Genomic DNA, 56,278 nt, shown 5'->3' with positions numbered 1-56,278 from the left:
GCTCGCCGGGATCTCGCCGTCGACGAGGACGGCGTCGACCTCGCGCGGGTCGATGGCGCCCTTCGCCGCGCCGGTGGATCCGATCCCCTCGGGCAGCCGGTGCGAGCTCGTCATGAGGATCGAGCTCGGCGACGTGGGCGTGTACTGGTCGAGCAGCGCGTCGAACGACGTCGTGGTCGTCCGCGGACCGCCCGATCCGACACCGCGGCCGAACGACGGGTCGAGCGTCGGCCCTCCGTCGATCGGGCCGGTGAGGGTCAGCGACTGCGGGTGGCCGGACGGCGTCTTCGCAGGGTTCTCCGACGGCGCGGGGATCCCCGCGGGCCGGTCGACGACGGGCTGGTCGATCGCCACGGTCTCGGGCAGGTCGTACTCGTCGTCGGAGTCGGCATCGCGCTGCGCCACGAGGGGCGTCGGGCGGATGCCGGGCTTCGGCTTCTCGGCGGGCGCGGGCTTCGGCTCGTCGGCCGGCTTCGCCGCCTTCTGAGCCTTCTTCTCGGCCTTCTGCGCCTTCTGGTCGGCCTTCTCGGCCCGGGCGACGTCATCGACGCTGACGACCCGGGTCGGGGTCTCATCTGTGCCGTCGGCCTTGGTCTGCTCGTCGGCGTCGTCGGCGGTGACGACCGGGACCTCGTTGGTGCGCAGGCGACGCATCTCGCGTCGCGTGAGCGGGTGCACCTCGGCACGCTGCGCCTCGGACGTCGACGCGACGACCTGCGACTCGCGGGGGGCGGCGGGCGCGGGAGTCTCGACGGGCTCGGCTGCCTTCATCGCCTCCGCGACGGCGGCCTCTCCGCCCTTCGCGCGAAGCTCGCGCAGCTCACGCCGCGTGAGCACATGCCCTGTGGGCTGTTCGCCCGTCATGACCGTCCTCCGCCTTCGTAGAGATGATGCTTCGAGATGTACTGCACGACCCCGTCGGGAACGAGGTACCACACGGGCATGCCGTGCGCCGCGCGATCACGGCAGTCGGTCGACGAGATCGCAAGCGCCGGGATCTCGAGCCGGGAGACCTTGTCGGGGGGCAGGTCGTGGATGTCGAGAACATGTCCGGGCCGGGACACCGCGACGAAGTGCGCGAGGTCCCACAGCTCATCATGATCTCGCCAGCTGAGAATCTGCGCCACCGCGTCGGCGCCCGTGATGAAGAAGAGCTCGGCATCGGCGCGCTCGGTGCGCAGATCGCGCAGCGTGTCGACCGTGTAGGTCGGCCCTTCGCGGTCGATGTCGACGCGGCTCACCGTGAAGCGCGGATTCGACGCCGTCGCGATGACGGTCATCTCGTAGCGGGCCTCGGGGTTCGACACATGCTGCTTGTGCCACGGCGCGCCGGTCGGGACGAAGACGACCTCGTCGAGATCGAACGACGTCGCGGCCTCGCTCGCGGCCACGAGGTGGCCGTGGTGGATGGGGTCGAACGTGCCGCCCATCACACCGATGCGAGGAGGCCGTGACGGCTCTGTCACGCGGGTGCCTAGTGCTTGTGGGCGTCGTTGGCGGCCGGGTCGGCGTGGCGGTTCGCCACGTGACGGTACGACGCGACGACGATGCCGAGGACGGCGAAGACCGCGACGGCGACGATGGGGTATGCGAGGGTTTCGGCCATCACGGCGCCGTGGCCTTCTGCCACGGTGACGAGTGCGGAGGCGAACTGCATCCTGGCTCCGATCGGGGTGGGGGGGGTGTGAACGTCGCCTCCCAGCTTATCCCGCGGGAGGCATATGTCAGATCAGGGTCGGATCTGGCCGGCGCCGCGGCCGATCCACTTGGTGCTCGTGAGCTCGGGGAGGCCCATCGGGCCGCGCGCGTGGAGCTTCTGCGTCGAGATGCCCACCTCTGCGCCGAACCCGTATTCGCCGCCGTCGGTGAACCGCGTCGACGTGTTGACGTAGACGGCGGCCGAGTCGACCTCGGCGAGGAAGCGGTCGGCGCTGCGCGAGTCGGTCGTGACGATCGTCTCGGTGTGGTGCGTGCTGTACCGGTCGATGTGCTCGATCGCTTCGTCGAGCGTGTCGACGACCTTCATCGCGATGTCGAGGCTCAGGTACTCGGTCGCCCAGTCGTCCTCGGTCGCCGGGACGACGTCGGCCGCGAGGCGCTGCACCTCGTCGTCGCCGTGGATCGTGACCCCCGCCTCCTGCAGGGCGCGCGCGACCTTCGGGACGAGGCGCTCGGCCGCGTCGCGCACGACGAGGACGCTCTCGGCCGAGTTGCACACGCTCGGGCGGTGGGTCTTCGAGTTGACGGTGATGTCGACCGCCCAGTCGTCGGGCGCCGTCACGTCGAGCACGACGTGCACGTTGCCGGCGCCGGTCTCGATCACGGGGACGGTCGACTCCGTGACGACGGTCTCGATGAGGTTCGCGGATCCGCGGGGCACGAGCACGTCGATGAGGCCGCGGCCGTGCATGAGCGCGCGGGCGCCGTCGCGCCCGAAGTCGTCGACCGTCTGGATCGCCTCGGGGGTGACGCCGACGCCCTCGAGCGCCCCGCGCATGATGTCGACGAGCACCATGTTCGACGACTTCGCGGCGCTGCCGCCGCGCAGCACGACGGCGTTGCCCGAGCGCAGCGCGAGCGCCGCGATGTCGACCGTCACGTTCGGGCGCGCCTCGTAGATCGCGCCGACGACGCCGAACGGCACGCGGATCTGCTCGAGCCGGATCCCGTTCGCGAGCCGCTGGCCGCGGACGACCTCCCCGACCGGATCCGGGAGCGCCGCGACGTCGCGCGTCGCGGCCGCGAGGGCGCCGACGCGCTCGGGCGTCAGCGTGAGGCGGTCGATCAGCGACTCCCCGATCCCGTTATCGCGCCCCCGCGCGACGTCCTCGGCGTTGGCGGCGAGGGCCTCCTCCGAGCGGACGACGAGTGCGTCGGCGATCGCGTGCAGCGCGTCGGACTTCTCGGTGCTCGTGAGGCGGGCGACCGCGCGGGCCGCGGCCTTCGCGAGCGACAGGCGGGTCTCGGGAGCGGTCGTCAGCATCATTCCTCCGGGGCGTCCTGCAGGATCACCGACAGCGCGTCGGTCAGGGGCGACTCGACGTGCGCAGGTTCGAACCAGGTTCCCACATGTTCGCCGTTCAGGGCCCCGGCGGCGTTGTCGGCGCTCGTCACGAGGACGCCGATGCCGTGGTCCTGCGCGAGCCGCGCGGCCGACGCCTTCGTGGCCGCTCCCCCGGTCCCGACGCTGTTGACGACCTTCCCGCCGAACTCGAACTCGGTCAGGTCGGCGTCCGGCGCGACGACGTCGATCGGACGCGAGCCCGGCCTGTCCGGCGGCGCGGTGTACAGGGCCGTGATGTCGCTCAGCAGCACGAGCGCGTCGGCCTTCGTCAGCTGTGCGACGAGCGCCGAGAGACGGTCGTTGTCGCCGAACCGGATCTCGTGCGTCGCGACGGTGTCGTTCTCGTTGACGATCGGGAGCACCCCGAGGTCGAGGAGCTTGTCGATCGCGCGGCGCGCGTTGCTGCGCGGCGTGGGGTTCTGCATGTCGCTGAGCGTCAGGAGGACCTGGCCCGCGAGGACGCCGAAGCGATCGAGGCTCGACTGCCAGCGCCACAGGAGGACGTTCTGACCGACGGCCGCGGCCGCCTGCTGGGTCGCGAGGTCGGCGGGCTTCTCCCCCAGGTCCATGAGCGACACGGCCGTCGCGATCGCGCCAGACGAGACGAGGATGATCTCCTGTCCGCGGCTGCGGGCGCCGATCATCGCGTCGACGAGCGACTCGATCCGCCAGGCGGCGTCGCCGCTGATCGACGAGGATCCGACCTTGACGACGATCCGCTTCGCGGTGGCGAGGTCTCCCCGGACGTATGCCGTCACCGGAGCTCGTCCGTCTCGTCGGCCGGCTCCTCGACGGGGACGACGATCTCCTCGTTCGCGCCCGCGAGGCGCCGCTCCTCCTCGAGCGCGCGCTCGATCGTGCGCGCGTCCTGCCTCGCCTTGTAGGCGTCGCGGCGCTCCTGCGTCGTGCGGCGGCGGTTGCCCTCGAGGCGCGGGTCGCTGCCGCGCGGCGCCTGCGTGAGCTCGGCGGCCGAGGTGAGCGACGGATCCCAGTCGAAGACGACCGAGTCGTCGGCGCGGCCGATCACGACCGAGGCGCCGGGCGTCGCGCCGGCGCGGAAGAGCGCGTCCTCGACGCCGACCTTCTCGAGCCGGTCGGCGAGGAACCCCACGGCCTCGTCGTTCTGGAAGTCGGTCTGCTGCACCCAGCGCTCGGGCTTCTCGCCCAGGACGCGGTAGAGGGTGCCGTACGAGCCGCCCTCGATCACGACGCGGATAGCGGCGTCGGCCTCCTTGGGGCGGATGATGACGCGTTCGAGCGGGGCCTCGACGGGCGTCGCGGCGCGGTGCTCGGCGATGATGTCGGCGAGCGCGAAGGTCAGCTCCCGCAACCCGCGGCGCGCGACCGTCGACACCTCGAAGACGCGGTATCCGCGAGCCTCGACGTCGGCGCGGACGAACTCGGCGAGCTCCTCGGCCTCGGGAACGTCGATCTTGTTCAGCACGACGACCTGCGGGCGCTCGAGCAGGGGCGTCTGCCCCTCGGGAACCGGGTAGTTGCCGAGCTCGGCGAGGATCGTGTCGAGGTCGGTGAGCGGGTCACGGCCCGGGTCGAGGGTCGCGCAGTCGAGCACGTGCACGAGGACCGTGCACCGCTCGACGTGGCGGAGGAACTCGAGGCCGAGGCCCTTGCCCTCGCTCGCGCCCTCGATGAGTCCGGGGACGTCGGCGATCGTGTAGCGGACGTCGCCCGCCTGCACGACGCCCAGGTTGGGGTGCAGCGTCGTGAACGGGTAGTCGGCGATCTTCGGCTTCGCGGCCGAGACCGCCGCGACGAGGCTCGATTTGCCGGCCGACGGGTAGCCCACCAGGGCGACGTCGGCCATGGTCTTGAGCTCGAGCACGACGTCGCCGGCCCAGCCGGGCGTGCCGAGGAGCGCGAAGCCGGGAGCCTTGCGCTTGACCGACGAGAGGGCGGCGTTGCCGAGGCCGCCGCGCCCGCCGGGGGCGGCGACGAAGCGCATGCCCGGCTCGACGAGGTCGGCGAGCACCTCGCCCGACGGATCCTTGACGACCGTGCCCACGGGAACGGGGAGCTCGAGGAGCTCGCCCTCGGCGCCCGAGCGGTTGTCGCCCATGCCGAAGCCGCCGTGCTCCGACTTGCGGTGCGGCGAGTGGTGGTAGCTCAGGAGCGTGGTCGTCTGCGGATCGGCGACGAGCACGATGTCGCCGCCGTCCCCGCCGTTGCCCCCGTCGGGGCCGGCGAGCGGCTTGAACTTCTCGCGGCGCACCGAGACGCACCCGTTGCCCCCGGCACCGGCCTGCAGGTGCAGCGTGACCTCGTCGACGAACGTGACCATGGATCCTCTTCTATCGCGATCTGTCGCGGAAATGCGCAGAACGGGGGCGGGCTCGTGCCCGTCCCCGTTCCGGTAGCTGATGCTGGCGTGCCGATTACTCGGCGGCGGCCACCACGTTGACGACCTTGCGGCCGCCCTTGTTGCCGAACTCGACGGCGCCGGCCGCGAGAGCGAACAGCGTGTCGTCGCCGCCACGGCCCACGTTGGCGCCGGGGTGGAAGTGCGTACCGCGCTGGCGGACGAGGATCTCGCCGGCGTTGACGTCCTGGCCGCCGAAGCGCTTCACGCCGAGGCGCTGCGCGTTCGAGTCACGACCGTTGCGAGTGGAGCTCGCGCCCTTCTTATGTGCCATTTCGCTTTCCTCCGCGCTTACTTGATGCCGGTGATCTTGACGCGCGTGAGGTCCTGACGGTGGCCCTGGCGCTTCTTGTAACCGGTCTTGTTCTTGAACTTCTGGATGACGATCTTCGGGCCGCGGAGGTCACCCTGGACCTCGGCCGTGACCTTCACCTTGGCGAGAGCGTCGGCGTCGGTCGTGACGGCGTCGCCGTCGACGAAGAGGACGGCGGGCAGCTCGATCGTCTCACCCTCGGCAGCCTGGACACGGTCGAGAACGACGACCGAGCCGACCTCGACCTTCTCCTGCCGGCCACCGGCGCGAACAACTGCGTAAACCACGTTGATACCTGTTTCCTTGGGGGCGGCCTGTCGGCCACCCGAATCTCACGGGAAGTCTGTGCCGGAGCGGCGTAATCCGCGTTCGGCGCGCTGCTTGCGTCGCACTGGATGTGCGAGGCGCCTCAGCAAGTCTTTCGTCACGCCGCCAGTGGGAGAGCGCGCGACCAGGGAAGCACCAAACGAATACTTTACCCGATTCCCCGCGGATCCGGGTAACCGAGCCGCCCCGCGCGTCGCGAATCTGCGCGGACCCACAGGATCGCCGTACGCTTGCCGGATGGCCGTTCTCGTCGACACCCCCATGTGGCCCGCCCACGGCGGGCTGTGGGCGCACCTCGTGAGCGACGCGGATCTCGCCGAGCTCCACGCCTTCGCCCGGGCCAACGGGCTGCCGCCGCGGTCGTTCGACCTCGACCACTACGACGTCCCCGCCAGCGCCGTCGACCGGCTCGTCGCCGCCGGCGCGACCCGCGTGACGGCCGCCGAGCTCACGCGCCGGCTCATCCGCTCGGGTCTCCGGGTGCGCGCGAAGGACCGCCCGGCCAAGGCCTGAGCGGTCCCCCGCCGCGGGTCAGCCCTCCGAGGAGGGCGTGACGGGAGCGATCGGCGCGGCCGTGCCCTGCAGCGCCGACGTCGTCACGCGACGGCGCGCGCGGCCCTGACCCGGCGCCTTCGGCTCGGGGAGCGCGCCGAGGACGGCGTCGAGCATGTTCGACGCCTCGGGATTCTTCGCCGACTTCGGCGTCTCGGGCGCGGCCTGGGGCTTCTCGGCCCGGTCGCCTGCGCGCTTCGCGCGGCGCGGCTTGCGGGCGGGATGCTGCTCCCCCGCGCCCTCGCGCTCCGCCGTACGCGGGCCCTCGGGGAGCACCGTCGCGAGCGCGTCGAGCGAGAACGGCTCGGCCGCCTCGTGGGGCGCCTCGCCCTTCGGCTTCGTCGAGGCCGCGATCTTCGCGAGCGCCGACTTCGCTCCCTCGGTGTTGACGTGGGCCGAGGGCTTCTCCTCGGCTTCGGGAGCCGGCTGCGGCTGCGGGTTCGCGGAGCCGCGGCCCTTGCCGCCGCGCGAACGGCGGCCGGCGCTCGTGCTGTTGCCGTTGGCCGCGGCGACCGAGCGGTGCTTGAGGACGGGGTCGTGGTGGACGATGACGCCGCGGCCCGCGCACACCTCGCACGGCTCGCTGAACGTCTCGAGCAGGCCCAGGCCGATCTTCTTGCGGGTCATCTGCACGAGGCCGAGCGAGGTCACCTCGGCGACCTGGTGCTTCGTGCGGTCGCGGCTCAGGCACTCGACGAGGCGGCGCAGCACGAGGTCGCGGTTCGACTCGAGCACCATGTCGATGAAGTCGACGACGATGATGCCGCCGATGTCGCGCAGGCGCAGCTGGCGCACGATCTCCTCGGCCGCCTCGAGGTTGTTCTTCGTGACGGTCTCCTCGAGGTTGCCGCCCGAGCCGACGAACTTGCCCGTGTTGACGTCGATGACCGTCATGGCCTCGGTGCGGTCGATCACGAGGGATCCACCAGAGGGCAGCCACACCTTGCGATCGAGCGCCTTCTCGATCTGCTCGGTGATGCGGATGTCGTCGAAGGGGTCGCCCTCGCCGTCGAACGGCTCGACGCGCTCGAGAAGGTCGGGCGCGACGGCCTCGAGGTAGTTCGTGATCGTCGCGTGCGACTCGTCGCCCTGGACGATCATCTTCGTGAAGTCCTCGTTGAAGACGTCGCGGACGATCTTCACGAGCAGGTCGGGCTCGCTGTGCAGGAGCGCGGGGGCGCTGCCCTTCTCGACCTTGGTCTGAATGTGCTCCCACTGCTGCGTCAGGCGGGTGACGTCGCGCGTGATCTGCTCCTCCGTCGCACCCTCGGCGGCCGTGCGCACGATGACGCCGGCGGATTCGGGCAGGACCTTCTTGAGGATCTTCTTGAGGCGCGCGCGCTCGGTGTCGGGCAGCTTGCGCGAGATCCCGCTCATGGATCCGTTCGGCACGTACACGAGGTAGCGGCCCGGCAGCGAGATCTGGCTCGTGAGGCGCGCGCCCTTGTGGCCCACCGGATCCTTCGTGACCTGCACGAGGACGCGATCGCCCTGCTTGAGCGCGAGCTCGATCCGGCGGGGCTGGTTGCCGGTCTCGACGGCGTCCCAGTCGACCTCGCCCGAGTACAGGACGGCGTTGCGGCCGCGCCCGATGTCGACGAACGCGGCCTCCATGCTCGGCAGCACGTTCTGCACGCGGCCCAGGTACACGTTGCCGATGAGCGACGCCTCGCTCGAGCGCGCGACGTAGTGCTCGACGAGCACGCCGTCCTCGAGCACTCCGATCTGCGTGCCGTGGCGCTGCGTGCGCACGATCATCTGGCGATCGACCGACTCGCGGCGCGCGAGGAACTCGGCCTCGGTCACGACGGAGCGGCGGCGACCCGCGTCGCGGCCGTCGCGGCGACGCTGCTTCTTGGCGGCGAGGCGGGTGGATCCCTTGATCTGCTGCGGCTCAGTGATGACCTCGACGTGGGCGTCGGCCGCACGGTCGTCGTCGCGCTCGCCCGACCCGGATCCGCCGCGGCGCCGGCGACGGCGCTGCGAGCGGTTCGAGCCGCCCTCGTCGGCGTCGTCCTCGTCGTCGAACCGCAGCGCCGGCAGCGTCGGGAACATCGAGAGGTCGGGCGCGTGGAACGCGAGCGCCGTCGACACCTGCGACACGAAGGTCTCGGGCAGCAGCCCGAGGCTCACGGCCGTGGGGAAGGCGGGCTGCTCGTCGACCGGAGCGGTCTGGTCGACCTGCGCCTCGGTCTCCTCGGCGACGGTCTCGACGCCCTCGGTCTCGGTTGTGGGTGCTTCTTCAGCCATCTGCGGCGAACTTCCTGCACGGGCGGCCCCGCCGCCCGCGTCTTGCCTGCTGTGCGCGACTCGCGGCACAGGATCTTCAACGGTGTGCGGCCGGCCCGGGGGCTCTGGCCGCGCGGGGCATCCCTTGCCCCGAAGTCTTCTGCCTCGGCGCTCCCCCGCCTGCGCGGAGGTGCGTCTGAGGTCATTATCCCACTTCGCGCCCCGATCCGCGGCTCGCGCGTCACGAGCGCGTCACGTTCAGGCTTCTTCCGGCTGGCGACCCGCGGCCGGATGGGAAACTCTCCCCATGCAGCAGACGCAGAAGCGCCCCACCGCTCTCGCCATCTGGCTCGTGATCGCGGCGCTCGCCGGCCTCACCGCCGCGTTCGAGCTCACGATCGACAAAATCGCTTCGCTCGAGGACCCGACGTCCACGCCCTTCTGCGACGTGTCGGTCCTCGTCCAGTGCACCGCGAACCTCGAGTCGTGGCAGGGCGAGGTCTTCGGCTTCCCCAACCCGCTCATGGGCCTCGTGGGATGGATGGCGCCGCTCGTCGTCGGCGTCGCGATCCTCTCGGGCGCGCGCTTCGCAAAGTGGTTCTGGGCCCTGTTCACGCTCGGGATGACCTTCGCGTTCGGGCTCGTCTGCTGGCTGATCTTCCAGAGCATCTTCGTCCTCGGGACGCTCTGCATCTGGTGCATGCTGACGTGGCTCGTGACGATCCCGTCGTTCTACGGGGTCCTGCTCCACAGCGTGCGGATCGGGGCGATCCCGCTCCCCCAGCGCGTGCGCAAGCTCGCCGACACGCTCATGGGGTGGCTGCCGCTCCTCGCGACCGTCTCGTACGTCGTCATCGTGATCCTCGCGCAGGTGCGCCTCGACGCGATCGTCAACATCTTCGGCTGAGCGCATGCAGAAGGCGCCCCGTCATGCGACGGGGCGCCTTCTGCATGTCAGCGGCTCAGGAGAACCAGAGTCCGAGCTCGCGCGCCGCCGACTCCGGGCTGTCGGATCCGTGCACAAGGTTCTGCTGGACCTTGAGGCCCCAGTCGCGCCCGAGGTCGCCGCGGATCGTGCCGGGGGCCGCCGTCGTGGGCTCGGTCGCGCCCGCGAGCGAGCGGAAGCCCTCGATGACGCGGTTGCCCGCGACCTTCACGGCCACGACGTCGCCCGACATCATGAACTCGACGAGCGGCTCGAAGAAGGGCTTGCCCTCGTGCTCGGCGTAGTGCTCGGCGAGCAGCTCGCGCGAGGGGGTGAACTTGCGGATGTCGACGAGCTCGTACCCCTTCGCCTCGATGCGGGCGAGGATCTGCCCGGTCAGGCCGCGTGCGACGCCGTCGGGCTTGACGAGGACGAGGGTCTCTTCGGTGGCCATGGAACTGCCTTCCAGATTCGGGGAGAGGGTCGGTCGTAACGCTACCCGGCGCGTCAGGGCTGCGCCTGGTCGCCGGCCGCCGCGCGCGCCGCGGCCTCGGCGCTCATGCGGCGTTCGATGCGGGAACCGCCGATCATCGCGTAGGCGTACATGCCGCCGAACACGAGGGCGGCGATGAGGATCCCCGGCACGAGGAACGCGCCGAGGGCGATGAGGATCTGCAGCCCCCACCCGGCGGCCCGGCCCCACGCCCACCGGAGCGTGCCGCTCAGCGCGATCGTCACGACGAACAGCACCGAGCCGGCGACGATGCCCCACCACGGGGCGATGGGCTCGGGCAGCGCCTTGAGGCCGTAGATGACGAGGCCGACGAGGAACACGACGATCGACTCGAAGCCGAGGATCACGGATCCGAGCTTCTCCGGGAGGGAGCGGTAGCGGCGGGGGCGGGGCGCGGCCGCGGCGGCGGTCATGCGTCGTCCTCCATGCGGGCGGCCTTCCACCCCTCGATGCGGGCGAGCGCGATCGCCTCGCCGCCGAGGACGATCGAGCCCGCGATGATCACGGCGCGCTTCTCGCCCTCGTTCGCCCACTCGCGCGCCGCGTCGGCGGCGTCGGCGATGTTCGGATGCACCGTCGGTCGCAGGCCGAGCTCCTCGGCGACGTCGGCGATCTCGTCGGCCGTGGCGGCGCGCTCGCTGTCGGCCTCGGTCGCGAACAGGTGCGCCGTGACGGGCAGGAGCGCCTCGATCGTGCCCGCGATGTCCTTGTCGCCCATCGCCCCGAAGACGACGCCCCACTCCTCGAAGTCGAACGAGTCCTCGAGCGCCGTCACGAGCGCGGCCGCGCCGTGCGGGTTGTGCGCGGCGTCGACGATGACGGTCGGCTCGGTGCCGACGAGCTGCAGGCGGCCCGGCGAGGTCGCCTCCGCGAGGCCCTGCTCGAGCACGTCGTCGACGATCATCTGGCCGCCGTCGCCGATCAGCGACTCGACGGCGGCGATCGCGAGGGCGGCGTTGCGGCCCTGGTGGGCGCCGTAGAGCGGCAGGTACTGCTCGGCGTACGAGCCGGCGAGGCCGCGCACCGTGATCATCTGCCCGCCCACGGCGACGGTGTCCTTCTCGAGCGCGAACTCGTCGCCCTCGAAGGAGATCTTCGCGCCCTGCTCCGCGGCGACGCGCCGCAGGACCGACGCCGCCTCCGGATCCTGGTGCGCCGACACGACGTTCGCGCCGCGCTTGATGATCCCGGCCTTGACCTCGGCGATCTCGGCCCTCGTGGATCCGAGCCGCGCGGCGTGGTCGATGTCGATCGGCGCGAAGACCGCCACGTCGCCGTCGGCCGTGTTGGTCGCGTCCCAGGACCCGCCCATGCCGACCTCGAGCACGAGGACGTCGACGGGCGCGTCGGCGCAGGCGACGAACGCGAGGACCGTGATGAGCTCGAAGAACGTCAGCGGCTCCTGGCCGTCGGCCTCGAGCTCCGCGTCGACGAGCGCGAGGAAGGGCTCGATCTCGTCCCACGCGTCGGCGACGGCCTCGTCGGCGATCGGCTCGCCGTCGATGAGGATCCGCTCCGTGAACCGGACGAGGTGCGGGCTCGTGAAGAGGCCCGTTCGCAGGCCGTGGGCCCGGATCAGGCTCTCGATCATGCGGGCGGTCGACGTCTTGCCGTTCGTGCCCGTGATGTGCACCACGCGGTACGTCTTCTGCGGGTCGTCGAGGTAGGCGAGGAGGCGCGCCGTGCGGTCGAGGCGGGGCTCGACCCAGCCCTCGCCCACGCGGGCGAGGAGCTTCGCATAGACGGCGTCGGCGCGCTGCGCGTCGGCGGAGGTCACTTGCTCTCTCCGATCCGGGTGACGCCGATCTCGACGTCGCCCGCGTTGGCGTAGGTCCCGGCCGCGACGGTCGCGACGTACTCGGCGCCGTCGGTGCCCCGGCCCACCGCGTGCTCGGCCGCGAGAGTCTCCTCCGCGACGCCCGCGACGTCCCAGCCCGTCTCGACGGCGGCCTGGTCCTCGGCCGACGCGAACGTCAGCTGCAGGCGGATCCGGTCGCTGACGTCGAAGCCGGCGTTCTTGCGGGTGTCCTGCACGGCGCGGATGACGTCGCGCGCGAGGCCCTCGGCCTCGAGCTCGGGGGTCGTGACGGTGTCGAGGATCACGAAGCCGCCGTTCGGGAGGGTCGCGATCGCCTCGCCCGCGGGTCGCGACGAGGTGTCGAGCGCGAGCTCGTACTCGCCCTCCTGCAGCTCGAGCCCGCCGGCGGTGACGACTCCGGCTGCCTCCGACCAGTCGCCCGTCTTCGACGCCTTGATCGCGACCTGCACCTGCTTGCCGAGCCGAGGCCCGGCGGCGCGGGCGTTGACCGTGAGGCGCTGCGAGATCCCGTACGCCTCGGCGGTGTCGCCGTGCAGCTCGTCGAGCGTGACCTTCTTGACGTTGAGCTCGTCGCGCAGGATGTCCTCGAACTGCGCGAGGCCCGCGGATCCGGCTGTCACGACGGTCAGGCCGGCGAGGGGCAGACGCACGCGCAGCCCCTCCTTCTTGCGCAGGGCATTCGCGACGCTCGACGCCTCGCGGACGGCGCCCATCGCGGCGCGGATCTCGTCGTCGGCCGGGAAGGCGGCGGCGTCGGGCCAGTCGGTGAGGTGCACGCTGCGCCCGCCCGTGAGCCCCTGCCACACGCGCTCGGACACGAGCGGGAGGAACGGCGCCGCGACCCGCGTCAGGGTCTCGAGGACGGTGTAGAGCGTGTCGAACGCCTCGCGGCTCGTCGGGTCGTCCCCGACGCCCGCCCAGAACCGGTCGCGCGAACGGCGGATGTACCAGTTCGTGAGCACCTCGGCGAAGTCGCGGAGGCGCGCCGTCGCGGTCGTCGAGTCGAGCGCCTCGAGGTCGGCGTCGACGTCGCGGACGAGGTCGCCCAGCAGGGTCAGGATGTACCGGTCGAGGACGTCGGTCGAGTCGGTGCGCCAGGTGGCCTCGTAGCCGTCGCCCGAGGCGTTGGCGTAGGTCGAGAAGAAGTACCACGAGTTCCAGAGGGGCAGCAGGAACTCGCGCACGCCCGAGCGGATCCCCTCCTCGGTCACGATGAGGTTGCCGCCGCGCAGCACGCTCGACGACATGAGGAACCAGCGCATGGCGTCGGATCCGTCGCGGTCGAAGACCTCGCTCACGTCGGGATAGTTGCGCAGCGACTTCGACATCTTCTGCCCGTCGCTGCCGAGGACGATGCCGTGCGCCGCGACCTTCGAGAACGCCGGGCGGTCGAACAGGGCCGTCGACAGCACGTGCATGAGGTAGAACCAGCCGCGCGTCTGCCCGATGTACTCGACGATGAAGTCGGCGGGCGAGTGCTGCTCGAACCACTCCTTGTTCTCGAACGGGTAGTGGAACTGGGCGTACGGCATCGAGCCCGAGTCGAACCAGACGTCGAACACGTCCTCGATGCGGCGCATCGTCGACGTTCCCGTGGGGTCGTCGGGGTTCGGGCGCGTGAGGGCGTCGATGTACGGACGGTGCAGGTCGACCTCGCCCTGCTCGTTGCGCGGCAGCTCGCCGAAGTCGCGCTCGAGGTCGGCGAGCGAGCCGTACGCGTCGATGCGCGGGTGGTTGGGGTCGTCCGACTTCCAGATCGGGATCGGGGATCCCCAGAAGCGGTTGCGGCTGATCGACCAGTCGCGCGCGCCCTCGAGCCACTTGCCGAACTGGCCGTGCTTGACGTTCTCGGGCGCCCAGGTGATCTGCTCGTTGTTCGCGAGCATGTCGTCCTTGAAGTCGGTGACGCGGACGAACCAGCTCGAGACGGCCTTGTAGATCAGGGGGTTCCGGCACCGCCAGCAGTGCGGGTAGCTGTGCTCGTACGACTGCAGGCGCAGGAGCCGGCCCTCGCCGCGCAGCTTGCGGACGATGTCCATCTGGGCGTCCTGCCAGAGCACGCCCTCGAAGTCGGGGACGATCGAGAGGTAGCGGCCGTCGTCGCCGAGCGACAGGATCGTCGGGATCCCCGCGGCGTCGTTCAGGCGCTTGTCGTCCTCGCCGTACGCGGGGGCCTGGTGGACGAGGCCCGTGCCGTCGTTCGTCGTGACGTAGTCGTCGACGAGGACCTGCCACGCGTTCTCCATGCCCCACTTCTCGACGTCGGCGAAGTAGTCGAAGAGCGGCTCGAAGCGCGCGCCGCCGAGCTCGGATCCCGTGAGGCGCTTCTCGACGGCCGCCGCCGCGTCCTCCGGCGACTCGTAGCCGAGGTCCTTCGCGTAGCCGGGCAGCAGCGCCTCGGCGAGCAGGACGCGACGGGCCGCGAGGCCCTCCTTCGCGGCGGGAGCAGGGAGGACGACGTAGACGATGTCGGGGCCGACGGCGAGCGACGAGTTGCTGGGGAGGGTCCAGGGGGTCGTCGTCCACGCGAGCGCCGCGACGCCTGCGAGACCGAGATGCTCGGCCTTTTCGCCCGTGAAGGGGAAGCTCACCGTCACCGACGGATCCTGGCGCATCTGGTAGACGTCGTCGTCCATCCGCAGCTCGTGGTTCGACAGCGGGGTCTGGTCGCGCCAGCAGTACGGCAGCACCCGGTATCCCTCGTAGGCGAGTCCCTTGTCGTAGAGCGTCTTGAAGGCCCAGAGCACGCTCTCCATGTACGAGGTGTCGAGCGTCTTGTAGCCGCCGTCGAAGTCGACCCACCGCGCCTGGCGCGTGACGTAGCTCTTCCACTCCTCGGTGTACCGCAGGACGGACTCGCGCGCCTTCGCGTTGAAGGTGTCGATCCCCATGTCGAGGATCTCGCTCTTCTCGGTGATCCCGAGCTGCTTCATCGCCTCGAGCTCGGCGGGGAGCCCGTGGGTGTCCCAGCCGAAGACGCGGTCGACCTTCTGGCCCTTCATGGTGTGGAAGCGCGGGAACAGGTCCTTCGCGTAGCCCGTGAGGAGGTGGCCGTAGTGCGGAAGGCCGTTGGCGAAGGGAGGGCCGTCGTAGAAGACCCACTCGTCGGCGCCCTCGCGCTGCTCGATCGACGCGCGGAAGGTGTCGTCCTGCTTCCAGAAGTCGAGGATCTCCTGCTCGATCTCGGGGAAGCGCGGCGAGGGCGTGACGGCGTCGGCGGCGGGGCCGAACGAGCTCTTCGGGTAGGTCATCTCACTCCAGCAGTTCCGTGGTGTCGGACTGCGAGGACGACCCGTTCTCGCCTGTGCGAGCTCCGGCCGCGGTACCACCCCGCGTGCGCCTCGGCGGCGCCTCTCTCACTGCGGCTGTGACGGGCCTGCCCCGCGCGGTTCTACTGAGGGGCGGACCCCCGTTCTTCCGCGAGCTCCCCGGTGATGGCCGGATCGGTGCGTGTGCCTCGATTCTACGCGACGCGCGCGGCCGCGGGGATCCCTCTCCTCGTCCCGCCGCACAACCTCGGAGATCTCGCCTTCCCGCACACGCATGCGGGGGATCCGTGTGCGGGAAGGCGAGGTCTGTGCGGGAGGCCGATAGCCTCGGCGCATGGGAGACGTCGGAACCGCGTACGACGCGCGATCCGCGGAGTACATCGAGCTTCTCGGCGACGTCGACCTCCTCCCGCAGGACGACCGCGACCGGATCCTCGGATGGTCCGCGAGAGCCTCCGGCCCGATCCTCGATGCGGGGTGCGGCCCGGGGCACTGGGCCGCGGAGATGGGATCCTGCCACGAAGTGGTCGGCGTCGACCTCTCGGCGGAGTTCGTCGCGTCGGCCCTCGCGCGGTTCCCGCGCCCCGCGTTCGTCGCCGGCGACATGGCGCGGATGCCCTTCCCGGACTCGTCGTTCGGCGGGGTCCTCGCGTGGTTCTCCCTCATCCATTCCCCCGATCCGGGCCCGGCTCTCGACGAACTCACCCGGGTGCTGGAGCCCGGCGGATCGATGCTCGTGGGCTGGTTCGAAGGCGACGACGGAGCGCCCTACGACCATGCCGTGGCGACGGGCATCCATCGCAGTCTCGGGCGGCTGACCGCCGAGCTCCGGGCCAGGGGGCTCGCGGTCGTCGACTACGCGACGCGGCGCGCGCGGCGCCGCGAGTCGTCCCTCGTCGCCCGCCGAGCCTGAGCTCGGAGATCTCGCCTTCCCGCACACGCAGGCCGCGGAACCGTGTGCGGGAAGGCGAGATCTGTGCGGCTGCGCGTCATGGGCGCCTGTCGAGGTGCAGCCCGCGCGCGATCGCCCCGGTGATCAAGGCCTGCACGGTCGGCCAGTCGTCGAAGATCTGCCGATAGCCGACGCGGATCACGTGGTAGCCCGCGAGGCGCAGCTGCGCGTCGTGCTCGTTGTCGGCGAGGCGCTGCGCGTCGACGTGGTGCCCGCCGTCGATCTCGACGATCAGGCGCGCGCCGATCTTGAGGTCGCGGCGGCGCCCGAGGATCCAGACCTGGCGCTCCATCGGGATGTTGAGCCAGAGGAGCCGGTGGTAGCAGATGCTCTCGAGGCCGGAGTCCGAGAACGGCATCGCGTCGGCGAGCATGCGTCGCGCGTTGGGCCCGAAGGGAAGGAGCGCGAGCTGATCCGGGGACACGAGCTCCTTCCGGAACGCCGACTCCCAGATCGCGATCGCCTGTTCGTACGGCTGGCAGTCCGCGACGAGCGCGAGCACGTTCTCGATGCCGTCCTCGAGGCTGCCCGGATGTCGAGGCACGAGCGGCCGCGCCCAGTGGACGCGCGCCGAGGTGGGGCGGCGCAGCGCCCGGGCGGCGTCGGCGGCCACGTGGTGATGCGGGTCGTGCACGTCCCAGAGCCCGAGGCGCGCGGCGCGGGTGACGCAGCTGACGACGACGCCCACCTCCGCCGCCGCGAACAGAATCGGATCCGCGTACGGCACGGCGATCCAACCGCGCGACGGCCGCACGAGCGCGCCCGCGCGCACCGCCCGATCGATCGCGTGCCGGCTCCCGCCCGCGGCGGATCGGAGCGCATCGGTGCGCATCACGCCGCCGTTCGCCGCCACGCGGCCGATCAGGTCCATGGCGGCACACTGGCACGCCGGATCCGCGGCCGGGCGGATCCGTGGACAACTCCCCCGGATCCGGCCTGTGGACGGGCCTACGCCCTCTCCGCACAACCTCGGAGATCTCGCCTTCCCGCACACGCACGCCGGGGATCCGTGTGCGGGAAGGCGAGTCGTCCGCGCGGGCGCCCGCCCCGTAGAATGGGCGGGACCCACCACATCTGGCACGCACACACCGTGCCGCTCACATCGCAAGGAGTCCGCCATGGCGTCCATCCCCGACAAGCCCAAGCTCGAGGGACTCGAAGCGAAGTGGGGTGAGCGCTGGGAGCAGCAGGGCACCTACCTGTTCGACCGCGCGAAGGCCGCCGAGGTCGGCCGCGCCGGCGTCTACTCGGTCGACACTCCCCCGCCGACCGCGTCGGGATCCCTCCACATCGGCCACGTGTTCAGCTACACCCACACCGACGTGAAGGCGCGCTTCGAGCGCATGCGCGGCAAGACGGTCTTCTACCCGATCGGGTGGGACGACAACGGCCTGCCGACCGAGCGCCGCGTGCAGAACTACTACGGCGTGCGCTGCGACCCGTCGCTTCCGTACGACGCCGAATTCGTGCCGCCATTCGAGGGCACGACCAAGAACATCAAGGCCGCCGACCAGATCCCCGTCAGCCGCCGCAACTTCATCGAGCTCTGCGAGAAGCTCACGGTCGAGGACGAGAAGACCTTCGAGGATCTCTGGCGCCAGCTGGGCCTCTCGGTCGACTGGAACCAGACCTACCGCACGATCTCCGACGACACGATCCGCACGTCGCAGCTCGCGTTCCTGCGCAACCTCGAGCGCGGCGAGGCATACCAGGACCTCGCGCCGACGCTGTGGGACATCGACTTCCGCTCGGCGATCGCCCAGGCCGAGCTCGAGGACCGCGAGCGTCCCGGCGCCTACCACCGCCTCGCGTTCCACAAGAGCGACGGATCCGGCGACATCGAGATCGAGACGACCCGCCCCGAGCTTCTCGCGGCCTGCGTCGCCCTCGTCGCGCACCCGGACGACGAGCGCTACCAGCCGTCCTTCGGCACGACCGTGACGACGCCGCTCTTCGGCGCCGAGGTGCCCGTCCTCGCACACAAGCTCGCCCAGCCCGACAAGGGCTCGGGCATCGCCATGATCTGCACCTTCGGCGACGTGACCGACGTGATCTGGTGGCGCGAGCTCGATCTGCCGAACCGCACCATCATCGGCAAGGACGGCCGCGTCCTGCCCGACGCTCCCGAGGCGATCACGACCGAGGCGGGCGTCGCGGCCTACGCCGAGCTCGCGGGCAAGACGGTCTTCAGCGCGCAGAAGCGCGTCGTCGAGCTGCTCGAGGAGACGGGCGAGCTGCTGAACGTCGGCAAGCCGTTCAACCACCCCGTGAAGTTCTTCGAGAAGGGCGATCGCCCGCTCGAGATCGTCTCGACGCGCCAGTGGTACCTCCGCAACGGCGCCCGCAGCGAGGACCTCCGCGCCAAGCTGCTGTCGCTCGGAAACGAGATCGAGTGGCACCCCGAGTTCATGCGCGTGCGCTTCGAGAACTGGGTCAACGGCCTCACGGGCGACTGGCTCGTCTCGCGCCAGCGCTTCTTCGGCGTGCCGATCCCCGTCTGGTACGCCCTCGACGAGAACGGCGAGCGCGACTACGCGACGGTTCTGACGCCCGACGCCGCGTCGCTCCCGATCGACCCGTTGACCGACGTCCCCGCGGGATACGACGCGTCGCAGCGCGGTCAGGCCGGCGGCTTCGAGGCTGAGACCGACGTGTTCGACACGTGGGCGACCTCGTCGCTGACCCCGCAGCTCGCGGGCGGCTGGCAGCGCGACGAGGAGCTGTGGGACCTCGTGGCCCCCTTCGACGTGCGCCCCCAGGGCCAGGACATCATCCGCACCTGGCTGTTCTCGACGCTGCTGCGCAGCGCCCTCGAGGACGACCGCACGGCATGGCGGCACGCCTCGATCTCGGGCTTCATCGTCGACCCCGACCGCAAGAAGATGTCGAAGTCGAAGGGCAACGTCGTGACGCCCGCCGACATCCTCGACAAGCACGGCTCCGACGCCGTCCGCTACTGGGCCGCCTCGAGCCGCCTCGGAACCGACGCCGCGTTCGACCCGCAGAACCCGACGCAGATCAAGATCGGCCGCCGCCTCGCGATCAAGGTCCTCAACGCCGCCAAGTTCGTGCTCGGCTTCGAGGCGCCGGAGGGCGCCGAGGTCACCGAGCCCCTCGACCTCTCGATGCTCGCGGCGCTCGACCGCGTCGTCGCCCAGGCGACCGAGGCGCTCGACGCCTTCGACCACGCCAAGGCGCTCGAGGTGTCGGAGTCGTTCTTCTGGACCTTCTGCGACGACTACCTCGAGCTCGTCAAGGAGCGCGCCTACAACGGCGGCGCCGCCGGCGCCTCGGCTGCCGTCGCCCTCCGGACGGCGCTGTCAACGCTCCTCCGCCTCCTCGCCCCCGTCGTGTCGTTCGCGGCCGAGGAGGCGTGGAGCTGGTTCGAGGAGGGCTCCGTCCACCAGGCCGCATGGCCCGTCGCCTCGGCGCCCGCCGGCGACCCCGCCGTCCTGGCCACCCTGAGCGACGCGCTGATCGGCGTGCGCCGGGCGAAGACCGAGGCGAAGGCGTCGATGAAGAAGCAGGTCGCGCGCGCCGAGATCCAGGCGCCCGCCGACCAGATCGCGCTAATCGCTCTCGCGAAGAGCGACCTCACCGACGTCGGCCGCATCGACGAGCTCGTGCTCACCGAGGGCCCCGAGTTCGCGGTCGCGTCGATCGAGCTCGCCCCCGAGGACGAGGCCTGATGCAGCTCGGCACGCGCTGGGCCTCGGGATCCGAGCCGCCCCGCTCGGTCCCCGAGGCGCTCCGCGCCGCCGTCGCCGAAGTCGAGGCGAGCGGCGCCGCGGGACACTGGACCCTCACGTGGCTCGAGGGGCGCCCGATCGCCGAGCTCGACGCCGGGTGGGAGCTGTCGCTCCAGGCCGACGGATCGGTCGCGACCGAGCGCTTCTGACGTCCGCGAGTGCCTCACCGCCTTGCGAGTGCACTCGCGGGGCGGTAGGGCACTCGCGAGGGGCGGCAGCCGCGCTCAGCGGCCGGGGCGCCGGCGGATCTCCTTCGCGTACTCGTCGAGCACCCGGAGCACGCCCGCGTTCTGCCAGACCCGGTGCCGCGCCCGCCCCGTGCGCTCCGTCAGGACGCCGCGGTCCACGAGCACGTCGAGCGCGCGGATCACCGTGACGTCGGGGAGCCCGAACACCCCCGCGAGGTGCCGCGTGTTGACGACCGGCTGGGCGATGAGGTGCGGCAGGATCCGCCACGCCGTCGCCTGCGGGCGCACGCCGCGCAGCTTCTCGCGCGCCGCGTCGAGTTCGGCCGCGAGGTCGTCGACAAGCCGTCGGCCCGTGAACGACGCGTAGCGCGCGGCGTCGGCGAAGCGCCGCACCACGGGTCCCGCGTCCCCGCGGCGGAAGGCCTCGAGGGCGCGGAAGTACGAGCCCACGTCCGTGAGCAGCCCCGCCGAGATCGGGACCGTCGCGTGCCGCACGATCCCCTTGCCGCGGAGGATCGCCTGGACGAGCGCGCGTCCCGTCCTGCCGTTGCCATCGACGAACGGGTGGATCGTCTCGAACTGCGCGTGTGCGACGGCCGCCTGGACGAGCACCGGCAGGTCGTCGCGGCGCACGAAGGCGACGAGGTCGGCGACCGCGCCCGGGACGAGCTCGGGCTGCGGAGCGATGTAGTCGGCGCCGCGCGGCCCGGCGCCGTCGCGCCCGCCGATCCACACGAGCTCGCCGCGGTACCGCCCCGCCTCGTCCTCCATGCCGGGCTGATCGCGCAGCAGCTCGCGGTGCATCGCGAGGATCGCCCCCTCGTCGACCCGGTCCGCGAGGGCGAGCGCCGCTTCCATGGCCCGGACGTTGCCGATCACGGTCGCGGCGTTCGCGGTTCCGCCCTCGTCGATCTCGGCGAGGGCGAGCTGGCCGGCCGACGTCGTCAGCTGCTCGATCTGGCTGCTCGATGCGCTCTCGGTGCGCAGCAGGACCGACGCCATGGGGCCGAGCACGACGCTGTCGGATCCGAGGCTGAGGAGGGCATGGGCGTCGAACTCGGCGAGGGCGACGACCGCCTCCTCGACGTCGGCGAGGTCGGCCCCGGCGATCGCCGGGGACCAGGCCGCGATCGGCGCCGGCACGGCCGACGCGTATGCCCCCGTCTGGCGGCGGACCTCGGCGCCGGAGAAGATCTCGGGGACGCGGGGGCGCCACGCGTGGGCCGCCGTCGCCAGCGGCGGGATCGCGATCACCGGATCTGTCAGCACGCGACGATCTTACTTACACTTCTTCCGCAAAGTGAAGGCAGGGATGCGACGTGCATGCACTTCCCGCCGCGTCAGTCGGCGATGAGCCGCCTGCCCGCGAACCCGATCTCGGCGCGCTCGTACCCGATCGCGTCGTAGAACGCGAAGACGCCCGCGTTCTCCGGGCGCACGAGCAGCTGGACCTTGGGGCACCCGATCGCCTCGAGGCGGCGCTCGGCCTCCCTGACGAGAGCCGACCCGATCCCCTCGCCCTGCCGATCCGGGTCGGCGGCCAGGTAGTTAAGCCACCCGCGGTGTCCGTCGTACCCGGCCATGACCGCTCCGACCACGGCGCCGCCGAGATCTGCGACGAGGAGCAGATCGGGCCACACCGCGCGGAAGCGGGCGATGTCCTTGCGCGGATCGTTCCACGGGCGGGTGAGCCCCGCGCGCTCCCAGAGCCCGACGACCGCTTCCTCGTCGCCGTCGTGGAAGGTGCGGATCCGGGGCGCTGCGCTCATCAACCCAGCGTATCGGCGGCCCCTAGGCTGGCCGGATGAGCGACGCCAACCCCCTGCTCGCGCCCAGCGAGCTGCCCTACGCCCTTCCCGACTACGGCGCGATCCGCGACGAGCACTATCTGCCCGCGTTCGAGCGCGGCATCGCGGAGCGCGAGGCCCAGATCGCCGCCATCGCCGCGAACCCCGCCCCCGCGACCTTCGAGAACACGCTCGAGGCACTCGAGCGCTGCGGCGAGCTGCTCGAGCGCGTCTCGGCCGCGTTCTTCACCGTGAGCTCCGCGCACGCGACCGACGCCGTGCAGGACATCGAGGAGCGGGTCGCGCCGCTTCTCGCCGAGCACGAGGACCGCGTGCTGCAGGACTCCGCGCTCTTCGACCGGATCTCCGCGGTGCGCGGGGATCTCGCGGGTCTCCACCTGACCCCCGAGCAGCGGCGCCTCGTCGAGCGCTGGCACGAGCAGATGACCCGCGCGGGCGCGGCCCTCGAGCCCCAGGCGAAGCGGCGCCTCACCGAGATCAACGGACGCCTCGCCGATCTCACGACCCGGTTCCAGAAGAACCTGCTCGCCGACACCAACGACCTCGCGGTGCTCTTCGACACGGCGGAGGAGCTGCGCGGCCTCTCCTCGGGCGAGCTGTCGGCGGCGCGGGAGGCCGCTTCGGCGCGTGGCGCCGACGGGTATCTCATCACGCTGCCGCTCTTCACCGGGCACCCGCTGCTCGCGTCGATCGAGGACGCCGACGCGCGCGCCCGGATCATGGCCGCGTCGCGCGCCCGTGGCTCACGCGGCAACGCGTCCGACAACCGCGAGACCCTGCTCGAGATGGTGCGTCTGCGCGCCGAACGCGCGGCCCTCCTGGGCTTCGGATCCCACGCCGACCTCATCGCGGCGGGCGAGACCGCGAAGACGCGGGCGGCGATCCACGAGCGCCTACGGACCCTCGCCGCGCCCGCGGCCCGCAACGCGCAAGCGGAGAAGGCCGACCTCGAGGCCCTCGCGGGCCGCGCCGTCACGGCGAGCGACTGGGCGTACTTCACCGAGAAGCTCCGCGCCGACCGCTTCGACGTCGACGCGGCGGCCCTCCGCCCGTGGTTCGAAGCCCAGCGCGTCCTGCGCGACGGGGTCTTCTTCGCCGCGGGCCTCGTCTACGGCCTCGGCTTCGCCGAGCGCGACGACCTCGTGGGCTACCACCCCGACGTCCGCTTCTTCGACGTGACGAACGAGGACGGATCCCCGCTGGGGCTCTACGTGCTCGACCTCTTCACCCGCGACACGAAGCGCGGCGGCGCGTGGATGAACTCGATCGTCTCCCAGTCGGCGATCCGCGGGACGCGCCCCGTCGTGATCAACAACCTCAACGTCCCGAAGCCGACGGGCGGCGAACCGGCGCTCCTCACGATCGACGAGGTCGAGACGCTCTTCCACGAGTTCGGCCACGCCCTGCACGGGCTCTTCGCGACCGTGACCTACCCGTTCTTCGCCGGCACGGCCGTCGGCCGCGACTTCGTCGAGTTCCCGAGCCAGGTCAACGAGATGTGGGCGATGCATCCCGAAGTCCTGCCGAACTACGCGCGGCACGTCGAGACGGGCGAGGCCCTGTCGCCCGAGGTCATCGCCCGCCTCACCGGGATGGGGCCGTTCGGCGAGGGGCAGGCCACGAGCGAGTACCTCGCGGCGGCCTGGCTCGACCAGGCCTGGCACTCGCTCTCGGCCGACCAGGCGGCGGCCGTCACCGACGTCGAGGCTTTCGAGGCCGCGGCGCTCGCCGAGATCGGCCTCGACGAGCCCGCCGTGCCGACGCGCTATTCGTCGACCTACTTCCAGCACATCTTCGCCGGCGGCTACTCGGCCGGGTACTACGCCTACATCTGGAGCGAGGTGCTCGACGCCGACACCGTCGCGTGGTTCGCGGAGAACGGCGGCCCCACGCGGGCGAACGGCGACCGGTTCCGCGAGCGCCTGCTGGGCGTCGGCGGATCGAAGGACCCTCTCGAGGCCTACCGCGACTTCCGCGGCCGCGATGCCGTCATCGAGCCGCTGCTCGAGCGCCGCGGCCTGTTGTAGGAGAGCGCCCTACGCGGTCTTGCGGCGCTCGCGCAGCAGGACCGTGGGGGCGGCCCCGTCGACAACGGCCGCGCGGGTCACGACGACCTTCGCGACGTCGTCGTTCGAGGGGATCTCGAACATGATCGGCCCGAGCACGTCCTCGAGGATCGCCCGGAGCCCGCGCGCGCCCGTCTTGCGGGCGACGGCGAGGTCGGCGATCGCCGCGAGGGCCTCGTCGTCGAAGTCGAGCTCGACGCCGTCGATCTCGAACATGCGCTGGTACTGCTTGACGAGCGCGTTGCGCGGCACCGTGAGGATGTCGATCAGCGCGCCCTGGTCGAGCGGCTCGACCGCCGCGATGACGGGGAGGCGGCCGATGAACTCGGGGATCAGGCCGAACTTGTGCAGATCCTCCGGGAGGACCTCGCTGAAGAAGTTCTCGTTCTCGCGCTTCGACTGCAGAGGCGCGCCGAAGCCGACCCCCGCGCGGCCCACACGCGACGAAACGATGTCCTCGAGGCCGGCGAACGCGCCCGCGACGATGAACAGGACGTTCGTCGTGTCGATCGAGATGAACTCCTGGTGCGGGTGCTTGCGGCCGCCCTGCGGCGGCACCTGCGCCGTCGTGCCCTCGAGGATCTTGAGCAGCGCCTGCTGCACGCCCTCGCCCGACACGTCGCGCGTGATCGAGGGGTTCTCGGCCTTGCGCGCGATCTTGTCGACCTCGTCGATGTAGATGATGCCCTGCTCGGCGCGCGCGACGTCGTAGTCGGCCGCCTGGAGGAGCTTGAGGAGGATGTTCTCGACGTCCTCTCCGACGTAGCCCGCCTCGGTCAGAGCGGTGGCGTCGGCGACGGCGAACGGCACGTTGAGGCGCTTCGCGAGGGTCTGGGCGAGGTAGGTCTTGCCCGAGCCCGTCGGGCCGAGCATGAGGATGTTGCTCTTGGCGATCTCGACCTCGTCGGCCTTCTCGTCGGCGATCTTGAGCTCGCCCTTCGCGCGGACGCGCTTGTAGTGGTTGTAGACCGCGACCGCGAGCGAGCGCTTCGCGTCGTCCTGGCCGATCACGAACTCGTCGAGGAAGGCCGAGATCTCGCGCGGCTTGGGCAGCTCGAGCTCGCGGACCTCGCCGGACGCGCCGGACTCGGCCATGCGCTCCTCGATGATCTCGTTGCACAGCTCGACGCACTCGTCGCAGATGTACACGCCGGGGCCTGCGATCAGCTGCTGCACCTGCTTCTGGCTCTTGCCGCAGAACGAGCACTTGAACAGGTCGGCGCTCTCGCCGATTCGGGCCATGCGATCACTCCATCCGAAGGTCTGGTCGCTGTCGTCCCAGGCTAATGCGATCCTGCGACATCGGAACGCACTGACGCGCCCCGACCGAGGATTCCGGTCGGGGCGCGTCAGAGTCGGGCGTCAGCTCGCGGCGATGGAACCGCGCTTGCGCGACGTCAGCACCTGGTCGACGATGCCGTACTCGACGGCCTGCTGCGCGCCGATGATGTTGTCGCGGTCGATGTCCTTGTGGACCTGCTCGACCGAGCGGCCCGTGTGCTTCGACATGGTCTCCTCGAGCCAGAGGCGCATGCGCTGGATCTCGGCGGCCTGGATCTCGATGTCGGAGGCCTGGCCCTGGCCGGCCTGGCCGACGGCGGGCTGGTGCATGAGCACGCGGGCGTTCGGCAGCGCGAGGCGCTTGCCGGGCGCGCCGGCCGCAAGGAGCACCGAGGCGGCAGAGGCTGCCTGGCCGAGCACGACCGTCTGGATCTCGGGCGAGATGTACTGCATCGTGTCGTAGATCGCCGTCATGGCCGTGAACGAGCCGCCGGGCGAGTTGATGTACATGATGATGTCGCGGTCGGGATCCTGGCTCTCGAGCACGAGGAGCTGCGCCATGACGTCGTCGGCCGACGCGTCGTCGACCTGCACGCCGAGGAAGATCACGCGGTCCTCGAAGAGCTTGTTGTACGGGTCCTGGCGCTTGAAGCCGTAGGCCGTGCGCTCCTCGAACTGCGGCAGAACGTAGCGGCTCGAGGGAACCTGGAGACCCTGCGGGGTGGCGGAATAGGGGCTGAGCATCGTTGTCCTCCGGGTTCTCTCAGTTGGCCGAGCGGTCGGTTCCGCCGCCGCCCGACACGTCGGTCGCGCTCTCGCGGATCGCGTCGACGAAGCCGTACTCGAGGGCCTCCTCGGCGGTGAACCAGTGGTCGCGGTCGCCGTCTTCGTTGATCTGCTCGACGGTCTTGCCCGTCTGCGACGCCGTGATCGCGGCGAGGCGGTTCTTCATCGAGATGATGAGCTCCGCCTGGGTCTGGATGTCGGCGGCCGTGCCGCCGAAGCCGCCCGAGGGCTGGTGCAGGAGGACGCGGGCGTTGGGCGTGATGTAGCGCTTGCCCTTCGTGCCGCTCGTGAGGAGCAGCTGGCCCATCGACGCGGCCATTCCGATGCCGACCGTCACGACGTCGTTCGGGATGAACTGCATCGTGTCGTAGATCGCCATGCCGGCCGTGACCGATCCGCCGGGCGAGTTGATGTAGAGGTAGATGTCCTTCTTCGGGTCCTCGGCGGCGAGGAGGAGCATCTTCGCGCAGATCTCGTTCGCGTTGTCGTCGCGGACGTCCTCTCCGAGCCAGATGATGCGGTCCTTGAGCAGCTGGTCGAAGACGTTCTGTGCCATCACGGGTTCCGGCATTTTCACTCCATTCGGTGTGGCGTTGGCTACGACATTACCGGCGGGGTTCGGCGCCTCAGCGCGTGTTCGCCGTCGGCAGACGAGGGCCGCCCGGGGGCCGCGACAACGGCCCGGTGATACCGTTCCCGCATGCCCGATCCGGGCGCGCAGGAGGGATCCCACGTGGCAGAGAAGTCGCCCACGGTCTATGACGTCGCAGACCACGCGGGAGTCTCGATCGCCACCGTCTCCCGCGTGTTCTCGCACCCCGGCTCCGTCCGGGAGTCGACCCGCGAACGCGTGATGTCGTCGGTGCGCGAGCTGGGATACGTGCCGAGCGCCAGCGCCCGCGGTCTCGCGGGGAGCCGCACGGGGGTCGTGGGCCTCCTGCTCCCCGAACACGACGAACGCGACGACCGCGACGCCGACGAGGCGTCGGCCGCCGGGGGCATCGCCTTCGTCGACGGCATGGCGGAGGGCCGCCGCGGCTCGCTCTTCCGCCTCTACTACGACGAGCTGCTGCACGGCTTCGAAGCCGCCGCGTCGCGCGCGGGCCGCGCGCTCCTCGTCTCGTCGGGATCAGGTCGCACGCGCGAGGCGGCGATGAGCGACCTAACGGGGCGCGTCGACGGCCTGGCGGTCGTCGCGAGCTCGGTGCCCGACGAGCTCATCGAGTTCGCGGCGCGCCGCGTGCCCGTCGTCCTCCTCGCGGGCGGCGCGCGCGCCCCGCACCTCGATCGCGTCGCCGTCGACAACGCCGGGGGCATGGCGGCCCTCACGGCCCGGGTCATCGGCGCCCGCCGCGCGGGCCCGATCCTCTACCTCGACGGGCCCGAGGCCTCGCCCGATGCCGAGGACCGCCGCTCGGGCTTCCTCGCGGCCGCGGGGTCGCGCCCCGACCTGATCGTCCGGCGCGCCGACTTCACGAGCGACGGCGGGTACGCCGCGACGCGCGCGGTCCTCGCCGACGCTCGGCCGGGCGCCGTCATCGCGGCGAACGACCAGAGCGCCCTCGGCGCGCTCGAGGCACTCAGCGAGGCGGGGATCCGGGTCCCGGACGAGTGCGTCGTCACGGGGTTCGACGGCATCGCTGCCGGCAGGTACTCCTCGCCGGCGCTCACGACGATCAGGCAGCCAATGTCGGCTCTCGGGCCCGCCGCGATCGAGATGCTCCTGAGTCGCATCGCTGACCGCTCGGCGGCCGCGCGCTCGACGCTCCTCCCCGTGCAGGTCCTCCTGCGCGAGACCTGCCCCTGATCCGGCGGGATCCGCGGAGCGCCTTGCGCTCCTGAATGTATGCGCTTACAGTAGGTCCCGTCGCGCACCGGACCACGGCGTCCGCGCGCGGCGCAGGTCCGAACGACGTTGTGAAGGACGACACACGTGATCCCACTGAGAAAGCTGCGGCGCCCCCGCCGGCTCCTCGCCGCGGCGGCCATCGCCGCGGTCGCGGCGCTCGCGACCGCCGGGTGCAGCGCGACCATCACGAGCCAGCCCGACCCCACGATCGGCGATGACACGCTGCTCGTGGCGGGCGACGCCGGCTCGCCGAACTACGAGCGCAACTTCAACCCCTACCTCGGCAGCTCCCGCGCCGGCGTCGACTACATCTACGAGCCGCTGCTCATGTCGAACCCGATCGACGGCGACCTCACGCCGTGGCTCGCCGAGGACTTCAGCCAGCCCGATCCGGAGACGATCGAGATGACGATCCGCGACGACGCCACCTGGCAGGACGGCGAGCCCCTCACGGTCGAGGACGTCGCATTCACCTTCGACATGCTGAAGGAGTTCCCCGCGACCGACATCAACGGAGCGTGGTCGCGGATCGACTCCTTCGACGTCGACGACGACGCGAACTCCATCACCTTCCACCTGGCGGGCGAGGACTCCCCCGCCCTCTGGGTCGTCGGACGCACGATCATCGTCCCCGAGCACATCTGGAAGGACGTCGACGACCCCGCCACCTGGCGCGATGAGAACCCGGTCGGCAGCGGTCCGTACGAGCTCGGCAACTTCACGCCGCTCCAGTATTCGATGGACGCGTGGAGCGGCCACTGGATGGCGGACCAGATCGAGGTCAAGCACATCGTCTTCCCCGCGTCCAACACGCAGATCGACCTCGTGACGCGCGGATTCGACTGGGCGTACGCTTACATGAGCGACGTCGACGGCACCTGGGGCGCCGCGAACCCCGACAACCACTACTGGTTCCCGCCGGGAGGCATCATCGGCCTCCAGATGAACCTCGAGAAGGCCCCGTTCGACGACGTCGACGTGCGCCGCGGCCTCTCACTCGCGCTCGACAAGGAGAAGATCTCCGACGTCGCGGTCGAGGGCCTCATGGACCCTGCGAGCCAGACCGGGCTCCTCCTCCCGAACCTCGAGGACGAGCTCGACCCGTCGATCCCGAACGAGGGCGTCATCGACCAGGACACCGACGCGGCGATCGCGTCCTTCGAAGACGCGGGCTTCTCCTACGACGGGACGACGATGACGAAGCCCGACGGATCCCCCTTCTCCTTCACGATGCTCGTCGCGAACGGCTACACCGACTACCTGCGCGCGGCGCAGGAGGTGCAGCGAGAGCTCGGCGCGATCGGGATCGAGGTCAAGATCCAGAGCCCGCAGCCCGCGTCGCTGGAGGCGTCGATGAACAGCGGCGACTTCGAGGTCGCGATGAACTCGTCGAACGGCGCGGGAAGCCTGTACGACGCGTACAACAGCCTGCTCTCGAGCGACTTCTACCAGCCCACCGGCACCGACACGCAGAACAACCGGATCCGGTATCAGGACGCCGACACCGACGCGCTCCTCGACGAGCTGCGCGCCGCCACGACCGACGACGAGAAGACGGCGGTCACGCAGCAGCTCGAGCAGGTCTTCTACGACCAGGTGCCCGTCGTCGCCCTCTACTACGGCGGCCTCTGGGGCCTCTACAACGACGGCCGCTTCACGGGCTGGCCCGACGCCGACGACCCGTACGCGCCCCTCAACACGTGGGACGCGAGCGCGCTCAACGTCGTCGTGCACCTCAAGCAGGCGAAGGGATCCGACCAGTGAGATACGTGCTGCAGAAGGCGGGGCTCTTCGTCCTCACGCTCTGGGCCGCCGTCACCCTGAACTTCTTCCTGCCCCGCATGATGCCCGGCGACCCGACCGACGCGGCGATCGCGCGCCTCTCGGAGAACGGGCCCGTGACCGAGGCGACCCGCGCCGCGATCGAGGCCCAGCTGGGCGTCCCCGACGGCAACGTCTGGGAGCAGTACGTCCAGTACCTCGGACAGGTCGTGCGCCTCGACTTCGGCACCTCCTACGCGTTCTACCCGCAGCCGGTCTCGGAGCTCGTCGGCCAGGCGCTGCCGTACACCGTGATCCTCGTGGGCGCCGTCACGATCCTCGCCTTCGTCACGGGAACGCTCATCGGCGTCCTCGCGGCGTGGAAGCGCGGCTCGTGGCTCGACGGGCTCCCGACGATCGCCGGCAGCTTCATGAACACCTTCCCGTACTTCTGGTCGGCGCTCCTCCTGCTGTTCCTCACGGGGTACCTGTGGCACATCTTCCCGACGTCGGGCGCCTACTCGGCGACCGCGATCCCGAACCTCTCGTGGTCGTTCGTCGGCGACGTGCTGTATCACGCGGCCCTCCCCGCGCTGACGATGTTCATCACGTCGTTCGGCGGGTGGATCCTCGGCATGCGCAACTCCATGATCAACACGCTCGGCGAGGACTACGTGACTTTCGCGGAGGCCAACGGCCTGCGCGGCCGCACCGTCGCCCTCCGCTATGCGGCGCGCAACGCGATCCTCCCGAACCTCACGGGGTTCGGCATGGCCCTCGGCGGCGTCGTCGGCGGATCCATCCTCGTGGAGCAGGTCTTCGGCTACCCCGGCATCGGCTACCTGCTGTTCAACGCCGTGATCGGCCAGGACTACCCCCTCATGCAGGCTCTCTTCCTCATGATCACCGTCAGCGTGCTCGTCGCGAACCTCCTCGTCGACCTGCTGTACGGCGTTCTCGACCCCAGGACCAGGCGATGATGACCTCGCAGCGCACGCTCAACGTGCAGACACAGAAGAAGGCCGCCCGCAGGCGGCCCACCCGCCCCGCGCTCGACAACCTCCGGCTCCTGTGGAGCAACAGGAAGTCGCGCGTCGGCCTGATCATCCTCGGTGCCTTCCTGATCCTCGCGATCTTCGCGCCGCTGATCGCGCCGTACTCGCCGACCGACAACTCGTTCGACCGCAGCGCCGACGCCTCGGGCGCCCACTGGCTCGGCACGACGGCGGCCGGCGAGGACGTCCTGAGCCAGCTCATCTACGGCGCGCGGATCAGCGCCCTCGTGGGCTTCGGCGCGGGCGGCATCTCGACGATCATCGCGATGCTCATCGGCCTCTCCTGGGGGTACATGCGCGGGTTCGGCGCCGAGGTCGTCGGATTCTTCGTGAACCTCTTCCTCGTGATCCCGAGCCTCCCCCTCATGATCGTGATCGCCGCGTACCTCCAGAACGGCGGCGTCTCGGTGATCATCGCCGTCATCGCGATCACGGGCTGGGCCTGGGCGGCGCGCGTCCTCCGGGCGCAGACCCAGTCGCTCCGCGGGCGCGACTTCGTGCAGGCGGCGCGCTTCGCGGGCGAGCGCTCGCCGCGCATCGTCTTCCGCGAGATCCTCCCGAACATGACGTCGATCATCATCGGCGGATTCTTCGGCGCCGCGGTGTCGGCGATCCTCGCCGAGGCCGGCCTCGAGTTCCTCGGGCTCGGCGACAGCACCGCCGTGACGTGGGGCACGATGCTCTACTGGTCGCAGAACTCGAACGCGATGCTCACGGGGCAGTGGGCGCTGCTGTTCGCGCCCGGTCTCTGCATCGCGCTCCTCGCGACGAGCCTCATGCTCATCAACTTCGGCATCGACGGCATCAGCAATCCGCGCCTGCGCGAAGGGAGCACGGGACGATGACCACGCAGAACTCCGAGCCGATCCTCCGGGTCGAGGACCTCACGGTCGTGTACGAGCCCATCGGGGCCCCCGTCACGCGCGCGGTCGACGACGTGTCCCTCGAGATCCGCCGCGGCGAGTTCGTCGGCCTCGTCGGCGAGTCGGGATCGGGCAAGTCGACCCTCGGCTTCGCCATCACGAAGCTCGCCAAGGCGCCCGCGCGCATCGAGCACGGCCGCATCGTGTTCGAAGGGCGCGACATCGCGCCGCTCGGCCCCGAGGAGCTGCGGTCGCAGCGCCAGGGCGGGTTCGCGATGGTCCTGCAGTCGGGCATGAACGCGCTCAACCCGGTTCGGTCGATCCGGAACCACTTCCTCGACATCTTCCGCGCGCACGGCCACGTCGCCGCGACCGAGCGGCTCGCGAGGGCCCGCGACCTGCTCTCGAAGGTCGAGCTCGACCCGGAGGTGCTCGACCGCTTCCCGTCCGAGCTGTCGGGCGGCATGCGTCAGCGCGTCTCGATCGCCCTCGCGCTCAGCCTCGAGCCGAGCCTCATGGTGTTCGACGAGCCGACGACGGCCCTCGACATGCTCGTGCAGCACGCCGTCATGGGCACGATCCGCGACCTGCAGCGCTCCGAGGGCTTCACGGCGATCCTCATCAGCCACGACCTCGGGACAGTGCTCGAGGCGACGGAGCGCGTGCTCGTGATGCACGACGGGCGGATCGTCGAGGACTCCCCCAGCGCGCGGATCCTCTCCGATCCGCAGCACGAGTACACGAAGATGCTGCTGAGCCACTACGCGAACCCGCGCGCCGAGGTCGTGAGCCTTCCCGGGCTCGAGGAGCGTCCCGTCGTCCCCGCCGAGGGATCCGACACGCGCGCCCTCGTCGTCGAGGGGCTCACGAAGACGTACCGGGGCCGCCGCGGCCGCACGGTCCAGGCGGTCGACGACGTCTCGTTCCGCCTCGAACCCGGCGGCGCCCTCGCCCTCGTGGGCCAGAGCGGCAGCGGGAAGAGCACGATCGCGAAGATGCTCACGGGCGTCGAGCGGCCGACGTCCGGGTCGATCCTCTTCGGCGACCAGCGGGTCGATCAGCTGAAGCGGCGCGAGATGCGCGGCTTCTGGTCCGACGTGCAGATGGTCTTCCAGGACCCGTACGCCGCGCTCAACCCGCTGCACACCGTGGGCTACCACCTCGAGCGCCCCGTCGCGAACCTCACGGACCTCTCGGGCGCCGACGTGCGCCGGCGCGTCATCGAGCTCCTCGAGACCGTCGGCCTCACCCCCGCGGAGGAGTTCGCCGCGAAGCTGCCGCACCAGCTCTCGGGCGGCCAGCGGCAGCGCGTCGTGATCGCCCGCGCCCTCGCATGCGACCCGCAGGTGATCGTCGCCGACGAGCCCGTCTCGATGCTCGACGTGTCGCTGCGGGCCGGCGTCCTGCGCCTGCTGCGCGACCTCCGCGAGGAGCGCGGCGTCTCTCTGCTCTACATCACGCACGACCTGCTGAGCGCCCGACTCATCACCGACGACATCCTCGTGCTGCACGACGGCCGCGTCGTCGAGAGCGGGCGCACGGCCGACGTCATGCGCAGCCCGCGGGATCCCTACACGGTGGACCTGCTCGACGCGATCCCCGACCCCGCCCGCGCGCAGGCCGCGTAGGCGGCGCCCGACCCATCCCGAAACGGAGAACAGTGCTTTCCTTCCCCGACGGCTTCCTCTGGGGAGCCTCCACCGCCGCCCACCAGATCGAGGGCAACAACGTCAACTCGAACTGGTGGGTGCACGAGCACGAGACCGGCACGACGATCGTCGAGCCGAGCGGCGACGCCGCCGACAGCTACCACCGCTTCGAGGAGGACATCCGCCTCCTCGCGTCGCTGGGGCTGAACTCGTACCGCTTCAGCATCGAGTGGGCGCGCATCGAGCCCGAGCGCGGCTTCGTGTCGCGCGCCGAGCTCGCCCACTACCGCCGCATGATCGACGCATGCCTCGCGAACGGCGTCGAGCCGATCGTGACGCTCATGCACTTCACGGTGCCGCGCTGGTTCGAGCGCGACGGCTTCTGGCGCGCCGATGACGCGCCCGAGCTGTTCGCGCGCTATGTCGAGACCGTCCTCCCGATCCTCGACGGCGTGCGCTACGTGTGCACGATCAACGAGCCGAACATCGCGGCGATGCTCGCGGGCGGGGAGGACGCCGCGAACCTCGTCGCGCACGGGCTCGCCTTCCCCGACCTGCACGTCGCCGACCAGCTGCTCGCGTCGCACAGGCGGGCCCGCGAGGTGCTCGCCCAGCGCCCCGGGATCCTCTCGGGCTGGTCGATCGCGACGCAGGCCTTCCATGCGACCGAGGAGGAGGGATCCGCCGAGAAGCTGCAGGAGTACGGCTACCCGCGCGACTTCTGGTACCTCGAGCAGAGCGCGGGCGACGACTTCCTCGGCGTCCAGGCGTACACCCGCACCTTCATCGGCCCCGAGGGGCCGCGGCCCGTCGCCGAGGGCGTCGAGACGACCCTCACGGGCTGGGAGTTCTTCCCGCCCGCGTCGGAGCTCGGCCTGCGCAGCGCGTGGGAGCTGTCGGGCGGCGTGCCGCTCATGATCACGGAGAACGGGATCGCGACCCAGGACGACGCCCGTCGCATCGCCTACACGCAGGGCGCGCTCGAGGGTGTGCACCGCGCGATCGCCGACGGCATCGACGTGCGCGGATACCAGCACTGGAGCCTGCTCGACAACTACGAGTGGGCGAGCGGCTTCCGTCCGACCTTCGGGCTCGTGTCGTGGGATCCCGAGACCTTCGAGCGCACCGCGAAGCCCAGCGCGCACTGGCTCGGCGAGGTCGCGAAGCGCAACGCGCTCTGAGAGCGGCGGAACGGCGGGCCGGGGGCGACGAGCTCCCGGCCCGCCGTTCCGCGCGTGCGCCTCAGGGCGCGCTCTCGCGCACGACGAGCGTCGTGTCGAGGGTGAGCGTCGCGCCGGACCCGCCCGCGACGATGTCGAGCAGCATCGCGACCATCTCCTCGCCGAGCCGCTCCCACGGCTGCCGCATCGTCGTGAGGGTGGGATCCACGTCGACCGCGAGGCCCGAGTCGTCGAAGCCCGACACCGCGACGTCCTCCGGGACCCGCACGCCGTCGCGGTGGAGCCGCTGGATCGCGCCGACGGCCATGCTGTCCGACGCCGCGAACACCGCGTCGAAGGAACCGGGTTCGAGCCGCGCGATCGCCTCCGCGCCGCTCGCCCGGCCGAAGTCGCCGATCCGGATGAGCGATTCGTCGAGCGCGTCCCCCATCTCGTCGCGGAAGCCCTCGAGGCGGAAGCGGCCGCCCGGCGTGTCCTGCGGGCCCGCGATGTGCGCGATCCGCCGGTGCCCGCGCTGGCGGAGGAACCGCGTCATCTGCCGCGCCGACTCGTACTCGTTGACCGAGACCGAGGGGAGGTCCTCGGCGGCGCCGAGGGGAAGTCCGACGCACACCGTCGGCACGCCCGCGCGGAGCAATCCCGTGACGAAGCCGTCGTGCGCGTGGGGCGACACGAGCATGACCCCGTCGACGTGCCCGCCCTCGACGTACCTCAGCACGCCCTCCTTCTCCTCGTCGGATCCCGCGAGGAGCAGCACGAGCGTCTGCCCGCGACGCGTGAGCGCCTCCGCCGAGTGCCGCAGGAGCAGCGAGTAGGTCGGGTCCTCGAAGAGCAGGTGGTGCGGCTCGGTGAGGAGGAACGCGACCGACTCGGAGCGCCCCGTCGCGAGGCTGCGCGCGTGATGGTTGGCCGTGTAGCCCGACTGCGCGATCGCGGCCTCGACCGCGCGGCGTGCGTCGTCCGACACCCATCTGCCGCCGTTGAGGACGCGCGACACCGTGCCGTAGGAGACGCCGGCGATCGCCGCCACGTCGCGGATCGTCGGCTTCCGTGCGCGCACTTCGCCCGTCATGGATTCGAGGGTATCCCCCCCGCCGCTCGACCCGTGACCGATCACAGTTCGATAACGACATCGCGATCGGCCTGGCCAGAACGCCTCGCGGGATCGCAGACTGTGACCGGTTACAGAGATGTGACCGCCATGCGAGACACGATGGAGCGATCTCACCCATGACCGATGCCACAGGACGGCGCGCCCGCGCCACCTTCCCCGACGTCCCCGGCCTGGCCTTCGGCGGCGACTACAACCCCGAGCAGTGGCCGCGCGAGACGTGGCGCGAGGACGTGCGCCTCATGCAGGAGGCGGGCGTCACGCTCGTGAGCGTCGGGATCTTCTCGTGGGGCCTCATCGAGATCCGCGAGGGCGAGTTCGACTTCGGGTGGCTCGACGAGGTCCTGGACCTCCTCCACGACGGCGGCATCTCGGTCGACCTCGGCACACCCACGGCGTCGCCGCCCGCGTGGTTCTTCGCCGCCCACCCCGAGTCGCGGGTCCAGACCGCCGAGGGCACGCGCCTCGGCTTCGGCTCGCGCGGCATGGTCTCGCCGTCGTCGCCCGCGTACCGCGAGGCCATCGTGCGCATCGCGACGGCGCTCGCCGAGCGCTATGCGCACCACCCCGCGGTCGTCATGTGGCACGTCCACAACGAATACGGCGCCCCCGTCTCCGAGGATCACTCGCCCGCCTCGAACGACGCCTTCCGCGCGTGGCTGCGCGAGCGCTACGGATCCCTCGACGCCCTCAACGACGCCTGGGGCACCGCCTTCTGGGGCCAGCACTACGAGGAGTGGGAGCACATCTCGACGCCCGCCGCGACGCCGACCATCGCGAACCCCGCGCAGAAGCTCGACTTCCACCGCTTCAGCGACCACCAGCTGCGGGCCTGCTTCGTCGCCGAGCGCGACGGGATCCGCCGCCACTCCGACCTCCCCGTGACGACGAACTTCATGGCCAACCAGCACGGCGGCTGCGACCTCTGGGAGTGGGCGCAGCTCGTCGACGTCGTGAGCGACGACCACTACCTCGTCGCGGCCGACCCGCACCCCGAGATCGGCCTCGCGATCGCCGCGGACCTCACGCGATCGGTCGCCGGCGGCGCCCCGTGGATGCTCATGGAGCACTCGACGAGCGGCATCAACTGGCAGCCGACGGGCGTCGCCAAGCGCCCCGGCGAGATGGCGCGGAACTCGCTCGCGCACGTGGCGCACGGCGCCGACGCCGTGATGTTCTTCCAGTGGCGAGCCTCGCGCCGCGGCGCCGAGAAGTTCCACTCCGCGATGCTCCCCCACGCAGGAACCGACTCGCGGGTGTGGCGGGAGGTCGTGCAGCTCGGCGCCGACGTCGCCGCTCTCGCGGAGGTCAGGGGATCCCGCGTCGAGGCCGACGTCGCCGTGCTCTGGGACTACGAGTCGTTCTGGGCGCAGGACCTCGAATGGCGCCCCGTCGACGACCTCGACCACGGCGAGCGCGTCCGCGCGTTCTACGAGCGGCTCCGCGCCGACGGCCTCACGGTCGACTTCGCGCTCCCCGGCCACGACCTCTCCCGCTACCCGCTCGTCGTCGCGCCCGCGCAGTACATGCTCCGCGCCCGGGACGCCGAGAACCTGACCCGTTACGTCGCGGGCGGGGGCACGCTCGTCGTCTCCTCCTTCTCGGCGGTCGTCGACGAGAACGACGGCGTCCACCCGGGCGGCTTCCTCTCGCCCCTGCGCGACGCCCTGGGCGTCGACGTCGAGGAGTACCTGCCCCTCGCCCGCGGGACCTCCGCCGACATCGTCTGGTCGGACGGATCCGTCTCCCCGGCGGACCACTGGCAGGAGCACCTCCGCCTCGCGGGCGCCGAGGTCCGCGCGACGTACGCCGCGGGCGGCGGGGCCGGCCTCCCGGCCGTGACGCGCGGATCACACGGGGCGGGTCACGGCTGGTACGTCTCGACGCGCCTGTCGGCCGACGCGCTCTCCGGCGTCTTCCGCGGCGCGTACGCCGACGCCGGGATCACGCCGCGGCCCCGCGACGAGGGCCTCGAGATCGTGCGGCGCCGATCCGACGCCGCCTCCTACACGTTCGCGATCAACCACGCGGATCACGACCGCGAGATCGCGATCGCCGGCACCGACCTCCTCTCGGGGGAGACCGCCGGTTCCTTCGCGGTTCCCGCGGGCTCCGTCCGCGTGATCCGGCACGACCTCACCTGAACCAGCAGCTCACACACTGCCGCGACGAAGCGGCGGAAGGAGTAACACCATGAAGAAGAGGACATTCCTCGCAGCGGGCGTCGCGATCGGCGCCCTGGTCCTCGCCGGATGCGGTGCCGACACCGCCTCCGACGAGACCGCCTCGACGACCGCTGAGGAGTCGGGCGGCTCCGGCGCCGAGCTCGTCGTCTGGACCGACGCCGAGCGCGAGGCCGCACTGAGCGAGGCGGCCGAGGCGTTCGAGGCCGACACGGGGACGACCGTCACCCTCGTGCAGAAGAACTTCGAGGACCTGCGCAACGACTTCATCACGCAGGTCCCGACGGGCGAGGGCCCCGACATCACGGTCGGCGCGCACGACTGGCTCGGCGCCCTCGTGACGGCGGGCGTCGTCGACACGATCGACCTCGGCGACGCGGCCGACGGCTTCGAGGACGTGGCGCTCGAGGCCATGACCTACGACGGCCAGCTCTACGCCCTGCCGTACTCGGTCGAGAGCGTCGCGCTCGTGCAGAATGCCGACCTGGTCGGCGAGGAGATCCCCGCGACCTGGGACGAGATGATCCAGCGCGGCCTCGAGGTCTCCGACCGCCCCGTCGTCGTCAACACGGCGGGCGAGACAGGCGACGGATACACGATGTACGGTTTCCAGTCGTCGTTCGGCGCCCCCGTCTTCGCGCAGGACGACACCGGCTCCTACACGAACGAGGTCACGATGGGCGGCGCGAACGGCGAGGCCTTCGCCCAGTGGCTCTCGGACAACGGATCCTCGGGCACGGGCTACCTCTCGACGACCGTCGACTACGACATCAACAACGAGCTCTTCAACTCGGGCGAGGCGCCGTTCACGATCCAGGGACCCTGGGCGCTCCCGACCTACACCGACGTCGACAACATCGTCGTCGGGCCGATCCCCTCGGCCGGTTCCGAGGCCGCGGCTCCGCTCGTCGGCGTCCAGGGCTTCTACCTCTCGTCGCAGAGCGACAACGCGCTCCTGGCGCAGGAATTCCTCGTGAACTACCTCTCGACCGAGGACGCGCAGCGGACCCTCTACGAGGCCGACCCGCGCATCCCCGCGCTGACGGCCATCGCCGACGAGGTCTCGTCCGACCCCATCGTCGCGGGCTTCCTCGCGGCGAGCCAGAACGGCGTCCCGATGCCCTCGATCCCCGAGATGGGCGACGTGTGGGATCTCTGGAACGGCGCCGAGGTGCAGATCATCAACGGGGCCGACCCGGCCTCGACCTGGAACGGCATGGTCTCCGAGCTCGAGGCCGCCATCAGCTGATGTCCGCCCAGCTCTCCGCCCCCTCTCCCCCGCGCGGCACGTCGCACGCGCGCTCATGGAGCGGCCGCGGCGCGGGCTTCCTCGTGAAGCTCGTGCTCATGGCCCTCGTGAACGCGCTCGGCATTGCCGTCGTGCTCGCGGCCTGGGCCGCCGAGTCGTGGCTGATCCTCGGCGCGACGGTGGTCCTCACCGTCGCCGCCGACGTCATCTACTTCACGAAGCGCGCCCTCCCGCTGAAGTACCTCTTCCCGGGGCTCACGTTCCTGCTCGTGTTCCAGATCTTCGTGTTCGGCTACACGGGGTACATCGCGTTCACGAACTACGGCACGGGCCACGCGGGGTCGATGCAGCAGGCGGTCGACGCGGCGCTCATCCAGGACGAGCGCCGCGTCGAGGGGGCGGAGAGCTACCCCCTCGCCGTCGTCGAACGATCGGGCGAGCTCGGGTTCGCGATCGTCGACGGCGACGAGGTCCGCGCCGGCACCGCCGAGTCGCCGCTCGAGACGGTCGCGGGCGCGACCCTCGCCGAGAACGGCGCGCCCGCGACCGTTCCGGGATACGAGGTCGTCCCGCGCGCCGACGTGCTCTCGGATCCCGATCTCCAGGAGCAGGTCATCTCGCTCCGCGTCCCCGTCTCGGACGACGCGGAGGACGGGTCGATCCGCACCCGCGAGGGCTCGACGGGCTCGACCTACACCTCCAGCCTGCAGTGGGACGAGGCCGCGCGCACCCTCACCGACACCTCGACGGGCACCGTCTACGAGGCGACCGACGACGGCCGCTTCCGCTCGGCCGACGGGACCGAGCTCGCGGCGGGCTGGTACGTCGGCGTCGGCTTCGACAACTTCGTCCGCGCCGTCACCGACGGCGAGCTGCGCGGGCCCCTCGCGCAGGTGACCCTGTGGACCTTCGCGTTCGCGATCCTCTCGGTCGCGACGGCGTTCGGCCTCGGCCTCCTCTTCGCGCTGATCTACAACGATCCGCGGATCCGCGGGCGCGCCGTGCTCCGCACGCTCTTCATCCTCCCGTACGCGTTCCCCGCATTCATGTCGGCGCTCCTCTGGCGCGGCATGCTCAACAGCGAGTTCGGCATCATCAACGACCTGTTCTTCTTCGGGGCCGACATCGGGTGGCTGAGCGACCCGTTCCTCGCGAAGATCGCGATCCTCTGGGTCAACCTCTGGCTCAGCTATCCGTACTGGTTCCTCGTGTGCACCGGCGCGCTCCAGGCGATCCCGAGCGACACGCTCGAGGCCGCGACGATCGACGGCGCGGGGCGCTGGCGCCGCTTCAGCTCGGTCATCCTGCCGCAGCTGCTCGTGTCGACCGCGCCCCTCGCGATCGCCTCGTTCGCGTTCAACTTCAACAACTTCACCCTGATCTTCATGCTGACCGAGGGCGGCCCGGCGTTCGGCGGATCGACGAACCTGGGGCACACCGACATCCTCATCTCGGCGATCTACCGCATCTCGGGGGTCCAGGGCGGATCCGCCGACTACGGGCTCGCGAGCGCCCTGTCGATCATCGTCTTCATCGTGGTCGGCATCGTCTCGGCGGTGTCGCTGCGTCAGACGCGCAAACTCGAGGAGATGAACTGATGGCCACCGCAACCGAGCTCGTCACGACAGGGGGCCGCGGGCGTGATCCCCGCGCCGGGGCCCGACGCGCGCGCTGGTGGGGCGAGGTGGGATGGAAGTACCCCGTCGCCGTCGTCGTGCTCTTCTACGCCACCTTCCCGCTCATCTACGTCCTCTCGGCCTCGCTCAACGCGCGCGGGAGCCTCGCGGGGTCCTCCCAGCTGTTCAGCGCCTTCACGCTCGACAACTACGCGGCGCTCGGCGACACGCACTTCTGGACGTGGATGGGCAACACCCTCTACGTCGGGATCGCCTCGGCGATCGGCACCGTCCTCATGGGCGCCGCCGCCGCATACGCCTTCAGCCGCTACCGGTTCTCGGGGCGCCGCGTCGGCCTGACGTCGCTGCTCGTGATCCAGATGTTCCCGCAGACGATCGCGTTCGTCGCGGTCTTCCTCATGCTGCTCGCGATGGGCGAGGTCGTGCCGGCGCTCGGGATCAACTCGCGCTTCGCGCTCATCTGCATCTACCTCGGCGGCGCGCTCGGGGCGAACACCTTCCTCATGTACGGCTTCTTCAACTCGATCCCGCGCGACCTCGACGAGTCGGCGAAGATCGACGGCGCCACGCACGCCCAGATCTTCTGGCGCATCATCATGCCGCTCGTCACGCCGATCCTCGCGGTCGTGGGGCTGCTCGCCTTCATCGCCTCGTTCGGCGACTTCATCCTCGCGAAGATCGTCCTCACGGGCGAGGACCACTGGACCCTCGCGGTCGGCATGTACCAGTGGGTGTCGAACCAGCTGGCGAGCCGATGGGGCCTCTTCGCCGCGGGGGCCGTCGTCGCGTCGATCCCCGTGCTCGCCCTGTTCCTGTCGCTGCAGCGCTACATCGTCGGCGGCCTGACGGCGGGATCCGTCAAGGGCTGACCGGATCCCGCCCCGCTCGTCGCACGAAGGAGTGCCCATGACCATCCGCCCCCTCCTGGCCTCGGCGGCAGGCGTCGCCCTCGTCGCGGCCCTCACGTCGCCGGGCCCCGCCGCGGCGTCGGCGCCCGATCCCCTCACGGTTCCGGCCGTCGCGGGCCTCGCCGACGACTTCATGCTCGGGGTCGACGTGTCGTCGGCGATCGCGCTCGAGGCGTCGGGCGTCGTCTTCCGCGACGACGCCGGAGAGCCGGCCGACCTCTTCGCGGTCCTCGCCGAGCACGGCGTCTCCGACGTGCGCGTGCGGGTCTGGAACGACCCGTTCGACGCCGAGGGGAACGGGTACGGCGGCGGGAGCGTCGACGTGGACCGCGCCCTCGAGATCGGCGAGCGCGCCGACGCCGCGGGGCTCGGCGTCGTCGTCGACTTCCACTACTCGGACTTCTGGGCGGACCCGGGCAAGCAGCACGCCCCGAAGGCGTGGGAGGGTCTCTCGGTTGCCGAGACCGCGGACGCCGTCCACGACTTCACGGTGGATGCCCTCACCCGCTTCGTCGACGCCGGCATCGACGTCGCGATGGTGCAGGTCGGCAACGAGACGAACAACGGCGTCGCCGGCGTCTCCGGGTGGGACGACATGTCCGCCGTCTTCTCGGCGGGATCCGCGGCCGTGCGGGAGTCGGCGCCCGACGCGCTCGTGGCCCTCCACTTCACGAACCCCGAGACGCCGGGCCGCTACGCCGACGCCGCCGCCGCGCTCGACGCGCGCGGGGTCGACTACGACGTCTTCGCGTCGTCGTACTACCCGTACTGGCATGGCTCGCTCGAGAACCTCACGAGCGTGCTCGGCGGCGTCGCGTCGACGTACGACAAGCGCGTCGCGGTCGTCGAGACCTCGTGGGTGCACACGCTCGACGACGCCGACGGGCACGAGAACACGATCACGGAGGCGGCCGAGGCCACGGCCTTCCCCATCAGCCCGCAGGGTCAGGCCACGGCGTTCCGCTCCGTCGTCCAGGCGGTCGCCGACGTCGGGGACGCGGGCATCGGCGTCTTCTCGTGGGAGCCCGCGTGGCTCCCGGTCGGGCCCGCCGCCGACGTCGAGGCGAACCGCGAGAAGTGGGAGGCCTACGGGTCGGGCTGGGCCACGAGCTTCGCGGGCGAGTACGACCCCGACGACGCGGGGCGCTGGTACGGCGGATCCGCCGTCGACAACGAGGCGCTCTTCGCGGCGGACGGCACGCCTCTGCCGTCGCTGCGCGTCTTCGAGTACGTCCGCACGGGCGCCGTCGGCCCCGTCGTCGTCACGGGCGTCGAGCGCGTCGCGCTGACGGTCGATCAGGGCGATGCGGTCGAGCTCCCGGCCTCGGTCGCCGTGTCGTACAGCGACGGCGCGACGGCGGACGAGGCCGTCACCTGGGACGCCTTCGACGCCTCGGAGATCGGCCGGATCACGGTCGCGGGCGTGACCGAGACGGGCGTCGCCGTCACGGCCGAGATCACCGTGCGGGCCCCGTCGTTCCTCCCCGGCGGCGGCTTCGAGAGCGACGGCGCCGAGCTGTGGACCCTCACGGGCACGGGAGGGTCGATCGGGTGGCAGGCAGACGCCTCGGAGGGCGAGAACGCGCTGCACGTGTGGAGCGACGCCGACTTCACGGGATCCGCCGCGCAGACCGTCATCGGCCTCGAGCCCGGCCGCTACGTCGCGATCGCGACGAGCCAGGGCGCCGTCGCCGAGGGCGACGCCGTGACCCTGACCGTCACGGCCGCGCCCACGCACCTGCCGCCGCAGGCGTCCGATCGGGCGCGCGCCGCGCAGACGCGCACCGAGGGCGTCGACCTGCCCTTCGACGGGTGGCGGGCGTACGCGAGCGCCGAGACCGCGCCCGTCGCGGTTCGGCGCGGCGCGGCCGTCACCGTCGAGATCGCGTGGGACCTGTCGGCCGAGGCCTGGGGGACGGTCGACGACGTCCGCCTCGTGCGCATCGGCTGACCCCGCACCCGCAGACGACGGCGGGCCGGGAGCATGCGCTCCCGGCCCGGCGCTTCGTGCGAGGTCAGCTCACTCGGCCTTCTCGGCCGTGTCCTCGGCGTCGTCCGACGACTCGGCCTCGGCCTCGTCGTCCTCGTCGACGGCCGCGAAGCCCTCGAGGTCGACCGGCTTGCCGTTGGTGTCGACGACCTCGGCGCGGCCGAGGATGATCGCGATCGCCTTGTTGCGCGCGACGTCGCCCATGAGCGACTGCAGCTGGTTGCCCTGCGAGATCGCCTGGATGAAGTCCTGCGGGCTCATGCCGTACTGGCTCGAGACCTGCATGAGGTACTGCGTGAACTCGTCCTGCGAGACCTGCACGTCGAGGTCGCGCGCGATGCGGTCGAAGAGGAACTGCGTCTGGTACTGGCGCTCGGTCGCCTCGGCGACCTCCTTGCCGTGCTCCTCGTCGCCCGCGCGGTTCTCCTGCTCGAGGTGGCGCTGCACCTCGTCGTCGATGATCGACTGGGGAACGGGGAGCTCGGTCGCCTCGATGAGCTGCTCGACGAGCTTGTCGCGCGCCGCGGCGCCCTGCTCGAACGCGCTGCGCGATCCGGCCGTCTCGGCGAGCGACTCTCGCAGCTCGGCCACGGTGTCGAACTCGCTCGCCATCTGCGCGAAGTCGTCGTCGACCTCGGGGAGCTCGCGCTCCTTGACCGACTTGACCGTGACCGAGACCTCGGCCTCCTCGCCGGCGCGCTCTCCGCCGACGAGCGTCGAACGGAACGTCGTCGACTCGCCCGCGGTGAGCGAGTCGATCGCCTCGTCGGTGCCCTCGAGCAGCTCGCCCGATCCGACCTCGTACGACACGCCCTCGGCGCGGTCGATCTCCTCGTCGCCGATCGCGGCGACGAGGTCGAGCTCGACGAAGTCGCCCTTCGCGGCGGGACGGTCGACGGGGACGAGCGTGCCGAAGCGCGCGCGGAGGTTCTCGAGCTCGGCGTCGATCGCGGCCTCGTCGACCTCGATCGCGTCGACCTCGACCTTGATGTTCTCGAGGTCAGGCAGCTCGAACTCGGGGATGACGTCGACCTCGACGTCGACCACGAGGTCGCCGGAGAAGTCCTTCTCCTCGGGCCACTGCGTGATGTCGGCGCTCGGGCGGCCCAGGGGCTGCACGTCGTGCTCGGCCGACGCCTCGCGGAAGAAGCGGTCGAGACCCTCGTTCACGGCGTGCTCGAGCACCGCGGCGCGACCGACGCGCTGGTTGATGATCGGAGCCGGAACCTTGCCCTTGCGGAAGCCGGGGATCTGCACGTCCTGAGCGATGTGCTCGTACGCGTGGTCGACGCTGGACTTGAGTTCTTCGGGGGTGACCGTGATGTGCAGCTTGACCCGCGTGGGGCTGAGCTTCTCGACGGTGCTGTTCACCATGCTGGTTCGCTTCTCCTTGTTGCGGACCCGCGATGCACGACGCATCGCGGGCTGAGTCCTGTGTGGGCCGATGTCGGGGCGACAGGATTTGAACCTGCGGCCTCCCGCTCCCAAAGCGGGCGCTCTACCAAGCTGAGCTACGCCCCGCGGATTCCGCATGTTCGGGAACACGAAACGGCCTCGTCGAGTCTATCCGACGCGAGGAGCGGATCCTTCATGTCGCCTGCGATGAAGAGGATGTGGAGGGGATGACGGGAATCGAACCCGCGTGACCAGTTTGGAAGACTGGGGCTCTACCATTGAGCTACATCCCCGCTGCGCCCGCTGGGGCACTCGGACAACTGTACCGGATCTTCCGCGCACCCCCGTCCAGGCGCGCGCCGCGGAAGCGGATCCGCCGGTTGAGGAGAGGCTCTCTTTACCCCCGGTCGCGGGCGAATTCAGATCAGCCTTCCCTTCGTTGCGAAGGCGCCGGATCCGAGTACCTTTGATCTCGAAGCGAGCGCGACTCGCCGCCAGCCGAACGAAGGGGAAACATCATGACCAAGACCGTCACCTCCACCGCCGCAGACCCGACCGTCGCCGCCGGGACGTCGCAGTTCCTCTCGCCGATCGTCCTCGGCCTCCAGGCCCTCACCGTCAACGGCAAGCAGGCGCACTGGCACGTGCGCGGCGCCAACTTCATCGGCATCCACGAGTTCCTCGACACCCTCGTCGCGCACGCCGGCGAGTGGGCCGACCTCGCCGCCGAGCGCATCGTCGCCCTGGGCCTCCCGATCGACGCGCGCGCCGACAAGGTCGCCGCGAAGGTCCCCGCCACGGGCGCCCCCGCCGGCTTCGCGCAGTACGACGAGGTCATCGCGGGCATCGTCGCCGATATCGACGCGATCCTCGCCGACGTGCAGGCCGCCGTCGACGGCCTCGACGAGATCGACCTCTCGAGCCAGGACGTCGCGATCGAGATCAAGCGCGGCCTCGACAAGGACCGCTGGTTCCTCGCGGCGCACGTCGCCGAGTAAGCCGCACGTCGAGAAGGGCGGGCTCCTCCGGGGGCCCGCCCTTCTTCGCGCGCTCACGCCAGGTGCGTGACCCGGCCCTCGAGGAACGTCGCCCCGACGGACATCGCGCGCAGCGCGTCGCGGTCGGCCCGGAGGGGGTCGGATCCGACGAGAACCAGATCGGCGGGCTCGCCCGGCGCGATGGCGTGGGGATCGCCCGATCCGCCGAGCGTCGACGCCGCGAGGGCGGTGCGGGCCGAGAGCACCTGCTCGGGCCGCCACGGGGCGCGATCGTCGTCGCTGCGGAACACCGCGGCGGCCATCTGGACCCAGGGGTCGAGGGGCGACACGGGGCCGTCCGATCCCAGCAGCAGGCTCGCTCCCGCGTCGGCGAGGGACCTGAGCGGGTAGGGCGTCGCCGTCTGGCCCGCCCAGTGCCGGTCGGCGAGATCGCGGTCGTCGACGAGGTGCTGGGGCTGCACGCAGGCCTCGACGCCGAGGCGGGCGAAACGCGGCACGTCGGCCGCCGACACGAGCTGCGCGTGCTCGATGCGTCCGGGCACGCCGGCGCGGGCGAACGCATCGAGGGCGGCGGCGTTCGCGACGTCGCCGATCGCGTGGATCGTCGAGGCGATGCCCGCCGACGCCGCGCGGGCGACGAGCTCGACCATGCGCTCGGGCGCCGTGGTGAGCGCGCCCCGGTCGCGCGTGCCGGCGTACGGCTCGCTCGTCGCCGCCGTGCGCGAGCCGAGCGCGCCGTCGCCGAAGATCTTGAGCATGCCCGCGCGGACGAGCGGGTTGCCTGCGAGGGGATCCCCCGTCTCGAGCCCCGCGGCGATCGCGGCCTCGAGGTGCTCGGGGTAGATGTCGCTGAAGACGCGCAGGAGGCTCCACGAGGCGGAGCGCCGGATCCACGGCCCGTGGTTCTCGCCGAACTCGAGGTCCCAGATCCCGACCACACCGCGCCCGGCCGCGGCGCGCGCCGCGTGGTCGTGGGCCGCATCGGCGACCGCGGGCGCGACGTCGTCGAGCTCGTCGATGAGCGCGAACGCCGCGAGCTCGCGGACGACGCCCGATGCGTCGACGGCGATCCCCTCCCGGCGCGCGGCGGCCGAGTTGATCCACACGGCGTGCACGTCGGTCGAGAGCGCGTAGGTCGGCACGTCGCCCGTCGCCGCGTCGAGCTCCGCGAGCGTCGCGGGCGCATCCCAGAGGCCGTCTCCCCAGTGCGAGGCGACCCGTCGCCCGTCGGCCTGCGGCTCGATGAGCGCCAGCCGCCGCGCGGCGTCGGCGGGCCCCGTCGCGTCGGCGATCGAGGGGCGGGTCCGGGCGAGCGACCACTGCAGGAAGTGCACGTGGTGATCCCAGAGGCCCGGGATCAGCCAGGATCCCTCTGCGTCGAGCACGGACCCGCGGCGCTTCGCGAAGCCGGCGGGGGCGACGTCGACGATGCGGCCGCCCGCGAGGAAGACGTCGTAGAGCGCGTCGGGCTCCACGAGGTGCAGCGGAAGGAGCTCGCGCCCCTCCCCCGCGACGCGCGCGTTCGCGACGACGTCGACGGAGGATCCGGCGGTCAGCTCTGGCACGTCGGGCACCAGTAGAGCTTGCGCGCCTGCATCTCCTCGAGGACGATCTCGGTGCCGCACACGCGGCACGGCAGACCGGCGCGGTGGTACACCCAGTGGCGGTCGTCTCGGCTCGCCATGGCCTTCCGCCACGCCTCGCCCGCGAGCCCGTCCATCGTCATCATCTGGCCCGTCTCGACGCCGATGCGGAGCAGTTTCTCCCAGTCGTGCCAGAGGGCGCGCACGACGTCCTCAGGCACGTTCCTGCCCGGCGTGTGCGGGTCGAGGCCTGCGCGGAAGAGCATCTCGGCGCGATACACGTTGCCGATCCCGCTGACGACGGCCTGGTCCATGAGCAGCTGGCCGATCGCGACGTTCCTCCGGCGCACGGCGGCGACGAAGCGCTCCTCGTTCTCGGCGGGGTCGCCGACGAGCGGATCGGGTCCGAGCCGGTCGATGACCGCCTGGATCCGGTCGGGCGTCTCGACGGCGCACGCCGTCGGCCCGCGCAGGTCGGCGCAGGTCACGTCGGTCATGAGCCGGGCGCGCACCTGGCCGACGACGGGCGGCGGCCACTCGGTCGCCGATTCGTCGAAGTCGCGCGTCTGCTCGGACATCCGCACGCGGCCGCGGGCCACGCGCGGCGCGCCGATCGAGGCGAGGGAGTTCTCGCCGGCGTCGTCGAGCACCGTGCCACGCTGGTTCGTCTGGCCCATGCGGCCGTTCGCCGACGCGATCGTCGGGTCGACGAGGATCTCGCCCGCGAAGTCCCAGGCCCCGTAGAGGCCGAGGTGCACGCGCAGCCAGAGGTCGCCCGCGAACTCGAGGAACATCTGCTTCCCGACGGCCGATGCGCGGAGCATCTCGCGGCCGTCGATCAGCGCCGCGTCGGCGGCGAACCGCCCCTGCGGGCTCGACACCGCGACGGCGCGGCCGGCGAAGTTGCGCTCGAACTGCCGCGCGATGCGATGGACGGAGTGCCCCTCGGGCACCGCGTCAGCTCCGGACCCGGGGTGCGGGCGTGTCGACGAGCGAGCCGTCGCGCTCGTAGTCGGCGAGCTGCGCGATGCGGCGCGCGTGGCGCTCCTCGCCCGTGAACGGCGTCGCGATGAAGAGGTCCACGAATCGGAAGACCTCCTCCACGGTGTGCTGGCGCGCGCCGATCGAGATCACGTTGGCGTCGTTGTGCTCGCGCGCGAGCTCAGCCGTCGAGTCGTTCCAGACGAGCGCCGCGCGCACGCCCTCGACCTTGTTCGCCGCGATCTGCTCGCCGTTGCCCGATCCGCCGAACACGACGCCGAGCGCCTCGGCGCCCGCGCGCTGGTCGGCGACGACCGCCTCGGCGGCGCGGATGCAGAACGCGGGGTAGTCGTCGAGCGCATCGTATTCGACGGGCCCGTAGTCGACGACCTCGTGGCCCTGGTCGATGAGGTGCTGCTGCAGCTCCCCCGAGAACTCGAGCCCTGCGTGGTCGGTGGCGATGTGGATGCGCATGAAGCCGATTCTTCCCTATTCGATGAGCGGTCGCGGAGCGGCGCGGTTCAGGGCGCGATGCCCGCGGCCGCCGGGCGGAAGCCGAGGCGCGCGTTCTCGCAGTCGCCGGGCCGCGACACGTCGAACCACGGCCCGAGGTCGGTCACGTGCGGGCGCTCGGCGGCGGGCGTGCCGTTCAGGCGCTCCTCGATGAGGTCGACGAGCCCCGCGACGTAGGCGGGGTGCACGCCGGGCGACTGCGTGCGGACGAACGCGAGCCCGGCTTCCTCGGCCGACTCCTTCGCCTCGGTGTCGAGGTCCCAGAGGACCTCCATGTGGTCGCTCACGAACCCGAGCGGCACGACGGCGACGGCCGTCGCGCCCTGGGCGGGGAGCTCGGCGATCACGTCGTTGACGTCGGGCTCGAGCCACGGCTGCGATGCGGGGCCCGAGCGCGACTGGTACACGAGCGTCCAGTCGATGCCTTCCGCGGCCGGGTTCTCGGCGACGAGGCGCTTCATGATGTGCTCGGCGACCGCGCGGTGCTGCGCCGCGTACGCGCCGCCCTCGCCGAAGTCGCGGTCGCGCGGGCCCGAGCGCTCGGCGTCGCCCGTGGGGATCGAGTGCGTCGAGAACAGGATCCGGATCTCGGACGCGGGGCGGCCCTCGGCCAGCCACGCGGCGACGGCGTCGCGGACCCCCTCGAAGAAGGGCTCGACGAAGCCCGGGTGATCGAAGAAGAGGCGGATCTTGTCGATCGTCATGGGGTCGTCGCCGAGGCCCAGCCCCGTGCCGCCGTCCTCGACGGGCCCGAGGGCGAGGGCGAAGTCCTCGCGGTACTGGCGGTCACTCGAGTAGGAGCTGTACGCGCTCGTCGCGAGGGCCAGGACCGTGCGGTGCCCGTCGGCGTACGCCTCGCGCACCGTGTCCTCGAGCATCGGGTGCCAGTTGCGGTTGCCCCAGTAGACGGGGAGCCCGAGCCCGCGGCGCGCGATCTCGGCCTCGATGGCCGCCTTCAGCTCCCGGTTCTGGGCGTTGATCGGGCTCACGCCGCCGAAGTGGCGGTAGTGGGTCGCGACCTCCTCGAGGCGCTCGTCGGGGATCCCCCGGCCGCGCGTCACGTTGCGGAGGAACGGGATCACGTCACCCTGTCCCTCGGGGCCGCCGAAGCTCGAGAGCAGGATCGCGTCGTAGGCGACCGGCTCCTCGACGTAGGGGGCTCCCGACGACGCGGCGGCGGATGCGTAGAGGACGGTGTCGGTCTCCTGTGCGGCGTTGCTCACGCAATCCATTTTCGCACCTCTGTAGAAGACGGCGTTTCAGGTCTCATCCAGGTCGGGGCTCGGCACCGTAGGCTGTACGGGTTGCCCGTGGCCGATCCATGCCCCGGCGCATCCCCCCGACGAACCCCACATGGGAGCAGGACAGTGCCTGGAGAGAACCTCACCCGCCTGGAAGCGCAGGAGCGACGCGCCGTCGTCGACACCCAGAGCTACGCGGTGACCCTCGACCTCACGAAGGGAGCCGAGGTGTTCGGGTCGCGCAGCGTCGTGCGGTTCGCCGCCACGCCCGGCTCGAACACCTTCATCGACCTCATCGCGCGCGACGTGCGCGAGATCACGCTCAACGGCCGCGAGATCGAGCCCGCCGCAGCGTTCGGCGACTCCCGGATCCGCCTCGAGGCCCTCGAGGCCGAGAACGAGCTTGTGATCGACGCCGACTGCGAGTACACGAACACGGGCGAGGGCCTGCACCGCTTCGTCGACCCCGTCGACGGCGAGGTCTACCTCTACACGCAGTTCGAGGTGCCCGACTCGCGCCGCGTCTTCGCGGTCTTCGAGCAGCCCGACCTCAAGGCGACGTTCCAGTTCACCGTCACAGCCCCCGCCTCGTGGAAGGTCGTCTCGAACCAGCCGACGCCCGAGCCGATCCCCCACGAGGACGGCGGCATCGCGACCTGGGGCTTCGAGCCGACGCCGCGGATCTCGTCGTACATCACGGCGCTCGTCGCGGGCCCCTACGAGGAGGTGCGGGACGAGCTCGTGAACAGCGAGGGCCGCACGGTGCCGCTCGGCGTGTTCGCGCGCCGGAGCCTCTGGCCCTTCATGGACGCCGAGTACGTCTTCGAGAAGACGAAGCAGGGCTTCGCCTACTACGAGGACAAGTTCGGGGTCCCCTACCCCTTCGCAAAGTACGACCAGCTCTTCGTCCCCGAGTTCAACGCGGGCGCGATGGAGAACGCCGGAGCCGTCACCTTCACCGAGACCTACGTGTTCCGCAGCGCCGTCACCGACGCCGTGCGCGAGCGCCGCGTCGTCACGATCCTCCACGAGCTCGCCCACATGTGGTTCGGCGACCTCGTCACGATGCAGTGGTGGAACGACCTGTGGCTCAACGAGTCGTTCGCCGAGTGGGCGTCGACCATGGCGACCGCCGAGGCCACCGAGTGGACCGACGCCTGGGTGACGTTCACGGCGTCCGAGAAGAGCTGGGCGTACAACCAGGACCAGCTGCCCTCGACCCACCCCATCGCCGCCGAGATCTCGGATCTCGAGGACGTGCAGGTCAACTTCGACGGCATCACGTACGCGAAGGGCGCCTCGGTGCTCAAGCAGCTCGCGGCGTACGTGGGCATCGACGCGTTCTTCCAGGGCGTCGGCGCCTACTTCCGCGCGCACTCCTACGGCAACACGACGCTGCGCGACCTCCTCGTGGAGCTCGAGCGCACGAGCGGCCGCGACCTCGCGACCTGGTCGACGAAGTGGCTCGAGACCGCGGGCGTCAACACCCTGACGCCGGCGATCGACGACGACGTCGACGGGACGATCACGCGCTTCGCCGTCCTTCAGACCGCGCCGTCCGACTACCCGACGATCCGTCCGCACCGCATGGGCATCGGCTTCTACGAGCTGCGCGGCGGCCGCCTCGAGCGCACGCACCGCGTCGACGTCGACGTCGACGGCGACGTGACCGAGATCACCGAGCTCAAGGGCCGCCGCCGCCCCGACCTCGTCCTCCTCAACGACGGCGACCTCGCCTACGCGAAGATCCGCCTCGACGAGGCGAGCCTCGCCACCGCGATCGCGCACGTCGCCGACATCGCCGACCCGCTCGCCCGCGGCCTCGTGTGGAGCGCCGCGTGGGACATGACGCGAGACGGCGAGATGGCCGCGCGCGACTACGTCGACCTCGTGCTGCAGGGCATCGGATCCGAGACCGCGTCGACGACCATCCGCACGGTGCTCGCGCAGGCACGCCTCGCGGCGAACAGCTACACCGAGCCCTCCACGCGCGGCGCGGAGCGTTCGAAGCTCGCCCGGGGCCTCTGGCGCCTGCTCGGCGAGGCCGCGGCCGGGAGCGACCTCCAGCTGCAGCTCGCGACGGCGTTCGCCCAGGCCGCGTCGACCGCCGAGCAGTGGGAGCAGGTCGCCGCGCTGCGCGACGGGTCCGTCGCGCTCGACGGCCTCGCGATCGACGACGACCTCTCGTGGCAGCTGCTCATCTCGCTCGCCGCGGGCGGCGCCGTCACGGGCGCCGACATCGACGCGGCGCTCGCGTCGGACAACACCGCGAAGGGCGGCGAGTTCGCCGCGCAGGCCCGCGCCGCTCTGCCCGGCGCCGAGGCGAAGGCGGCCGCCTGGGCGTCGCTCATCGAGAGCGACGAGCTGCCCAACACCGTCGTGCGCGCGGCCGCTCTGGGCTTCGTGCATCCCGCGACCCGCGACGACCTCGCGGCCTATGTGCCGAAGTACTTCGACATGCTGCTGCCGGTGTGGCAGGGGCGCACGTTCCAGATCGCGAGCTACCTCATCGAGCTCATCTACCCGGCCCCGCTCGCCGACGCCGCGCTCCGCGACGCGACGCGCGCGTGGCTCGCCGAGAACGCCGACGCCCCCGCGGCGCTGCGCCGCCTCGTGAGCGAGAACCTCTCGGGCGTCGAGCGCGCCCTCTCGGCGCAGGAGCGCGACGCCGAAGCCGACGAGCAGGTCTGATGGTCGAGATCCAGCCGACGGGCGGCCTGCCCACCTCCACGTTCTACGAGCAGGTGGGCGGCCGCGCGACGTTCGAGCGCATCGCGAGCGTGTTCTACCGCGAGGTCGCGCTCGACCCCGTGCTGCGGCCGATGTACCCCGAGGAGGATCTCGCGCCCGCCGAGCGGCGCATGCTGATGTTCCTCGAGCAGTACTGGGGCGGCCCCACGACGTACGGCGAGGAGCGCGGGCACCCGCGCCTGCGCATGCGGCACATGCCGTTCCGGGTGAATCCCGACGCCCGCGACCGCTGGCTCCGGTGCATGCGCACCGCGGTCGAAGAGGCGGGCCTCTCCCCCGTGCACGAGGCGACGCTCTGGGACTATCTCGAGCGCGCCGCGCACGCGATGGTCAACACCTTCGAGCAGTAGGGATCAGGCCCCGGGGACGCGGAGCATCGTCTCCTGCGCCGTCGTCGCGACCACCTCGCCGGACAGCGTGTGGATCGTCCCGAGGTTGAGCCCGCGCCCGCCCTGGGCGCTCGGCGCCTCGGTCGCGTAGAGGAGCCACTCGTCGGCGCGCGCGTCGCGGTGCCACCAGATGGCGTGGTCCAGGCTCGCCTGGCGGATGCCCGGCGTGGCCCACGGCACCCCCGCGCCGCGGAGCGTGGGGTCCTGGATCGTCCAGTCGCTCATGTAGGCGATCGCGGCGCGGTGCAGCAGCGGGTCGTCGCCGAGCGATCCGCGCGTGCGCATCCAGACGCGCTGGCGCGGCTCTGTCTCGTCGACGCGCGCGAACACGTCGCCGTCGATGTATCGGACCTCGATGGGGCTGTGGCGGAGGAGGCTCGGCGCGCCCGCGGCGTCGAGATCGATCGCCCGCACCTCGTCGGGGCCCGGGACGTCAGGCATCGCACGCTGGAACGAGATCCCGGGATCAGCGTCCTGGAACGACACGATGCCGCTGAAGATCGGGACGCCCTGCTGATACGCCTGCACGCGCCGCTGCGCGAACGAGCGGCCGTCGTGGATCCGGTCGACGCCGAAGGTGATGGGCTCGTCCGTCGCTCCGGGGCGGAGGAAGTAGCCGTGCATCGAGTGCGGCGCGCGGTCGCCCGGCAGCGTCCGAGCCGCGGCCGTGACGCACTGGGCGACCACCTGGCCGCCGAACACGCGGTGGTTCGGCATGGGGTGCGAGCGCCCGACGAAGATGTCCTCGCTCGTGCGCGCCGTCTGGTGCTCGAGGTTCAGCACCGCCGTGAGGGTGTCGACGGGGAACTTCGGAGGAACGAACTCGGCCACCTGAATATCCTAGAGAGGATGAGCGCGCGACTGGTTCTGGCGGATCCCCCTTCGGCGCGAGACGCCCTGACGTTCGCGGGGCGCGCGGCGATGATCGGCGCCGACGGCGTCCGCCTGCAGGCCGCGGGCGGAGTCCTCGCGATGACGTCGGCCGCGCTCGCGCCGCAGGGCCTCCTCGACCGCACGCCGACGGTGCTCGCGATGCGGATCCTCGCCTCCGACCCCGAGCTCGAGTGCGACCTCGTCGTCTCGGAGCTCCGCGAGAGCGATGAGCCGACCGCCCTCGAGCTCCCCGATACCTCGCTCGCCCCGGCGTGGGCGGGCGTCGCTCCCCCGCGCGCCGGGTGGACGGCGGCGGGCGAGATCGCGGCGTCGACCCTCGCGACCCGTGCGCAGTGGGGCATCGCGGCCGTAGCGCACCAGGTGCCGACCGACGCCGGCGAGGACGCGGTCCGCGCCGTCCGCGGGTCGGTGTGGGGCGCGCCCGACGACGACCTCGGGGGCCTGCCGCTCGGCGTCGCGTTCGCGGCGTTCTCGTTCGGCTTCATCTCGGGCGAGGAGCCCGCCCGCGTCACGACGTCGGGCCGGTGGAACCGCGTCACGCTCACGCGCGGGCACATCCTGTCGCGCGGCCCGGCCGCCGTGGGCCTGACCGCCGTGCGCGCGACGGGTTCGGCCGCCTAGGAGCGGTGCCGCGCTGCGCCTCTTCGGCGCGCGTGGGACCCGGCGCCCGGGACGACGAGCGGGGTCCCCGTCTCGGGATCGTCGATGACGCGGCACGCGACGCCGAAGACGTCCTCGACGGTCTCGGCCGTGATGACGCTCTCGGGCGGCCCGTCCGCGACGACGTCGCCGTCGCGGATCGCGATGACGTGGTCGGCGTACCTGGCCGCGTGGTTGAGATCGTGGAGCACCGCGACGACCGTCGTCCCGTGCACGTCGGTGAGCCCGCGCGCAGAAGGCGCTGGGCATGCAGAAGCACCCGGAGGGCGTCGCGCCCGGCTCGCCCGTCCCGACGCCGTTCTCGGACATCACGAGCGCCGAGGCCGCGGCGCGGTTCTGGAAGCAGGCGGGGGCCGCGACCGCGGAGCCCGTCGACCTCTCCTGGGCCTCGGCCGCGCGCATGTCGCACTGGACGGCACGCCAGCGCCTGCTGCGGCGCGACCGCTACTTCGCCGTCACGGCCGACGCCGTGTGACCGGCGTCCCCGCCCGCGTGCCCCCGGCGGGGGCGCGGGCGGGGCCCGATCAGGCCGCGGCCGCCTTGAGGTCGGCCTCGAGCGCGACCCACGCGAGCATCGCGCACTTGACGCGCATGACGTACTTCGCCGTGTTCTGGAACGCGGCCGCGTCGCCGAGCTCCTCGCTGGGCTCGACGGCGCCCCGCGAGCGCATCATCTCGCGGAACTCGTCGATGCGCGCCTGCGCGTCGGCGACGGGGGCTCCCGTCAGGAGTCCGCTCATGATCGACGCCGACGACATCGAGATGCTGCAGCCCTGGCCCTCCCAGGCGAGCCCCGAGATGACGCCGTCGTCGACCGTGATCCCCATCGTGATCTCGTCGCCGCACGACGGGTTCAGCTCGTGATGCGTGAAGGGGTGCGCGGCCGGATCCCCCGTGCCCTCGGGCGTGCGCGCGTGGTCCAGGATCAGCTCCTGGTACATGGCCTCGAGATCGTTCACCTGTCTGCTCCGAAGAACGGGCGCACCTCGCGGAGCGCGGATTCGAGCGCGTCGACGTCGTCTTCGGTCGAGTAGACGCCGGCCGACGCGCGGGTCGTCGACGGGGTGCCGAGCGCCCGGTGCAGGGGCTGCGCGCAGTGGTGCCCCGTGCGGACGGTGATGCCGCGGTCGTCGAGGAACTGCCCGACGTCGTGGGCGTGGACGCCGTCGACGATGAAGCTCACGAGCGATCCGCGCTCCTCGCCGGCCTGCGGCCCCA

50 protein-coding genes, 2 tRNA genes and 1 pseudogene (2 of these 53 cut by a window edge) are annotated in these 56,278 nt (G+C 71.3%); 22 read left to right on the top strand and 31 right to left on the bottom strand.

What is annotated here, in order from left to right; all coding sequences use genetic code 11:
* The 8 genes from H576_RS0103680 to rplU form a co-directional block, all read right to left on the bottom strand.
* Positions 1-864, bottom strand: partial view of a hypothetical protein gene (locus tag H576_RS0103680; protein WP_156888117.1) — the 5' portion only. 189 nt of this gene lie to the left of the window's left edge; the window shows 864 of its 1,053 coding nt (coding positions 1-864); it begins with the start codon at positions 862-864; the stop codon falls past the left edge of the window.
* Positions 861-1,466: a nicotinate-nucleotide adenylyltransferase gene (gene nadD / locus H576_RS0103675; RefSeq protein ID WP_084502418.1), complete on the bottom strand. Its 606-nt coding sequence runs from the start codon at positions 1,464-1,466 to the stop codon at positions 861-863. Before nadD ends, H576_RS0103680 begins: the two co-directional genes overlap by 4 nt.
* An 8-nt stretch (positions 1,467-1,474) precedes the next feature.
* Complete coding sequence (locus H576_RS0103670; protein WP_029149814.1) at positions 1,475-1,657, bottom strand: hypothetical protein; 183 nt, start codon at positions 1,655-1,657, stop codon at positions 1,475-1,477.
* A 72-nt stretch (positions 1,658-1,729) separates the two neighbouring features.
* On the bottom strand, positions 1,730-2,986 hold the full coding sequence (locus H576_RS0103665; protein WP_425411264.1) for a glutamate-5-semialdehyde dehydrogenase: 1,257 nt from the start codon (positions 2,984-2,986) through the stop codon (positions 1,730-1,732).
* Entirely contained in the window at positions 2,983-3,822 is an 840-nt protein-coding gene (proB, locus tag H576_RS0103660) for a glutamate 5-kinase (RefSeq protein ID WP_029149812.1), read from the bottom strand. The genes H576_RS0103665 and proB overlap by 4 nt, the downstream gene beginning before the upstream one ends.
* Positions 3,819-5,363, bottom strand: a complete 1,545-nt coding sequence (gene obgE / locus H576_RS0103655; protein WP_029149811.1) for a GTPase ObgE — start codon at positions 5,361-5,363, stop codon at positions 3,819-3,821. The genes proB and obgE overlap by 4 nt, the downstream gene beginning before the upstream one ends.
* Positions 5,364-5,457: 94 nt before the next feature.
* Positions 5,458-5,715, bottom strand: coding sequence for a 50S ribosomal protein L27 (rpmA, locus tag H576_RS0103650; RefSeq protein ID WP_029149810.1), 258 nt, complete (start codon positions 5,713-5,715; stop codon positions 5,458-5,460).
* 17 nt (positions 5,716-5,732) lie between these two features.
* The gene (gene rplU / locus H576_RS0103645; RefSeq protein ID WP_029149809.1) at positions 5,733-6,041 is read right to left on the bottom strand and encodes a 50S ribosomal protein L21; all 309 of its coding nucleotides are present in this window, start codon (positions 6,039-6,041) and stop codon (positions 5,733-5,735) included.
* Between the two features lie 277 nt (positions 6,042-6,318).
* Here rplU and H576_RS0103640 point away from each other — a divergent pair, with 277 nt between their 5' ends.
* Entirely contained in the window at positions 6,319-6,594 is a 276-nt protein-coding gene (locus H576_RS0103640; protein WP_029149808.1) for a DUF4031 domain-containing protein, read from the top strand.
* Positions 6,595-6,612: 18 nt separating this feature from the next.
* Here H576_RS0103640 and H576_RS14180 read toward each other — a convergent pair whose 3' ends face one another.
* A complete protein-coding gene (locus H576_RS14180) occupies positions 6,613-8,883 on the bottom strand; it encodes an Rne/Rng family ribonuclease (RefSeq protein WP_084502416.1) in 2,271 nt (756 codons plus the stop codon).
* Between the two features lie 286 nt (positions 8,884-9,169).
* On the opposite strand from H576_RS14180, the gene H576_RS0103630 reads away from it, so the two are divergent.
* Complete coding sequence (locus H576_RS0103630; RefSeq protein ID WP_029149807.1) at positions 9,170-9,769, top strand: vitamin K epoxide reductase family protein; 600 nt, start codon at positions 9,170-9,172, stop codon at positions 9,767-9,769.
* A 55-nt stretch (positions 9,770-9,824) separates the two neighbouring features.
* Here the strand turns inward: H576_RS0103630 and ndk are convergent, their stop codons facing one another.
* Genes ndk through ileS form a run of 4 tightly spaced genes read right to left on the bottom strand, consistent with a single transcriptional unit; the run spans position 9,825 to position 15,371 of the window.
* The gene (ndk, locus tag H576_RS0103625) at positions 9,825-10,241 is read right to left on the bottom strand and encodes a nucleoside-diphosphate kinase (RefSeq protein WP_029149806.1); all 417 of its coding nucleotides are present in this window, start codon (positions 10,239-10,241) and stop codon (positions 9,825-9,827) included.
* A gap of 53 nt (positions 10,242-10,294) precedes the next feature.
* Positions 10,295-10,714 (bottom strand): DUF4233 domain-containing protein, encoded by a 420-nt coding sequence (locus H576_RS14175; protein ID WP_036319108.1) that lies wholly within the window; start codon positions 10,712-10,714, stop codon positions 10,295-10,297.
* A complete protein-coding gene (locus tag H576_RS0103615; protein ID WP_029149805.1) occupies positions 10,711-12,078 on the bottom strand; it encodes a bifunctional folylpolyglutamate synthase/dihydrofolate synthase in 1,368 nt (455 codons plus the stop codon). The genes H576_RS14175 and H576_RS0103615 overlap by 4 nt, the downstream gene beginning before the upstream one ends.
* Positions 12,075-15,371, bottom strand: coding sequence for an isoleucine--tRNA ligase (gene ileS / locus H576_RS0103610; RefSeq protein ID WP_029149804.1), 3,297 nt, complete (start codon positions 15,369-15,371; stop codon positions 12,075-12,077). Before ileS ends, H576_RS0103615 begins: the two co-directional genes overlap by 4 nt.
* Positions 15,372-15,723: 352 nt before the next feature.
* Between ileS and H576_RS0103605 the strand changes: the two genes are divergently transcribed.
* Positions 15,724-16,302 (top strand): class I SAM-dependent methyltransferase, encoded by a 579-nt coding sequence (locus tag H576_RS0103605; RefSeq protein ID WP_029149803.1) that lies wholly within the window; start codon positions 15,724-15,726, stop codon positions 16,300-16,302.
* A gap of 76 nt (positions 16,303-16,378) precedes the next feature.
* On the opposite strand, the gene H576_RS0103600 is transcribed toward H576_RS0103605, so the two are convergent.
* Entirely contained in the window at positions 16,379-17,212 is an 834-nt protein-coding gene (locus H576_RS0103600; protein ID WP_029149802.1) for an endonuclease domain-containing protein, read from the bottom strand.
* 247 nt (positions 17,213-17,459) lie between these two features.
* Here H576_RS0103600 and valS point away from each other — a divergent pair, with 247 nt between their 5' ends.
* Together valS and H576_RS0103590 are read left to right on the top strand one after the other, a co-directional pair.
* Positions 17,460-20,030 (top strand): valine--tRNA ligase, encoded by a 2,571-nt coding sequence (gene valS, locus H576_RS0103595; RefSeq protein ID WP_029149801.1) that lies wholly within the window; start codon positions 17,460-17,462, stop codon positions 20,028-20,030.
* Positions 20,030-20,239 carry a hypothetical protein gene (locus tag H576_RS0103590; RefSeq protein ID WP_029149800.1) on the top strand — a complete coding sequence of 70 codons (210 nt, stop codon included), beginning with the start codon at positions 20,030-20,032 and terminating at the stop codon, positions 20,237-20,239. The genes valS and H576_RS0103590 overlap by 1 nt, the downstream gene beginning before the upstream one ends.
* Positions 20,240-20,314: 75 nt before the next feature.
* Here the strand turns inward: H576_RS0103590 and H576_RS14170 are convergent, their stop codons facing one another.
* Both H576_RS14170 and H576_RS0103580 read right to left on the bottom strand, forming a co-directional pair.
* Positions 20,315-21,547 carry a Fic family protein gene (locus H576_RS14170; protein WP_036319103.1) on the bottom strand — a complete coding sequence of 411 codons (1,233 nt, stop codon included), beginning with the start codon at positions 21,545-21,547 and terminating at the stop codon, positions 20,315-20,317.
* A 71-nt stretch (positions 21,548-21,618) separates the two neighbouring features.
* Positions 21,619-22,047 carry a GNAT family acetyltransferase gene (locus tag H576_RS0103580; protein WP_036319100.1) on the bottom strand — a complete coding sequence of 143 codons (429 nt, stop codon included), beginning with the start codon at positions 22,045-22,047 and terminating at the stop codon, positions 21,619-21,621.
* Positions 22,048-22,082: 35 nt separating this feature from the next.
* Between H576_RS0103580 and H576_RS0103575 the strand changes: the two genes are divergently transcribed.
* A complete protein-coding gene (locus tag H576_RS0103575; RefSeq protein ID WP_029149798.1) occupies positions 22,083-24,113 on the top strand; it encodes a M3 family metallopeptidase in 2,031 nt (676 codons plus the stop codon).
* Positions 24,114-24,122: 9 nt separating this feature from the next.
* Here H576_RS0103575 and clpX read toward each other — a convergent pair whose 3' ends face one another.
* From clpX to H576_RS0103560, 3 genes are all read right to left on the bottom strand, one after another.
* Entirely contained in the window at positions 24,123-25,394 is a 1,272-nt protein-coding gene (clpX, locus tag H576_RS0103570; protein WP_029149797.1) for an ATP-dependent Clp protease ATP-binding subunit ClpX, read from the bottom strand.
* A gap of 120 nt (positions 25,395-25,514) precedes the next feature.
* Positions 25,515-26,177, bottom strand: a complete 663-nt coding sequence (locus H576_RS0103565) for an ATP-dependent Clp protease proteolytic subunit (protein ID WP_029149796.1) — start codon at positions 26,175-26,177, stop codon at positions 25,515-25,517.
* Positions 26,178-26,196: 19 nt separating this feature from the next.
* A complete protein-coding gene (locus tag H576_RS0103560) occupies positions 26,197-26,790 on the bottom strand; it encodes an ATP-dependent Clp protease proteolytic subunit (RefSeq protein WP_029149795.1) in 594 nt (197 codons plus the stop codon).
* 129 nt (positions 26,791-26,919) lie between these two features.
* Here H576_RS0103560 and H576_RS0103555 point away from each other — a divergent pair, with 129 nt between their 5' ends.
* From H576_RS0103555 to H576_RS0103530, 6 genes are all read left to right on the top strand, one after another.
* Positions 26,920-28,026 carry a LacI family DNA-binding transcriptional regulator gene (locus H576_RS0103555; protein ID WP_051172113.1) on the top strand — a complete coding sequence of 369 codons (1,107 nt, stop codon included), beginning with the start codon at positions 26,920-26,922 and terminating at the stop codon, positions 28,024-28,026.
* A gap of 126 nt (positions 28,027-28,152) precedes the next feature.
* The gene (locus H576_RS0103550; protein WP_029149793.1) at positions 28,153-29,832 is read left to right on the top strand and encodes an ABC transporter substrate-binding protein; all 1,680 of its coding nucleotides are present in this window, start codon (positions 28,153-28,155) and stop codon (positions 29,830-29,832) included.
* A complete protein-coding gene (locus tag H576_RS0103545) occupies positions 29,829-30,809 on the top strand; it encodes an ABC transporter permease (protein ID WP_029149792.1) in 981 nt (326 codons plus the stop codon). The genes H576_RS0103550 and H576_RS0103545 overlap by 4 nt, the downstream gene beginning before the upstream one ends.
* Complete coding sequence (locus H576_RS0103540; RefSeq protein ID WP_245559103.1) at positions 30,806-31,729, top strand: ABC transporter permease; 924 nt, start codon at positions 30,806-30,808, stop codon at positions 31,727-31,729. The genes H576_RS0103545 and H576_RS0103540 overlap by 4 nt, the downstream gene beginning before the upstream one ends.
* Complete coding sequence (locus H576_RS0103535; RefSeq protein ID WP_029149790.1) at positions 31,726-33,375, top strand: ABC transporter ATP-binding protein; 1,650 nt, start codon at positions 31,726-31,728, stop codon at positions 33,373-33,375. The genes H576_RS0103540 and H576_RS0103535 overlap by 4 nt, the downstream gene beginning before the upstream one ends.
* Before the next feature lie 32 nt (positions 33,376-33,407).
* Positions 33,408-34,577 carry a glycoside hydrolase family 1 protein gene (locus H576_RS0103530; protein ID WP_029149789.1) on the top strand — a complete coding sequence of 390 codons (1,170 nt, stop codon included), beginning with the start codon at positions 33,408-33,410 and terminating at the stop codon, positions 34,575-34,577.
* A gap of 61 nt (positions 34,578-34,638) precedes the next feature.
* On the opposite strand, the gene H576_RS0103525 is transcribed toward H576_RS0103530, so the two are convergent.
* A complete protein-coding gene (locus H576_RS0103525; protein WP_029149788.1) occupies positions 34,639-35,649 on the bottom strand; it encodes a LacI family DNA-binding transcriptional regulator in 1,011 nt (336 codons plus the stop codon).
* A 158-nt stretch (positions 35,650-35,807) separates the two neighbouring features.
* On the opposite strand from H576_RS0103525, the gene H576_RS0103520 reads away from it, so the two are divergent.
* From H576_RS0103520 to H576_RS14165, 5 genes are read left to right on the top strand one after another with little or no spacing between them, the layout of a single operon-like run.
* Positions 35,808-37,832 (top strand): beta-galactosidase, encoded by a 2,025-nt coding sequence (locus H576_RS0103520; RefSeq protein WP_029149787.1) that lies wholly within the window; start codon positions 35,808-35,810, stop codon positions 37,830-37,832.
* Positions 37,833-37,881: 49 nt separating this feature from the next.
* Positions 37,882-39,120: a sugar ABC transporter substrate-binding protein gene (locus H576_RS0103515; RefSeq protein ID WP_029149786.1), complete on the top strand. Its 1,239-nt coding sequence runs from the start codon at positions 37,882-37,884 to the stop codon at positions 39,118-39,120.
* Positions 39,120-40,718 (top strand): ABC transporter permease subunit, encoded by a 1,599-nt coding sequence (locus tag H576_RS0103510; protein WP_029149785.1) that lies wholly within the window; start codon positions 39,120-39,122, stop codon positions 40,716-40,718. Before H576_RS0103515 ends, H576_RS0103510 begins: the two co-directional genes overlap by 1 nt.
* Positions 40,718-41,626 (top strand): sugar ABC transporter permease, encoded by a 909-nt coding sequence (locus H576_RS0103505; RefSeq protein WP_029149784.1) that lies wholly within the window; start codon positions 40,718-40,720, stop codon positions 41,624-41,626. The genes H576_RS0103510 and H576_RS0103505 overlap by 1 nt, the downstream gene beginning before the upstream one ends.
* A gap of 37 nt (positions 41,627-41,663) precedes the next feature.
* Positions 41,664-43,616, top strand: coding sequence for a glycosyl hydrolase 53 family protein (locus H576_RS14165; protein WP_051172112.1), 1,953 nt, complete (start codon positions 41,664-41,666; stop codon positions 43,614-43,616).
* A 69-nt stretch (positions 43,617-43,685) separates the two neighbouring features.
* On the opposite strand, the gene tig is transcribed toward H576_RS14165, so the two are convergent.
* The 3 genes from tig to H576_RS0103485 form a co-directional block, all read right to left on the bottom strand.
* Positions 43,686-45,029, bottom strand: a complete 1,344-nt coding sequence (gene tig, locus H576_RS14160) for a trigger factor (RefSeq protein ID WP_169564292.1) — start codon at positions 45,027-45,029, stop codon at positions 43,686-43,688.
* Between the two features lie 73 nt (positions 45,030-45,102).
* A tRNA-Pro gene (locus H576_RS0103490) sits at positions 45,103-45,176 on the bottom strand.
* Positions 45,177-45,269: 93 nt separating this feature from the next.
* Positions 45,270-45,343 (bottom strand) — tRNA-Gly (locus H576_RS0103485).
* A gap of 225 nt (positions 45,344-45,568) precedes the next feature.
* Between H576_RS0103485 and H576_RS0103480 the strand changes: the two genes are divergently transcribed.
* On the top strand, positions 45,569-46,048 hold the full coding sequence (locus H576_RS0103480) for a Dps family protein (protein WP_029149783.1): 480 nt from the start codon (positions 45,569-45,571) through the stop codon (positions 46,046-46,048).
* A gap of 53 nt (positions 46,049-46,101) precedes the next feature.
* Here the strand turns inward: H576_RS0103480 and H576_RS0103475 are convergent, their stop codons facing one another.
* From H576_RS0103475 to H576_RS0103460, 4 genes are read right to left on the bottom strand one after another with little or no spacing between them, the layout of a single operon-like run.
* Positions 46,102-47,622 carry an amidohydrolase gene (locus tag H576_RS0103475; protein WP_245559102.1) on the bottom strand — a complete coding sequence of 507 codons (1,521 nt, stop codon included), beginning with the start codon at positions 47,620-47,622 and terminating at the stop codon, positions 46,102-46,104.
* Positions 47,601-48,584, bottom strand: coding sequence for an Fpg/Nei family DNA glycosylase (locus tag H576_RS0103470; RefSeq protein ID WP_029149781.1), 984 nt, complete (start codon positions 48,582-48,584; stop codon positions 47,601-47,603). Before H576_RS0103470 ends, H576_RS0103475 begins: the two co-directional genes overlap by 22 nt.
* Before the next feature lie 4 nt (positions 48,585-48,588).
* On the bottom strand, positions 48,589-49,086 hold the full coding sequence (locus H576_RS0103465) for a ribose-5-phosphate isomerase (protein WP_029149780.1): 498 nt from the start codon (positions 49,084-49,086) through the stop codon (positions 48,589-48,591).
* A 47-nt stretch (positions 49,087-49,133) separates the two neighbouring features.
* Positions 49,134-50,357: a ferrochelatase gene (locus H576_RS0103460; RefSeq protein ID WP_051172109.1), complete on the bottom strand. Its 1,224-nt coding sequence runs from the start codon at positions 50,355-50,357 to the stop codon at positions 49,134-49,136.
* Between the two features lie 135 nt (positions 50,358-50,492).
* Here H576_RS0103460 and pepN point away from each other — a divergent pair, with 135 nt between their 5' ends.
* On the top strand, positions 50,493-53,057 hold the full coding sequence (gene pepN / locus H576_RS0103455; RefSeq protein WP_029149778.1) for an aminopeptidase N: 2,565 nt from the start codon (positions 50,493-50,495) through the stop codon (positions 53,055-53,057).
* Positions 53,057-53,467: a globin gene (locus H576_RS0103450; protein ID WP_051172107.1), complete on the top strand. Its 411-nt coding sequence runs from the start codon at positions 53,057-53,059 to the stop codon at positions 53,465-53,467. The genes pepN and H576_RS0103450 overlap by 1 nt, the downstream gene beginning before the upstream one ends.
* A 3-nt stretch (positions 53,468-53,470) precedes the next feature.
* Here the strand turns inward: H576_RS0103450 and H576_RS0103445 are convergent, their stop codons facing one another.
* Complete coding sequence (locus H576_RS0103445; protein ID WP_029149776.1) at positions 53,471-54,337, bottom strand: acyl-CoA thioesterase; 867 nt, start codon at positions 54,335-54,337, stop codon at positions 53,471-53,473.
* A gap of 18 nt (positions 54,338-54,355) precedes the next feature.
* On the opposite strand from H576_RS0103445, the gene H576_RS0103440 reads away from it, so the two are divergent.
* On the top strand, positions 54,356-55,021 hold the full coding sequence (locus H576_RS0103440) for a DUF8185 domain-containing protein (protein WP_029149775.1): 666 nt from the start codon (positions 54,356-54,358) through the stop codon (positions 55,019-55,021).
* On the opposite strand, the pseudogene fecE reads toward H576_RS0103440, so the two are convergent.
* Positions 55,018-55,269: pseudogene (gene fecE, locus H576_RS0103435) on the bottom strand (Fe(3+) dicitrate ABC transporter ATP-binding protein FecE); the annotation flags it as partial. The gene H576_RS0103440 and the pseudogene fecE overlap by 4 nt on opposite strands.
* Positions 55,270-55,307: 38 nt before the next feature.
* On the opposite strand from fecE, the gene H576_RS0103430 reads away from it, so the two are divergent.
* On the top strand, positions 55,308-55,535 hold the full coding sequence (locus tag H576_RS0103430) for a hypothetical protein (RefSeq protein ID WP_029149773.1): 228 nt from the start codon (positions 55,308-55,310) through the stop codon (positions 55,533-55,535).
* A 49-nt stretch (positions 55,536-55,584) separates the two neighbouring features.
* On the opposite strand, the gene sufU is transcribed toward H576_RS0103430, so the two are convergent.
* On the bottom strand, positions 55,585-56,019 hold the full coding sequence (gene sufU / locus H576_RS0103425; protein ID WP_029149772.1) for a Fe-S cluster assembly sulfur transfer protein SufU: 435 nt from the start codon (positions 56,017-56,019) through the stop codon (positions 55,585-55,587).
* Positions 56,016-56,278: the end of a SufS family cysteine desulfurase gene (locus H576_RS0103420; RefSeq protein WP_084502412.1), read on the bottom strand. 1,000 nt of this gene lie beyond the right edge of the window; the window shows 263 of its 1,263 coding nt (coding positions 1,001-1,263); the start codon falls outside the window, past its right edge; its stop codon occupies positions 56,016-56,018. Before H576_RS0103420 ends, sufU begins: the two co-directional genes overlap by 4 nt.

The organism is Microbacterium indicum DSM 19969 (assembly GCF_000422385.1).
Classification (GTDB): Bacteria; Actinomycetota; Actinomycetes; order Actinomycetales; family Microbacteriaceae; genus Microbacterium; species Microbacterium indicum.
Note: the sequence above shows the minus strand (reverse complement) of the source record. Positions and strands in the feature narration are given on the sequence as shown.

Excerpts from the sequence above, each read along its gene's own strand:
- H576_RS0103670 (WP_029149814.1), bottom strand. The coding sequence starts at position 1,657 with ATGCAGTTCGCCTCCGCACTCGTCACCGTGGCAGAAGGCCACGGCGCC.
- H576_RS0103665 (WP_425411264.1), bottom strand. The coding sequence starts at position 2,986 with ATGATGCTGACGACCGCTCCCGAGACCCGCCTGTCGCTCGCGAAGGCC.
- obgE (WP_029149811.1), bottom strand. The coding sequence starts at position 5,363 with ATGGTCACGTTCGTCGACGAGGTCACGCTGCACCTGCAGGCCGGTGCC.
- rpmA (WP_029149810.1), bottom strand. The coding sequence starts at position 5,715 with ATGGCACATAAGAAGGGCGCGAGCTCCACTCGCAACGGTCGTGACTCG.
- H576_RS0103640 (WP_029149808.1), top strand. The coding sequence starts at position 6,319 with ATGGCCGTTCTCGTCGACACCCCCATGTGGCCCGCCCACGGCGGGCTG.
- H576_RS14180 (WP_084502416.1), bottom strand. The coding sequence starts at position 8,883 with ATGGCTGAAGAAGCACCCACAACCGAGACCGAGGGCGTCGAGACCGTC.
- H576_RS0103630 (WP_029149807.1), top strand. The coding sequence starts at position 9,170 with ATGCAGCAGACGCAGAAGCGCCCCACCGCTCTCGCCATCTGGCTCGTG.
- ndk (WP_029149806.1), bottom strand. The coding sequence starts at position 10,241 with ATGGCCACCGAAGAGACCCTCGTCCTCGTCAAGCCCGACGGCGTCGCA.
- H576_RS14175 (WP_036319108.1), bottom strand. The coding sequence starts at position 10,714 with ATGACCGCCGCCGCGGCCGCGCCCCGCCCCCGCCGCTACCGCTCCCTC.
- ileS (WP_029149804.1), bottom strand. The coding sequence starts at position 15,371 with ATGACCTACCCGAAGAGCTCGTTCGGCCCCGCCGCCGACGCCGTCACG.
- H576_RS0103605 (WP_029149803.1), top strand. The coding sequence starts at position 15,724 with ATGGGAGACGTCGGAACCGCGTACGACGCGCGATCCGCGGAGTACATC.
- H576_RS0103600 (WP_029149802.1), bottom strand. The coding sequence starts at position 17,212 with ATGGACCTGATCGGCCGCGTGGCGGCGAACGGCGGCGTGATGCGCACC.
- valS (WP_029149801.1), top strand. The coding sequence starts at position 17,460 with ATGGCGTCCATCCCCGACAAGCCCAAGCTCGAGGGACTCGAAGCGAAG.
- H576_RS0103590 (WP_029149800.1), top strand. The coding sequence starts at position 20,030 with ATGCAGCTCGGCACGCGCTGGGCCTCGGGATCCGAGCCGCCCCGCTCG.
- H576_RS0103580 (WP_036319100.1), bottom strand. The coding sequence starts at position 22,047 with ATGAGCGCAGCGCCCCGGATCCGCACCTTCCACGACGGCGACGAGGAA.
- H576_RS0103575 (WP_029149798.1), top strand. The coding sequence starts at position 22,083 with ATGAGCGACGCCAACCCCCTGCTCGCGCCCAGCGAGCTGCCCTACGCC.
- clpX (WP_029149797.1), bottom strand. The coding sequence starts at position 25,394 with ATGGCCCGAATCGGCGAGAGCGCCGACCTGTTCAAGTGCTCGTTCTGC.
- H576_RS0103565 (WP_029149796.1), bottom strand. The coding sequence starts at position 26,177 with ATGCTCAGCCCCTATTCCGCCACCCCGCAGGGTCTCCAGGTTCCCTCG.
- H576_RS0103560 (WP_029149795.1), bottom strand. The coding sequence starts at position 26,790 with ATGCCGGAACCCGTGATGGCACAGAACGTCTTCGACCAGCTGCTCAAG.
- H576_RS0103555 (WP_051172113.1), top strand. The coding sequence starts at position 26,920 with ATGCCCGATCCGGGCGCGCAGGAGGGATCCCACGTGGCAGAGAAGTCG.
- H576_RS0103540 (WP_245559103.1), top strand. The coding sequence starts at position 30,806 with ATGATGACCTCGCAGCGCACGCTCAACGTGCAGACACAGAAGAAGGCC.
- H576_RS0103535 (WP_029149790.1), top strand. The coding sequence starts at position 31,726 with ATGACCACGCAGAACTCCGAGCCGATCCTCCGGGTCGAGGACCTCACG.
- H576_RS0103525 (WP_029149788.1), bottom strand. The coding sequence starts at position 35,649 with ATGACGGGCGAAGTGCGCGCACGGAAGCCGACGATCCGCGACGTGGCG.
- H576_RS0103520 (WP_029149787.1), top strand. The coding sequence starts at position 35,808 with ATGACCGATGCCACAGGACGGCGCGCCCGCGCCACCTTCCCCGACGTC.
- H576_RS0103515 (WP_029149786.1), top strand. The coding sequence starts at position 37,882 with ATGAAGAAGAGGACATTCCTCGCAGCGGGCGTCGCGATCGGCGCCCTG.
- H576_RS0103510 (WP_029149785.1), top strand. The coding sequence starts at position 39,120 with ATGTCCGCCCAGCTCTCCGCCCCCTCTCCCCCGCGCGGCACGTCGCAC.
- H576_RS0103505 (WP_029149784.1), top strand. The coding sequence starts at position 40,718 with ATGGCCACCGCAACCGAGCTCGTCACGACAGGGGGCCGCGGGCGTGAT.
- H576_RS14165 (WP_051172112.1), top strand. The coding sequence starts at position 41,664 with ATGACCATCCGCCCCCTCCTGGCCTCGGCGGCAGGCGTCGCCCTCGTC.
- tig (WP_169564292.1), bottom strand. The coding sequence starts at position 45,029 with ATGGTGAACAGCACCGTCGAGAAGCTCAGCCCCACGCGGGTCAAGCTG.
- H576_RS0103480 (WP_029149783.1), top strand. The coding sequence starts at position 45,569 with ATGACCAAGACCGTCACCTCCACCGCCGCAGACCCGACCGTCGCCGCC.
- H576_RS0103465 (WP_029149780.1), bottom strand. The coding sequence starts at position 49,086 with ATGCGCATCCACATCGCCACCGACCACGCAGGGCTCGAGTTCTCGGGG.
- H576_RS0103460 (WP_051172109.1), bottom strand. The coding sequence starts at position 50,357 with ATGGATTGCGTGAGCAACGCCGCACAGGAGACCGACACCGTCCTCTAC.
- H576_RS0103450 (WP_051172107.1), top strand. The coding sequence starts at position 53,057 with ATGGTCGAGATCCAGCCGACGGGCGGCCTGCCCACCTCCACGTTCTAC.
- H576_RS0103440 (WP_029149775.1), top strand. The coding sequence starts at position 54,356 with ATGAGCGCGCGACTGGTTCTGGCGGATCCCCCTTCGGCGCGAGACGCC.
- H576_RS0103430 (WP_029149773.1), top strand. The coding sequence starts at position 55,308 with ATGCAGAAGCACCCGGAGGGCGTCGCGCCCGGCTCGCCCGTCCCGACG.